Origin of the sequence: Sandaracinomonas limnophila (genome assembly GCF_004005965.1) — a bacterium.
GTDB lineage: Bacteria > Bacteroidota > Bacteroidia > Cytophagales > Spirosomataceae > Sandaracinomonas > Sandaracinomonas limnophila.
The window spans coordinates 403,699-461,369 of the sequence record NZ_SACY01000003.1; the positions used below are offsets into that span (position 1 = coordinate 403,699).

Annotated in this window: 49 protein-coding genes (2 of these 49 only partly in view); 16 read left to right on the forward strand and 33 right to left on the reverse strand. The window is 36.1% G+C overall.

What is annotated here, in order from left to right:
- Window positions 1–933: the 3' portion of a cell division protein FtsA gene (ftsA, locus tag EOJ36_RS07930; RefSeq protein WP_127804105.1), read on the forward strand. The gene continues 417 nt to the left of window position 1, outside the view; the window shows 933 of its 1,350 coding nt (coding positions 418–1,350); the start codon falls outside the window, past its left edge; its stop codon occupies window positions 931–933.
- A 14-nt stretch (window positions 934–947) separates the two neighbouring features.
- Here the strand turns inward: ftsA and lpcA are convergent, their stop codons facing one another.
- The 5 genes from lpcA to prmC all read right to left on the reverse strand — a co-directional run bounded on the left by lpcA (window position 948) and on the right by prmC (window position 4,385).
- On the reverse strand, window positions 948–1,535 hold the full coding sequence (gene lpcA / locus EOJ36_RS07935; RefSeq protein WP_394342710.1) for a D-sedoheptulose 7-phosphate isomerase: 588 nt from the start codon (window positions 1,533–1,535) through the stop codon (window positions 948–950).
- A gap of 24 nt (window positions 1,536–1,559) precedes the next feature.
- A complete protein-coding gene (locus tag EOJ36_RS07940; protein ID WP_238944440.1) occupies window positions 1,560–2,327 on the reverse strand; it encodes a TPM domain-containing protein in 768 nt (255 codons plus the stop codon).
- The gene (locus EOJ36_RS07945; RefSeq protein ID WP_127804110.1) at window positions 2,305–2,733 is read right to left on the reverse strand and encodes a TPM domain-containing protein; all 429 of its coding nucleotides are present in this window, start codon (window positions 2,731–2,733) and stop codon (window positions 2,305–2,307) included. The genes EOJ36_RS07940 and EOJ36_RS07945 overlap by 23 nt, the downstream gene beginning before the upstream one ends.
- Entirely contained in the window at window positions 2,733–3,323 is a 591-nt protein-coding gene (locus EOJ36_RS07950; RefSeq protein ID WP_127804113.1) for a LemA family protein, read from the reverse strand. Before EOJ36_RS07950 ends, EOJ36_RS07945 begins: the two co-directional genes overlap by 1 nt.
- A 186-nt stretch (window positions 3,324–3,509) precedes the next feature.
- The gene (prmC, locus tag EOJ36_RS07955; RefSeq protein ID WP_127804115.1) at window positions 3,510–4,385 is read right to left on the reverse strand and encodes a peptide chain release factor N(5)-glutamine methyltransferase; all 876 of its coding nucleotides are present in this window, start codon (window positions 4,383–4,385) and stop codon (window positions 3,510–3,512) included.
- A 52-nt stretch (window positions 4,386–4,437) separates the two neighbouring features.
- On the opposite strand from prmC, the gene EOJ36_RS07960 reads away from it, so the two are divergent.
- Genes EOJ36_RS07960 through EOJ36_RS07970 form a run of 3 tightly spaced genes read left to right on the forward strand, consistent with a single transcriptional unit; the run spans window position 4,438 to window position 7,758 of the window.
- Window positions 4,438–5,016, forward strand: coding sequence for a gluconate 2-dehydrogenase subunit 3 family protein (locus tag EOJ36_RS07960; RefSeq protein WP_127804117.1), 579 nt, complete (start codon window positions 4,438–4,440; stop codon window positions 5,014–5,016).
- Window positions 5,017–5,027: 11 nt separating this feature from the next.
- On the forward strand, window positions 5,028–6,740 hold the full coding sequence (locus EOJ36_RS07965) for a GMC oxidoreductase (protein WP_127804119.1): 1,713 nt from the start codon (window positions 5,028–5,030) through the stop codon (window positions 6,738–6,740).
- 1 nt (window position 6,741) lies between these two features.
- The gene (locus tag EOJ36_RS07970) at window positions 6,742–7,758 is read left to right on the forward strand and encodes an SMP-30/gluconolactonase/LRE family protein (protein ID WP_127804121.1); all 1,017 of its coding nucleotides are present in this window, start codon (window positions 6,742–6,744) and stop codon (window positions 7,756–7,758) included.
- A gap of 35 nt (window positions 7,759–7,793) precedes the next feature.
- Here the strand turns inward: EOJ36_RS07970 and EOJ36_RS07975 are convergent, their stop codons facing one another.
- Window positions 7,794–8,495 carry a 3-keto-disaccharide hydrolase gene (locus EOJ36_RS07975; RefSeq protein ID WP_127804123.1) on the reverse strand — a complete coding sequence of 234 codons (702 nt, stop codon included), beginning with the start codon at window positions 8,493–8,495 and terminating at the stop codon, window positions 7,794–7,796.
- Window positions 8,496–8,605: 110 nt separating this feature from the next.
- Between EOJ36_RS07975 and rimO the strand changes: the two genes are divergently transcribed.
- Entirely contained in the window at window positions 8,606–9,928 is a 1,323-nt protein-coding gene (gene rimO / locus EOJ36_RS07980; RefSeq protein ID WP_127804125.1) for a 30S ribosomal protein S12 methylthiotransferase RimO, read from the forward strand.
- On the opposite strand, the gene EOJ36_RS07985 is transcribed toward rimO, so the two are convergent.
- Together EOJ36_RS07985 and rpmB are read right to left on the reverse strand one after the other, a co-directional pair.
- Entirely contained in the window at window positions 9,925–11,037 is a 1,113-nt protein-coding gene (locus EOJ36_RS07985) for a HesA/MoeB/ThiF family protein (protein ID WP_127804127.1), read from the reverse strand. The genes rimO and EOJ36_RS07985 overlap by 4 nt on opposite strands.
- A gap of 57 nt (window positions 11,038–11,094) precedes the next feature.
- Window positions 11,095–11,334 (reverse strand): 50S ribosomal protein L28, encoded by a 240-nt coding sequence (gene rpmB / locus EOJ36_RS07990; RefSeq protein WP_127804129.1) that lies wholly within the window; start codon window positions 11,332–11,334, stop codon window positions 11,095–11,097.
- Between the two features lie 163 nt (window positions 11,335–11,497).
- On the opposite strand from rpmB, the gene EOJ36_RS07995 reads away from it, so the two are divergent.
- Window positions 11,498–12,619, forward strand: a complete 1,122-nt coding sequence (locus EOJ36_RS07995; protein WP_127804131.1) for an endonuclease/exonuclease/phosphatase family protein — start codon at window positions 11,498–11,500, stop codon at window positions 12,617–12,619.
- A complete protein-coding gene (locus tag EOJ36_RS08000) occupies window positions 12,612–13,850 on the forward strand; it encodes an APC family permease (protein WP_127804133.1) in 1,239 nt (412 codons plus the stop codon). Before EOJ36_RS07995 ends, EOJ36_RS08000 begins: the two co-directional genes overlap by 8 nt.
- Here EOJ36_RS08000 and EOJ36_RS08005 read toward each other — a convergent pair.
- Both EOJ36_RS08005 and EOJ36_RS08010 read right to left on the reverse strand, forming a co-directional pair.
- Window positions 13,847–15,118 carry a D-alanyl-D-alanine carboxypeptidase gene (locus EOJ36_RS08005; RefSeq protein WP_127804135.1) on the reverse strand — a complete coding sequence of 424 codons (1,272 nt, stop codon included), beginning with the start codon at window positions 15,116–15,118 and terminating at the stop codon, window positions 13,847–13,849. The genes EOJ36_RS08000 and EOJ36_RS08005 overlap by 4 nt on opposite strands.
- Window positions 15,106–15,546, reverse strand: a complete 441-nt coding sequence (locus EOJ36_RS08010) for an NUDIX domain-containing protein (protein ID WP_127804137.1) — start codon at window positions 15,544–15,546, stop codon at window positions 15,106–15,108. The genes EOJ36_RS08005 and EOJ36_RS08010 overlap by 13 nt, the downstream gene beginning before the upstream one ends.
- Window positions 15,547–15,698: 152 nt before the next feature.
- Here EOJ36_RS08010 and EOJ36_RS08015 point away from each other — a divergent pair, with 152 nt between their 5' ends.
- A complete protein-coding gene (locus EOJ36_RS08015) occupies window positions 15,699–16,793 on the forward strand; it encodes a Nif3-like dinuclear metal center hexameric protein (RefSeq protein WP_127804139.1) in 1,095 nt (364 codons plus the stop codon).
- A 37-nt stretch (window positions 16,794–16,830) separates the two neighbouring features.
- Window positions 16,831–17,646 (forward strand): zinc ribbon domain-containing protein, encoded by an 816-nt coding sequence (locus EOJ36_RS08020; RefSeq protein WP_127804141.1) that lies wholly within the window; start codon window positions 16,831–16,833, stop codon window positions 17,644–17,646.
- A gap of 59 nt (window positions 17,647–17,705) precedes the next feature.
- Here EOJ36_RS08020 and accD read toward each other — a convergent pair whose 3' ends face one another.
- The 7 genes from accD to EOJ36_RS08055 form a co-directional block, all read right to left on the reverse strand.
- A complete protein-coding gene (gene accD, locus EOJ36_RS08025) occupies window positions 17,706–18,548 on the reverse strand; it encodes an acetyl-CoA carboxylase, carboxyltransferase subunit beta (protein WP_127804143.1) in 843 nt (280 codons plus the stop codon).
- A gap of 49 nt (window positions 18,549–18,597) precedes the next feature.
- The gene (locus EOJ36_RS08030; RefSeq protein WP_127804145.1) at window positions 18,598–21,222 is read right to left on the reverse strand and encodes a T9SS type A sorting domain-containing protein; all 2,625 of its coding nucleotides are present in this window, start codon (window positions 21,220–21,222) and stop codon (window positions 18,598–18,600) included.
- Window position 21,223: 1 nt separating this feature from the next.
- A complete protein-coding gene (locus tag EOJ36_RS08035; protein WP_127804147.1) occupies window positions 21,224–21,871 on the reverse strand; it encodes an HAD family hydrolase in 648 nt (215 codons plus the stop codon).
- A 1-nt stretch (window position 21,872) separates the two neighbouring features.
- Window positions 21,873–22,634 carry an MBL fold metallo-hydrolase gene (locus EOJ36_RS08040; protein ID WP_127804441.1) on the reverse strand — a complete coding sequence of 254 codons (762 nt, stop codon included), beginning with the start codon at window positions 22,632–22,634 and terminating at the stop codon, window positions 21,873–21,875.
- A 13-nt stretch (window positions 22,635–22,647) separates the two neighbouring features.
- Complete coding sequence (locus tag EOJ36_RS08045) at window positions 22,648–23,016, reverse strand: response regulator (protein WP_127804149.1); 369 nt, start codon at window positions 23,014–23,016, stop codon at window positions 22,648–22,650.
- Between the two features lie 93 nt (window positions 23,017–23,109).
- Entirely contained in the window at window positions 23,110–23,616 is a 507-nt protein-coding gene (locus EOJ36_RS08050; protein ID WP_127804151.1) for a DUF2911 domain-containing protein, read from the reverse strand.
- A 21-nt stretch (window positions 23,617–23,637) separates the two neighbouring features.
- The gene (locus EOJ36_RS08055) at window positions 23,638–25,875 is read right to left on the reverse strand and encodes a DUF5916 domain-containing protein (protein ID WP_127804153.1); all 2,238 of its coding nucleotides are present in this window, start codon (window positions 25,873–25,875) and stop codon (window positions 23,638–23,640) included.
- A gap of 119 nt (window positions 25,876–25,994) precedes the next feature.
- Between EOJ36_RS08055 and EOJ36_RS08060 the strand changes: the two genes are divergently transcribed.
- The gene (locus EOJ36_RS08060; RefSeq protein WP_127804155.1) at window positions 25,995–26,711 is read left to right on the forward strand and encodes a YebC/PmpR family DNA-binding transcriptional regulator; all 717 of its coding nucleotides are present in this window, start codon (window positions 25,995–25,997) and stop codon (window positions 26,709–26,711) included.
- Between the two features lie 76 nt (window positions 26,712–26,787).
- Here EOJ36_RS08060 and EOJ36_RS08065 read toward each other — a convergent pair whose 3' ends face one another.
- From EOJ36_RS08065 to EOJ36_RS08095, 7 genes are read right to left on the reverse strand one after another with little or no spacing between them, the layout of a single operon-like run.
- A complete protein-coding gene (locus EOJ36_RS08065) occupies window positions 26,788–27,519 on the reverse strand; it encodes an NUDIX hydrolase (RefSeq protein WP_127804157.1) in 732 nt (243 codons plus the stop codon).
- A gap of 3 nt (window positions 27,520–27,522) precedes the next feature.
- Window positions 27,523–28,179: a GDSL-type esterase/lipase family protein gene (locus tag EOJ36_RS08070; protein ID WP_127804160.1), complete on the reverse strand. Its 657-nt coding sequence runs from the start codon at window positions 28,177–28,179 to the stop codon at window positions 27,523–27,525.
- Window positions 28,180–28,183: 4 nt separating this feature from the next.
- Window positions 28,184–29,176, reverse strand: a complete 993-nt coding sequence (locus tag EOJ36_RS08075; RefSeq protein WP_127804162.1) for a Gfo/Idh/MocA family protein — start codon at window positions 29,174–29,176, stop codon at window positions 28,184–28,186.
- A gap of 28 nt (window positions 29,177–29,204) precedes the next feature.
- A complete protein-coding gene (locus EOJ36_RS08080) occupies window positions 29,205–30,287 on the reverse strand; it encodes an aminotransferase class V-fold PLP-dependent enzyme (protein WP_127804164.1) in 1,083 nt (360 codons plus the stop codon).
- Between the two features lie 10 nt (window positions 30,288–30,297).
- Window positions 30,298–32,208, reverse strand: a complete 1,911-nt coding sequence (gene serA, locus EOJ36_RS08085; RefSeq protein ID WP_127804443.1) for a phosphoglycerate dehydrogenase — start codon at window positions 32,206–32,208, stop codon at window positions 30,298–30,300.
- Window positions 32,209–32,217: 9 nt separating this feature from the next.
- A complete protein-coding gene (locus EOJ36_RS08090; RefSeq protein WP_127804166.1) occupies window positions 32,218–33,192 on the reverse strand; it encodes a YheT family hydrolase in 975 nt (324 codons plus the stop codon).
- A 1-nt stretch (window position 33,193) separates the two neighbouring features.
- Window positions 33,194–34,018 (reverse strand): SDR family oxidoreductase, encoded by an 825-nt coding sequence (locus tag EOJ36_RS08095; RefSeq protein WP_127804168.1) that lies wholly within the window; start codon window positions 34,016–34,018, stop codon window positions 33,194–33,196.
- Between the two features lie 104 nt (window positions 34,019–34,122).
- On the opposite strand from EOJ36_RS08095, the gene hemA reads away from it, so the two are divergent.
- The 6 genes from hemA (at window position 34,123) to EOJ36_RS08125 (ending at window position 38,659) form a co-directional block, all read left to right on the forward strand.
- The gene (hemA, locus tag EOJ36_RS08100; protein ID WP_127804170.1) at window positions 34,123–35,403 is read left to right on the forward strand and encodes a glutamyl-tRNA reductase; all 1,281 of its coding nucleotides are present in this window, start codon (window positions 34,123–34,125) and stop codon (window positions 35,401–35,403) included.
- 3 nt (window positions 35,404–35,406) lie between these two features.
- Complete coding sequence (locus EOJ36_RS08105) at window positions 35,407–35,850, forward strand: regulatory protein RecX (RefSeq protein WP_127804172.1); 444 nt, start codon at window positions 35,407–35,409, stop codon at window positions 35,848–35,850.
- A gap of 5 nt (window positions 35,851–35,855) precedes the next feature.
- A complete protein-coding gene (locus tag EOJ36_RS08110) occupies window positions 35,856–36,077 on the forward strand; it encodes a hypothetical protein (RefSeq protein WP_127804174.1) in 222 nt (73 codons plus the stop codon).
- Window positions 36,062–36,445 (forward strand): type II toxin-antitoxin system VapC family toxin, encoded by a 384-nt coding sequence (locus tag EOJ36_RS08115; protein ID WP_127804176.1) that lies wholly within the window; start codon window positions 36,062–36,064, stop codon window positions 36,443–36,445. Before EOJ36_RS08110 ends, EOJ36_RS08115 begins: the two co-directional genes overlap by 16 nt.
- Window positions 36,446–36,633: 188 nt before the next feature.
- On the forward strand, window positions 36,634–37,809 hold the full coding sequence (locus tag EOJ36_RS08120) for a pyridoxal phosphate-dependent aminotransferase (protein WP_127804178.1): 1,176 nt from the start codon (window positions 36,634–36,636) through the stop codon (window positions 37,807–37,809).
- Window positions 37,799–38,659 (forward strand): prephenate dehydrogenase, encoded by an 861-nt coding sequence (locus tag EOJ36_RS08125; protein ID WP_127804180.1) that lies wholly within the window; start codon window positions 37,799–37,801, stop codon window positions 38,657–38,659. The genes EOJ36_RS08120 and EOJ36_RS08125 overlap by 11 nt, the downstream gene beginning before the upstream one ends.
- 59 nt (window positions 38,660–38,718) lie before the next feature.
- Here EOJ36_RS08125 and EOJ36_RS08130 read toward each other — a convergent pair whose 3' ends face one another.
- From EOJ36_RS08130 to EOJ36_RS08170, 9 genes are all read right to left on the reverse strand, one after another.
- Window positions 38,719–40,656 carry a M1 family metallopeptidase gene (locus tag EOJ36_RS08130; RefSeq protein WP_127804182.1) on the reverse strand — a complete coding sequence of 646 codons (1,938 nt, stop codon included), beginning with the start codon at window positions 40,654–40,656 and terminating at the stop codon, window positions 38,719–38,721.
- Window positions 40,657–40,687: 31 nt separating this feature from the next.
- Window positions 40,688–42,469: an acyl-CoA dehydrogenase gene (locus EOJ36_RS08135; RefSeq protein ID WP_127804184.1), complete on the reverse strand. Its 1,782-nt coding sequence runs from the start codon at window positions 42,467–42,469 to the stop codon at window positions 40,688–40,690.
- A 57-nt stretch (window positions 42,470–42,526) separates the two neighbouring features.
- Window positions 42,527–43,585, reverse strand: a complete 1,059-nt coding sequence (locus tag EOJ36_RS08140) for a DUF4249 domain-containing protein (protein ID WP_127804186.1) — start codon at window positions 43,583–43,585, stop codon at window positions 42,527–42,529.
- Window positions 43,585–46,089, reverse strand: coding sequence for a TonB-dependent receptor (locus EOJ36_RS08145; RefSeq protein WP_127804188.1), 2,505 nt, complete (start codon window positions 46,087–46,089; stop codon window positions 43,585–43,587). Before EOJ36_RS08145 ends, EOJ36_RS08140 begins: the two co-directional genes overlap by 1 nt.
- Window positions 46,086–47,588, reverse strand: a complete 1,503-nt coding sequence (locus EOJ36_RS08150; RefSeq protein ID WP_127804190.1) for an FG-GAP repeat domain-containing protein — start codon at window positions 47,586–47,588, stop codon at window positions 46,086–46,088. Before EOJ36_RS08150 ends, EOJ36_RS08145 begins: the two co-directional genes overlap by 4 nt.
- Window positions 47,588–50,797 carry a VCBS repeat-containing protein gene (locus EOJ36_RS08155; protein ID WP_238944441.1) on the reverse strand — a complete coding sequence of 1,070 codons (3,210 nt, stop codon included), beginning with the start codon at window positions 50,795–50,797 and terminating at the stop codon, window positions 47,588–47,590. The genes EOJ36_RS08150 and EOJ36_RS08155 overlap by 1 nt, the downstream gene beginning before the upstream one ends.
- Before the next feature lie 102 nt (window positions 50,798–50,899).
- Complete coding sequence (locus tag EOJ36_RS08160; RefSeq protein WP_127804194.1) at window positions 50,900–54,202, reverse strand: VCBS repeat-containing protein; 3,303 nt, start codon at window positions 54,200–54,202, stop codon at window positions 50,900–50,902.
- A gap of 89 nt (window positions 54,203–54,291) precedes the next feature.
- On the reverse strand, window positions 54,292–55,761 hold the full coding sequence (locus EOJ36_RS08165) for a RagB/SusD family nutrient uptake outer membrane protein (RefSeq protein ID WP_127804197.1): 1,470 nt from the start codon (window positions 55,759–55,761) through the stop codon (window positions 54,292–54,294).
- Window positions 55,762–55,806: 45 nt separating this feature from the next.
- Window positions 55,807–57,671 carry the 3' portion of a SusC/RagA family TonB-linked outer membrane protein gene (locus EOJ36_RS08170; RefSeq protein ID WP_127804199.1) on the reverse strand. 1,132 nt of this gene lie beyond the right edge of the window, so 1,865 of the gene's 2,997 nt are visible here — the last part of the coding sequence; its start codon lies beyond the right edge, outside the window; the stop codon is at window positions 55,807–55,809.

The following is a 57,671-nucleotide window of genomic DNA, read 5'->3' on the forward strand; positions in this document are numbered from 1 at the left end:
CAAGGAAAAGATACGCTTGACCCAGTAGGGAGCATTGGATCTCTAATACAAGGTGATTATCTTTTCGTAACAGCAGATAAAGATAAATACGACACCTTAAAAAGAACCAATTTTTCATCTGATTTAAAATCTATTAAAGGGGGCAATACCGTTTTTAGTTTATTAGCAACTGAAAAAGCGGTAATCACAGAAGAAGAGAAAACAGCAGGTGTAGCCTTGGTAGATTTAGGAAGTGGAACTTCGGAAATTGGGGTTTACCAAAACAATAGATTACGTAATTCAAAAGTAATTTCTTGGGGAGGCGACCAAATCACAGAAGATATTTCCATTGGTTTGAATATTTCTTTAGACCATGCAGAAGCCATTAAAACTAAATTTGGTACATCCTTAAGTAAAGAAATTGACCTAAAAGAAGTTGTACTAATTCCAGGTATTGCTGGCCGTAAACCAACTCCTGTATCTGTTAAAAACCTATCAATTATCATTGAAGAGCGTGTTCGTGAATTAGCTGCAGCTATTTTTGTTGAAATAAGCAAAGTAACTGACCCAGATGCTTTAAAAGGTGGAATAGTTTTAGTAGGAGGTGGTGCACAATTACCAGATATTGCAGAAAGTATTCAGAAAATGACTGGAATTGAATGTCGTATTGGTGAACCAACCGAACGGGCAAATTCTCTTTCATTAGAAGAAGAAATGAATAATCCTGAATATGCTTCTACCTTAGGCTTAGTAAAACTATATTTTGAACAAATAGACATCACCAATTCTATGCCGGTAATTGAGGAGAAACAAGAGCCAAGTTTCCCAGGTGCTCCAACTAGTACACCTCAACCTAAACAACCTGAAAAACAAAAGGTAGATTTAAGAAAATTCCTGAATAGGGTGGTAGAAGTTGTGATGGGAAATGACGAAGAAATTCCAGATAAATATTAAAAACAAATGGGCTTTTACAAGCCCATTTGTTTTTCGATTAATAAGATCAGAATATGAATGACCTTGATATGAATCTCTTGAATTCGGTCAGCATATCCAAAATGCTCTACTCGAATTTCTGTAACATTAGCGTATTTCGCCAAATTACCACCGTCCTTACCTGTAAGTAATACCACTTCCATCCCCTTTGCTTGAGCTGCCTCAAGGGCTTTGATAATGTTAGCAGAATTGCCACTGGTGGAAATACCCAATAATACATCTCCCTTTTGTCCTAATCCTTCAATAAATCTAGAAAAGACAAAATCATATCCAAAATCATTGCTAACACAAGAAATATGAGATGGGTCTGAAATGGCAATTGCGGCTAAGGCTTTTCTATTTTCCCGATATCGGCCAGAAAGTTCTTCTGCAAAATGCATTGCGTCGCAATGACTTCCCCCATTTCCACATGTAATAATTTTATTCCCAGCAGATAATGCCTTTACAAATACATCAGCTGCTGTTTGAATTTGAGCCAAATTTGTAGGATTAGCTATAAAATCGGTTAAAACTTTTTGCGATTCCTGAAGAGAAGAAAGAATTTCCTTTGATATGTTTTCCATCATGCTACAAATTTAGGGATAATTTTAATAATCCCCTCCTGCGCCTCCACCTCCAAAACTACCACCACCAAATCCACCGAAGCCTCCACCACCACCGGAACCCCAATCGTTACCTCCGCCATTGCCTCCAAAGAAAATTGGAGGAAAAAACATTCCCCCGCCACGATTATTATTGCCGCCCCCTCTATTATTTCTGTTAATTATTTTTCCAATGATTGAAAAAATAATGAATATAATTAAAAAGATAAACACTAATGGTACATCGCCTCCACCATCAGGCCCTTCATCGTTTACAAATGCACCAGAGGCCCGCTGCATCATTTCATCTGTTGCAGCCTCTAAACCCTCATAATAGGCACCTTGTTTAAAAGTTGGCTTTAAGATTCTATTGATAATTCTTTTACAAATGGCATCAGGTAATCTATCTTCAATTCCTCTACCGGTTAAAATTCTAATTTTTCTATCTGTGGTGGCTACAAATATCAAAACACCATTGTTCTTTTTTTCTTGTCCAATCTTCCAACTTTTAGCCACATCCATCGCATAATCATAAGGATCTTTACCATCCGTGCTTGGAACTAATAAAATGGCTATTTGGGTAGAGGTTGAATCATCATAGGCAACCAATTTATTTTCCAATTGTGCCTTTTGATCCACAGAAAGGACATTCGACAAATCTGTAACCAATTGTTTACTTGCCTCTGGAATTGCTTTTTGAGCAAAGGTTTGAATGCTTACAAACAAAAATAAAATCCAAAAACCCTTCAATCTATTCCCCATACGATATTTCATCTGAAAGCTCATTTACGTCATCCTTTTGATAAGGGAAATACAAAGACAAAGCCTCTCCTGTTCGTTTTACACCCAATTGTAAGGCATTCGCAATATTATTTTCGCTTAACAAAGGCCTCATCTCATCACGAATAGTTTCCCAAAATTCTGCAGGAACTTGGGCATCAATAGCCTTGTCGCCAACAATTGCAAATTTTCTATCTTTTACAGCTAGGTACAATAAAATACCATTTTGCAAATCCGTTTGGTGCATCCCTAAATGCTGAAAGAGCACCTTAGCTCTTTCAACAGGGTGCTCTTTACAGAAACTTTCAATATGCACACGGATTTCACCAGAAGTTTTTCGTTCAGCTTCTTTGATAGCCTTCAATACTATTTCCTCCTGATCAATGGCAAGATGCTTCATTATTTTGAATCAAAATTTACTTCCGGCGCTTTGTCTGAACCTGCCTCCGCTTGGAAGAATCCTTTTTCTGTAAAACCAGAGAAAGAAGCGATTAGACTATTGGGGAAAGTAACAATTAACTTATTATAGGCTGTTACAGCTGCATTAAAGTTGTCTCTCTCTTCCTTAATTCTATTTTCAGTTCCTTCTAATTGAGCTTGCAATTCAGAGAAACTTTCTGTCGCTTTCAATTGAGGATAATTTTCAGCTACAACCATTAATCGTGACAAAGCTCCACCCAAATTAGATTGAGCAGCCTGGTATTTTTGAATATTTTCAGGACTTAAATCTTTTGAATCTAATTTCATTTGGGTTGCACTTGCTCTTGCCTCAATAACTTGAGTCAAGGTAGACTTTTCAAAATTGGCAACTCCTTGAACCGTTTTTACCAAATTCGGAATCAAATCTGCTCTTCTTTGGTAGGCACTTTGCACATTTGCCCAAGATTGTTTTACATCCTGGTCACTTGTGGCCATACTATTGCGGGAACCAACTCCCCAGAAAATCAAAAGGGCAATTACACCCAACACAATCCATGTAGTTCTTTTCATTTTTTTAAATTTTTACAAATGTATTCTTTTAAATAGTTTATTAACGAGTTTTTACACCAAAATCATTTTTTCAGGATAAAAGTTCCAAATCAATTGTTAATTGTTAATTGTTAATTGTTAATTAAAAGAAACATAATTCATAATTCATAATTCAGAATTCAGAATTCATAATTCAGAATTCAGAATTCAGAATTTACCATAAACAAACCGGTCCTTTCCTCTGAAGTCTTTAACAATTTGAACGTTTTCAAATCCAATATTTTCCATCATTTGCTTCACTTCTTTTCCGAACAATTGATTGATTTCGAAATACAAGAATCCACCCGGATTTAATCTTTCCTTGGCCATTTCTGCAATTGCTTTGTAATACAATAATGGATTTTCATTGGGTACAAACAAGGCTAAAGGAGGTTCAAAGTCCAACACATGCGACTTCATTTCTTTTTTTTCCTCCTCCAAGACATAAGGAGGATTAGAAATTATGACATCCCAATTACCTTCCGAATTTCTCCATTCAAATACATCTTGCAGTTGAAAATCGACATTTATCTGTAGATTTTCAGCATTTTTCTTTGCCTGATCTAGTGCCAGCTCAGAAATATCCCAAGCAAAAACCTCCGCCTGAGGCAGTGATTTTTTTATGGATAGTGGAATACAGCCACTTCCTGTTCCAATATCTAAAATCTTCCCTCCTTTTACTTTCGACAAAATTAAACCGACCAATTCCTCTGTTTCTGGTCGAGGAATTAAAGTTGATTCATTTAATCCAATTTTTAAATCACAAAAGAATTCTTTTCCTAAAACATATTGAAAAGGCTTACCCGCTTGCAATTCAAGTTTTATTTGTTCCCAACTAGTAGGTAATTCAATTTCTTTATTTAATAAAAAATCTAATTTCCCAATGGCAAACTGTAAATCTAAAATCCGATAGGCGATTGCTTCTGCCTCTTGTTGGCCATATAAACTATCCAACAATTCAACTAATTCCCTGAAAATTTCCTTACAGCCTACCGTCATAATTTGACCCGAAATTAAAACAGTTGAAACAAATTGCAAGGGCATACAAAAAAAAATCAAAAAATTTATAAATTTGTTTAACCTCAAAATCTAGAAAATGAATGAATTAAACAGAAGAGACGTCCTACAACAATTAGCTATCTTGTTGGGCGGAACCATTTCAGCCCCTGTCTTAGCGGGTATTCGTGGCGAAAAGACCTATCACGGAATTTCCGTTGAGGCAACAACAAAACAAATAAATATTATCAGAGAAGTTGCTGATTTAATTATTCCAAGCACCGGTACACCTGGAGCAAAAGCAGCCAAAGTAGAAGAATTTATTGTTCGTGTGGTTAAGGATTGTTACACCCAAGAGGACCAAAATCATTTTTATGCAGGACTTGATCAATTGAATGCTGACTGTAAATCGGTTCATGGGAAAGAGTTTTTGGAAGCAAATGCTACGCAACAAAAAGAAGCCTTAACAAAATGTATGTTAGAGGCCGACCAAGAACGTAAGGCAAATCGTGGCAAAAAAGCCCCTACTCCATTCTTTTTTATGATTAAAGAATTGAGTACTACGGGTTATTTTACATCAAAGATTGGTGCAAGTGAGGCACTAGAATACCTACCAATTCCGGGTAAATTTGATGGCTGCATGCCACTTTCTCCATCTCAAAAAACTTGGGCAATCTAAACTGAAAAACAATGAATTTAGCAATTGATGCAATAAAAAAACAAACTTTTGATGCCATTGTAGTTGGCTCTGGTGTTTCCGGTGGTTTTGCTGCCAAAGAATTAACCGAAAAAGGAATGCGAACGCTTGTTCTCGACAGAGGTAAGCAATTAGATCATATTACGGGTTATGAACCCACTTATAAAGATCCTTGGGATTTCAAATACAATGGTTTATTAACTCAGGAACAAAAAACTACTCACCCTAAATTAGCAAGAGATTATCCGTACAATGAAAAATCGCAGAATTATTGGTTCAATGATTCCGACTCAATGTACAAGGAAGAAAAAAGATTCGACTGGTTCCGTCCGAATATCGTTGGCGGAAAATCCATTATGTGGGGTCGTCAATCTTATCGCCTTTCAGACATAGACTTTGAAGCAAATTTGAAAGACGGCATTGCCATTGATTGGCCAATTCGTTACAAAGATATTGCCCCTTGGTATTCCTATGTTGAAAAACATGTGGGTATTTCAGGTGAAGCATTAGGTTTACCGCAATTGCCAGATTCAGATTTCTTGAAGCCAATGGACATGTATTGCGTGGAAAAAGAGGCGCGTGTGAGAATTGAAAAGGCTTTTCCGGGAAGAAATTTAACGATCGGTCGTGTGGCCAATTTATCCGAAGCGAAAAAAGCCCAGTTAGAAATTGGTCGTTCACAATGCCAATACCGCAACAAATGTAATTTAGGTTGCCCTTATGGTGCTTATTTCAGCTCACAGTCTTGTACTTTGCCACCTGCAGCTAAAACAGGATTAATGACCTTGTTGCCCAACTCTTTGGTTTCAGAAATCATATTTGATAATCAAAAACAAAAAGCAAAAGGAGTTCGTGTGATTAATACGATAACTCATGAGGTAAAAGAATATTATGCAAAAGTTATATTCATTTGCGGTTCAACAGTAAGTACAACAGCCTTGTTATTAAATTCTACCTCAAGCAGATTCCAAAATGGTTTCGGTAATGATTCAGGTGAATTAGGACATAATTTAATGGATCACCATTTCCGCATCGGAGCATCAGGAGTTTGGGAAGGAGATGAAGACAAATATTATTTTGGACGAAGAGCTAATGGCATCTATGTACCTCGTTACAGAAATATTGGAAATGATAAGAGAGACTATGTTCGTGGTTTCGGCTACCAAGGTGGAGGATCTCGCCAAAGTTGGAATCGCGGCGTAAATGACCTAAGCTTTGGAGCAGATTATAAGGAATCAATGACTAAGCCAGGACCATGGACCATGAATTTAGGAGGATTTGGTGAAACACTTCCATACCACGAAAACAAAATGTATTTGGATAAAACTGCAAAAGATAAGTGGGGACTTCCAATTGTTGTTTTTGATGCCGAATTCAAAGAGAACGAAAGAAAAATGCGTATCGATATGTTAAACGATGCCAAAGAAATGTTAGAAGCGGCAGGATTTAAAAACATTAGAGCATACGACAATGGTTGTTATCCAGGTATGGCCATCCACGAAATGGGAACTGCGCGAATGGGTAGAGATCCTAAAACATCGGTTTTAAATGGAAACAGCCAAGTTCATGCAGCTAAAAACGTATTCGTTACTGATGGCGCAAGTATGGTTTCTACTTCTTGTGTGAATCCGTCTTTAACCTACATGGCATTAACAGCTCGTGCAGCATCCTTTGCAGTAGGTGAACTGAAAAAACACAATTTGTAATATGAAAAAAATAGTTCTTATTTTCACAGGAATCATCAGTTCAATGACAGCTTTTGGACAAACAAATTACAATGCCATCGGTAAAATTCACAAATACGATGCTGAATTAGACCATTTACTCGACACCCAATCCAAAATTGAGGTGGTAGCCGAAGGATTCGTTTGGTCGGAAGGTCCGGTTTGGGTAAAAAATGGGAATTACTTATTGTTCTCAGATGTGCCATCGAATATTATTCATAAATGGACCGAAAAAGAGGGTTTAAGCAAGTTTTTACAACCATCTGGCTATACCGGTCAAGGCTATTATTCGGAAGAAACTGGGGCAAATGGTAATATCATTAACCTGAAAGGCAATTTGGTAAGTTGTGAACACGGCGACCGTAGAATTTCTGAAATGCCTTTGAATGATCCGAAAGGAAAGAAGACTTTAGCACATATCGTAGATGGAAAAAAATTAAATAGTCCCAATGATGTGGTACAGCGCAGAAATGGTGATTATTTCTTTACAGATCCACCTTACGGACTTCCAGGCCGGGGAAAACCTGAACCTGAAAAAGAAATTGAATACCAAGGAGTTTACAGAATTGATACAAAAGGAAATGTAAGTTTACAGGCAAAAGATATGTCGAGACCCAATGGTCTTGCCTTTAATTTAGATGAATCTGTTTTAATTGTAGCACAATCTGACCCAAGAGCTATTATATGGAATGCCTATCCTATTGATAAGAATGGAAATTTAGGCACGCCTAAAATTTTCTTTGATGGAAGCGAATTGCAAAAACAAGGATTGCGAGGTGCTGGAGATGGGATGAAAGTTGACTCAGAAGGCAACATTTGGGCCACCGGTCCAGGTGGCATTTTGATCATCAATTCGAAAGGTAAATTATTAGGTCGAATTGAAACAGGCACTGCCACGTCTAATGTAGCCTTTGGCGGAAATGATGGCAAAACTTTGTTTATTACAGCAGACAGCTATTTAGTCCGAGTTGCCACCAAAATAAAAGGCAAAGGCTTATAAAAAAAGCTCGGTAGAAATACCGAGCTTTTTTAGTTTTAAAGCTTCTTGATTTTAATATTTCTAAACCAAACCTGATTTCCATGGTCTTGCAAAGCAATTTTACCTTTCATGTTTACCCCAAAAGCCTTCATGTCTTTGAATTTAGAACCAGCAATTAAATTCTTCCAATTTTCATCGTCTGTTCTGGTTTCAACTACCTTATATCCATTCAAATATAATTGAAGTAATCCTTTATTATTAACAATTCTTGCCGTGTTCCACTCGCCAACTGGTTTAACAGTTTCCTTTGTAGACTTAATTAAATCGTACAAATCCCCCGAACGGTGCTTGATTATTTTACCATCAGCATGGCCTTCATTGTCCAAAACCTGCATTTCAGGTCCTGTCACATAGGTTGCATAATATTTGGCTTTATCTTCTGTAACATTGAAAATAATTCCAGAATTGCCATTTTTTGAAATTTTCCAATCCACTGAAAAATCATAGTTTTCAAAATCCTCATTTGTGATTAAATCACCCCCATCTTTTTTAGAATTATCGAAACCAATAACACCTTCTTCAATAGTCCATGAGCTTCCAACTGTACCAGGTTTCCCATAGGTATGCCAACCATTAAACGTTTTACCATCGAATAAAAGTTGATAACCTTCTTTTTGTTCTTTTTTGCTTAAGGTATTTTGTGCTTTAGCTCCTACTCCAAGAGAAAGCAAACAAGTAAGTAATAGATATTTTTTCATAGTTTATTTTTTTACAATACTAACAAAAAATAGTCTTATTTATATACGTTTGAATTAAGATTACGAAACAATCTTTGCTTTTTTGTAACTTGCAGGCTCAAATTTTTCGTATGAAGACAAAAGTAGCCCCAAAATCATCCATTAATATTGTTACTCTAGGTTGTTCTAAAAACCTGGTTGACTCTGAAGTATTGTTCACACAATTGAAAGGAAATGGCATGGAGGTTACGCATGAAGCGAAAAAAGACAAAGCAAATATCATTGTGGTCAACACCTGTGGCTTCATCGACAATGCAAAGCAAGAGTCAATTGACACCATTTTACGATATGCAGAAGCAAAAGAAGCGGGTAAAATTGATAAATTATACGTTACAGGCTGCCTTTCTCATCGTTACAAAGACGATTTAGAAAAAGAAATTCCAGCTGTAGATTCCTTTTTTGGAACCAATGAATTACCACGATTATTAAAAGCTCTTAAAGCAGATTATAAGCAAGAATTGGTTGGGGAAAGATTATTAACAACCCCAGCACATTATGCCTATTTAAAAATTGCAGAAGGTTGCGACCGTCCTTGCAGCTTTTGTGCTATCCCCTTAATGCGTGGAGGTCATATCTCTAGACCTATGGAGGAATTAATTACCGAGGCAAAATCCTTGGTAAAAAAGGGAACAAAAGAATTGATTCTGATAGCACAAGATTTAACATTTTATGGTTTAGACCTAAAATCAGAAAACCAACCAAGCGGCAGAAAATTAAAAGAATTATTGCAACGCCTATCAGATGTAGAGGGATTAGATTGGATTCGCTTACAATATGCATATCCCGCTGGATTCCCCATGGATATTCTGGATATAATGGCAGAGCGAGACAATATTTGTAAATACCTTGATATGCCGCTCCAAAGTGGATCTGATGCGGTTTTAAAAAGCATGAGAAGAGGTATTACTCGTGAAAAAACAGAAGATTTAATTCAAAATATTCGTTCAAAAGTACCCAATATTGCATTGAGAACAACTTTGATTTCAGGATACCCAGGAGAAACTGAAGAAGATTTTGAAGAAACTTATTCATTTGTGGAACGTATGCGATTTGAACGCTTAGGTATCTTTAATTACAGCCACGAAGAAAACACCCATGCCTATAATTTGGTAGACGACGTACCCGAAGAAATCAAACAAATGCGTTCAGATGAGATCATGGCCCTACAGCAAGGAATTTCGGAGGAGATTAATCAGGAAAAAGTTGGGCAAATTTTTAAAGTAATGATTGACCGCAAAGAAAGTGGATTCTTTATTGGCAGAACAGAATATGATTCACCTGAAGTAGATAATGAGGTGTTAATTTCTGCTGAGCAATATTGCAGATTAGGAGATTTTGTGCAAGCAAAAATTAATCGTGCAGAAGAATTTGATTTGTACGGGGATTTAGTTTAATAATATCGAGGAACATTTTCGTCAACATGGATAGACCAGGCATCTATACCACCTTTTAAATTGAACAAATTAGGAGTTTGAAAATGCTTTTGTAATTGTTTAATCACATATGCAGATCGCATTCCGTGGTGACACAAAACCAAACCTTTTTTACCTGTTGGCAATAGGGAAACCTTATTTAAAACCTCTCCCATGGATAGCTGAATCGCTCCTGGAATAGAGGCCAATTCAAACTCTTCGGGTTCTCGGACATCCAAGATATAATCCAATTTTCCATCTTTCAACCATTCAGATGCCACATCTGGATCTACATCATGCACCATTTCCCAATTTACTTCGTCAGGACGCTCTCCAAATTTTTCGGCATTTGCCGAACGATTCATTTTAAAAAAACGCATTGAAAATTCATTGGCATCAAATCGGCCTAAAGCCCCGTTGGCTGGTGAGGCCCAGGCAACCAAATAATAAATAGCTTCTTTGGCTTGCATAATACCCATCATTCCTGGCAAAAAACCTAAAACTCCTGCATCGTCGCAATTTGGAATTTCATCTAAACCAGGTTCTTCTGGGAAAAAACAACGATAGGTTGGACCTTTTCTATCCTCTCCAAAAACGTCTCCATTGCACAAACTAATTAAGCCTTCCCAAGAATGAATGGCAGCATATACAAAGGGTTTGTCGTATCGTAAACAGGTATCGTTAATCAAATATCGGGTTGCAAAATTATCAGTGCAGTCAACCACCAAGTCAACAGCTGCAATTAATTCATCAGCATTTTCTCGTGTAAGATTTTTTTCAATGCCTTCTAAATCACAATGCGGATTTAGCTTGGACATTTTTTCGAGGGCAATTTTTACTTTTTTTTGTCCAACTTCATGCGTACTGTACAATACTTGCCTGGCCAAGTTTGAAAGATCGATTGAATCTCCATCAATTAAAATAATTTTACCAATACCGGCTGAAACTAAATACGGCAAAGCACCACAAGCTAATCCACCAGCCCCCACAACTAAAATAGTTGAGGAAGCTAATTTCGACTGTTCCTGAATATTCCATTCAGGTAATTTCAATTGTTTGGAATAACGATGTAATTCTTCTGGACTAAACATAATGCAAAAAAAAAGCCTCTCCGAATGGAGAGGCTAATTTATATATTTTTGATTAAACTATACAGTCAAAGTACCTTTTTGAGCAGCTTTGATCAAAGTTTTTTCGAAACCATTCTTGTTGATTGTACGAATTGCCTTTGCAGAAACCTTCATACGAACCCAAACACCTTCAGATTCTAAGAAAAATTTCTTAGTCTGTAAGTTTGGATAAAACTTACGCTTAGTCTTGTTATTAGCGTGAGAAACATTGTTTCCAACTTGTGTCTTTTTTCCAGTCAATTGACAAACCTTTGCCATAATCTTTCTATTTTAATGGGCTTTTGCCCAAGTTAATTAAATCTTTTCCGAATTGGGAAGGCGAAATTAAGAAAATTTTCTAAAAATTCAAACGTTAGAAGTAAAATAAATTTTAGAATTTATCAGAAGTAAGGAATTAAATCAAGAACATGTATCTTTGAGGATGGCAAAGAAGAAAATTAAGGAAGAAACCTTAGCTGGGAAAATCATTTCATCGCTGATTTGGTTGGGTACTCTCCCACTTTGCATTTACACATTAATTACCTACACACTTTCTTATACCCTCCTATTCGACCATTGGATTGCTGGATTTCTCATGATGACTGTGCCTGTGGCACAAATTTTATGCTTGATTTCTTTAATTTATTGGTTGACTCGCAGGGCAAAAAGAGCTCTATTACCCCTTACCGTTTTACTTTTAGGTTATGGATTCATCAAAAGAACATTTACAGTTCATGAACCCATTGCAAGTCTTGAAAATTCCATCAAAATCCTGAATTATAATGTGTATGGGATGTATTCGAACGAATATGAGTCGAACAAAGAAAAACTTAACAAACTGAAGGATTTCATCAAAAACGAAGAGGCAGATATCAAGGTTTTTCAGGAGTTTTATTCTAATGCCGATCGAAAACAATATCGAACCATAGATTTCTTGAAGGGGGAATACCCAAATTATGCCTTCATACCGCTAAAACAAGAGGCATTTGATAAAAACGAAAAAATGGGACTTGCTATTTTTTCTAAATACCCCATCATACATTTTGAAGGTGAGCAATATAAAAATTCTGCAAATGGATATTTATTAGCAGATATTGCTTACAAAAAAGATACTATTCGTATCATCAATTTGCAGTTGTGGTCAATGGGAATACGCGTAGGAAAAGTGGCAGGAAAAATTCGTGACCAGGATTACAGCAACGCCAAAAAAGAAGGCCGAGGAATATTAGCCTCTCTAAAAAAAGGTTTCATCAATCATAAACGTGAAATGGACCAAATCAATCGATTCATTCAAAACAGCCCATACCCTATTTTGGTGATGGGCGATTTAAACGAAACGCCTTACGGGTGGGCTTACGGCACAATAAGAGAGCGGCTCAAAAATGGATTTGAGGAGGCTGGAAATGGTTTCGGATTTACCTTGAACAGAAGTCCATACGTGGTTCGTATAGACAATCAATTTTTCTCAGATGATTTCAAAATATTGAATTTTGAGACCTTGTCTAAAATCAAATACTCTGACCACTTACCTGTCCTAGGGACTTATCAATTGAAACATGAGTAAGTCGAACCCAAACCAACTTTGGAAAGTTCTTGGTACGGGTTTTGGTATCGCTGTAACCATTGGAGGAACAATTGGCACAGGTATACTGCGAAAACCAGGACCCATCGCCGAACAAATGGAAAATCCCTGGGCAATCATTGGTTTATGGGTGTTGGTTTCTATTTATGCACTTTTAGGAGTCAATTGCGTATTAGAATTAAGCCTTTCTGTACCTAAGGCAGGAGCATGGTATGTTTATGCCGAAAGGGCCTTTGGTAAATTGGTGGGATTTTTGGTAGGTTTAACTTCCTGGCTGGGTACGGTCACAGCTTTAGGGTTCGGCGCCTACACCTTTAGCGAATACTTAGGATTATTATTTCCATATTTAAACAACTATCTAATTATAATTTCGATTGCCATTTTGGTAATGCTTTGGGGATTTCATCAATTGGGTGTTGTAGCGGCGGGTAAAAGTCAGGAATGGCTAAGTGGTTTAAAGGCATTTGCCTTGTTTTTATTTATAATAATTTGTTTTTGCTCAAGTCCAGGCACAAGTAATTTTACGAGCCAAAAATGGCCACCTATTTCAAACAACGGAATAATTACCGCCCTTCTTTCAATTTTTTATGCATTTGATGGCTGGCATACTGCTGCCTATTTTACGGAGGAGAATGCAGACCCTCGCAAATCTATGCCCAAAGCCATGTATTTAGGAGTTTTCATGGTGGCATTAATTTATATCCTAATTAATGTGGCTATTTTGTATGTTATTCCAATCGAAACATTGAAAGGAAGTAAATTAGCAGCAGCAGATGCCATCCAACTGCTGCTAGGCCCACAAATAGGAAAATATGTAACCATATTTTTAATGCTTACTATTTTTGGAATTTTAAATACTCAGGTTATGTTTGCACCTCGTGTAATCTATTCTATGAGTAGGGATGGCTTGTTTTTCAAAAAAGTTAGCCAAATCAACAAAAACGGCACACCTACTTTTGCAACACATATTACAGTAGGAATGTCTTGTTTGTTTTTAGTTATAGGACAAAACTACAGCACACTTTTATCAGACATAGCAACCTTCTTTTTTGTGACGGCCTATTTGGCAGGATTTGCCTCCTTAATTGGACTTCGAAAAAAAGAACCGAATTTAGAAAGGCCTTACAAAGTAATGCTTTATCCCTATTTGCCTTGGTTCATGGTAATTGTGTCAGGATTATTTCTCCTGGGAGTAATGATGCAAATGTTTTAGAATTGACCTAAATTATTCAAAAAAGCAATAACAGCTTCCTTACTTTTTGAAACAGACCGATTTTCAAGATTAGTCATAATGGAAAAAGCAATCCATTTCCCTTTGGGAGTTTTAGCGAAACCCGACAAATTATAGGTATTGGAAAAGGAACCCGATTTCGCCCAAATTTCTAAATTGGGATTTTGTAATTTGACATTTTTCAAAGTACCGGCACCTCCAGCCTTTGGCATCAGGGCCATCCATCTTTCTTTCGGAATATCCTGATATATTTTCTCCAGCACGTTTACCAAATCCATTGGCTTCATCAGATTATAACGGGAAAGTCCAGAACCGTCTACCCACTTCATATTTTTCAAAGGCGCATCAGTTAAGGTATCTTGAATGGCCATAAGCATCGATTCTACATCTTTTCCTTTACCTAATTTTCGTCCCATCTCTACTACCAATTGCTCAGCAATCATGTTATCAGAATGATACAACATGGGCTTTAAAAGAGAATCCAAGGTTGTCACTGCCACTAATTTAGCCTTTGAACTAATGGGTTTTTGAACCAAACCAACCTTTTTCTGACTCAAATCCGACAAAAATTTTGCTGTCAACTCATGACTTTGGATAAAAGGACTATCAAATGCTTTTATCTGTTTTTCATGTATAAAAAATAGATTTGACAATCGATCCCGTACTGGCATTTCAGATTTTACAAAATAGGTGTTTTGAAGAAATTGGCTTGGATTTGCTTTCCAAACCTCGTTTTGTTTTGAAAAATGAACCACATTACCAAAAATAGGCAGTTCAGAAACCTCTGCAGAATAATAATCTGGATAATCGTCCCAGGCCCAGCCCGTACCGAGAGGTTTTATCTTTAAATCCTTAGCGAGAACAACAGGTTTGGTTTTAGCCGCAATAAAATTTACCAGTTCTGAATTTTTAAAATCTGGGTGTAAAAAAGATGGATCGCCCATTCCCCAAACAATTACAGAATCTGACGTTTCCTCATAAGCAAAGGCTGGAATTTGCTTTTCCAATAACTTGTTGGCTGCATAAAAAGTCACCAACTTGGTATTAGATGCCGGCATAAAATACTTTTGCCCATTGTAATCTAAATATACCTTCCCAGACTCCAGATCTTTCAAATAAAACCCATTAGCGCCGTTTGAAAAATCAGAATTTTGAAAGATTTTTCTTGATAAACTTGTTCGACAAGCCCCAATGAAAAAAGCTAAAAATACTATAATTAAGTACTCTGATTTAAATTTTATCCGATCCATCTTTGTTCAATCAAGCCGAGATATTTCCCGCTTTTACCAGTTATTAAATAATCCTGCAGGGCATCGCCAGCATTGGGATACAAATTTACGAAAGAAAGTTCAGCAAGAGGCAACCAAACTACCTCTGCAGCAGTAGTTTCATTAGCTTGCAAAATTGGCACCCCTCCTATTATTGACCCTTCAAAAAACACATGTAATGCTGCCTTTCGGAACTCATTCCCTGCCATTTGCCCCATAAACAGCATTTTGCCAACTTCCACATCAATACCCAATTCCTCTTTACATTCACGCTCCAATGCAATCGGTAATAATTCTTCATCCTCTAAATTACCTCCAGGAAAATTATAAATTTGCTCTTCACCATATTGATACTTCATTAAGAGAATGTGATTGTTTTCAATGATGATGATGGCTGGTCGGAGACGCATTTTTAGTTATGGGTTATGGGATATGAGTTATGAGGTTCAAATTATGATTTGTAATAATTTGGACTTAAATTACAAAATTAAATCCATAACCCATAACCCATAACCCATAACCCATAACCCATAACCCATAACCCATAACCCATAACCCTAAAATGATAAAAGTAAAAGACATAGCTTCCGCAATGGAACAATGGGCACCCTTGGCATGGCAAGAATCCTATGACAATGCGGGACTTTTGGTAGGCGATAAAAATCAGGAGGTGAGTGGCATTTTAGTTTCTTTGGATTGCACGGAGGAGGTTATTGAGGAAGCTAAGGCCAAAAATTGCAATATGATTATTGCACATCATCCGATTATTTTCAAAGGGTTAAAAAGTTTGACAGGCAAAAATTATGTGGAAAAAACAGTTATATCTGCCATAAAAAACGACATCATATTGTATGCCTCGCATACCAATTTAGACCATGCACCCAAAGGAGTTAGCTACCATTTAGCCCAAAAATTTGGGATAAAGGGTCAAGTACTTTCTCCTGTGAAAGAAAATCTTAAAAAGTTAAGTTTTTTTGTACCCCGGGAAAATGCAGAGTCAGTAAGAATGGCCTTGAATTCGGCAGGTGCTGGACAAATCGGAAACTATGATAATTGCAGCTTCACATCTGAAGGCATTGGTCGATTCACACCCAATCAGGAAGCCAATCCACATATTGGAAAGGCATTGAAAGCAGAGGAGGTTGAAGAAATGAAGGTGGAAGTGATTTTACCAAGTCACAAAGAGGCAGAAATCCTCCAAACATTATTTACTGCTCACCCCTACGAGGAGGTTTCTTATTTTATTCAAAAATTAGATAATACATGGAATGAGGTGGGAGCAGGATATATTGGGGAATTAGAAAAAGAAATTTCAGAAGCCGATTTCTTACAAATGATCAAACAGAAATTAGGTATTCAAAATTTTCGACACAGTCCAAAAACTGGCAAGAAAATAAAGAAAATTGCCTTTTGCGGTGGAGCAGGAAGCTTTTTGATTCAGAAGGCGAAAGCTGCTGGCGCAGATGCTTACATTACGGGTGATATCAAATACCATGAGTTTTTTGATGCAGAAAATCAAATCATTTTGGTGGATGTAGGACATTATGAATCAGAAGTAATGATAAAGGATGCGATATGTGAGTATTTGTCAAATATTTTTTGTAATTTTGCCGTTCTCAAAAGTGAAACTAATACAAATCCAATTAATTTCGCTTGAATAGAGCGTTGTTGAACATATTCAAATTAACAAATTAATGGCAACTGCTACAGAAACAACCATTGCACAAAAATTAGAAGCTTTAATGAAGCTTCAAAACATTGATTCTGCCTTAGATAATATCAAGAAAGTTCGCGGGGATTTACCTGAAGAAGTGAGAGATTTAGAGGATGAAATTGCAGGTTTAGAAACTCGTTTGGCGAAATTTCAATCAGAAGTTGAAAATTTCAATACACAAATCAACAACTACCGCAATTCAAAAAAGGATTCGGAGAAATTGATTGCCAAATACAAGGAGCAACAAATGAATGTTCGCAACAACCGTGAGTTCGATGCAGTTTCTAAGGAAATTGAATTACAAGGACTTGAAATGGAAATTGCTGACAAGCGTATCAAAGAAATCGACATTAAAGTTTTGAACAAAAACGATGAAATCGGTGGAGTTGAGTCCAATTTATTTGAGCGTAACAAAGACCTTGAATTAAAGAAAAAAGAATTAGAAGTAATTATTGCAGAATCTGAAGAGGATGAGCAAAAATTATTGAAAGATAGAGAGAAAGCATTGAAAGCAACAGAAGAAAGATTATTGAAATCTTACACCAAGTTGAGAGATAATGCTCGTAACGGCCTAGCTGTTGTTATGGTTTCTCGTGGCGCTTGTGGTGGCTGTTTTAGCTCAGTCCCTCCTCAACGTCAGACCGACATTAAAGACAAGAAGAAAATCATCGTTTGTGAGCACTGCGGTAGAATCTTAGCAGGTGTAACAGATCCACAACCAGGTGAAGTAAAAGAAAAGAAAACTAGAGCAACTAAAGTTTCTGCAGCAGCGGCTGCAGCGGCAACAGCTGAGTAATATTTTCAATTGCACATAAAAAAAGAGCATTTTTTCAAATGCTCTTTTTTTTTATATCCTTACTGCAACATTTGAAGTAAAGAGGTTAATTTATCTTTTAAATCTTTTCGATCTACTATGAAATCTAGAAATCCGTGCTCTAAAACAAATTCAGCACTTTGAAACCCTTTCGGAAGATCCTTTCCGATTGTTTCTTTGATAACACGTGGTCCCGCAAAACCAATTAAGGCACCAGGTTCTGAAATATTAAAATCACCCAACATAGCATAAGAGGCTGTAACACCACCGGTTGTTGGGTCTGTTAATAAAGAAATATAAGGAATACCAGCTTCTGCCAATAATGCCAATTTAGCAGAAGTTTTTGCCATTTGCATCAAGGAAAATCCTGCTTCCATCATACGCGCTCCACCCGAGCGAGAAATCATTAAAAAAGGTTGTTTGTGTTTCAAGGAATAGTCAATTCCCCTGGCAATCTTTTCTCCTACTACAGAACCCATTGAACCACCGATAAAACTAAAATCCATAGCTGAAATAGTCAATGGCAATCCATTCATATTTCCTACAGCCGTTCGAACTGCATCTTTTAAGCCAGTTTTGTATTCGGTTGATTTGATACGATCCACATATTTTTTAGTATCTGTAAACTCCAAAGGATCACCAGAACCCATCATTGGATCTAATTCGGTGTATTTGGTTTCGTCGAAAAGTAACTCAAAATACTCTTGAGACCCTATCTTCTCATGGTAATTACAATTTGAACAAGTAAATGCAAATACACGGTGCTCTCTAGTATGAATTGCTTTTTTGCAAGAAGGACACTGATACCATAATCCATCAGGTGCTTCTCGTTTTGCTTCAGTTGGGGTTTGAATCCCTTTATCTTTTCTGGTAAACCAAGACATATTTTTTTGTTTTTAAACGGCTGACAAAATTACGGAAAAAATACTTTTATCACTTAATAATGATCAATTTTCTACCTATTTGCTGCGAACCATTTTTAAAATTTACCCAATAAGCTCCACTAGACCACGAATTGACCTCAATTTCTCTTTCAAATAACACTCCATTTACCTGAATATCTTCTTGAATCATTGCTTGGCCTTGTAAATTTACAATTTGAAAATTCAATTGCTTCAATTCCTGAGGCGTTTCCAATTTTATTTTAATACGACTATTGGCAGGATTTGGAAAAACACTTAATACAGAACCTTCAAGTACTTTATCAATGCCTAAAACCAAATCTTTTTTACCTTTGGGGCCTTGAATATTCAAATTATCTATGGCCCATCCCCATCCATGAGCACCCACATCTGCATGTAACCTAAATCGCAATATTATTTGATCACCTGATTTTATTTTTCCATTGGATTTCAAATCAATTTCCATCGGTTTATACAAATCAAAGCTTCCAACAGAAAGAGAGTTACCATTTTTGTCTAAACTTAAATTATAGGTTTTTAACCAAGTTGATTCTTTATTGGAATCATAACCAGGTCCTAAATCAATCCATGTTTGTCCTAAATCTTTAGATGCCTGTACAATCACATAATCATAAAAATAACGATTAACCGTCCCATCTGCATTGTAAAAACTTTCACCCGTTTCACCCGGCTCTACCAAAACAATCTGATCAAAATAAATTTTTGCTGTATCGGCACGAACTACAATTGGTTTCAACAATAAGGCATCATTATTGGTAAACTTATCCGTCCCACCCGTTCCAGGTTCAACATCCTCACTCCCATCAGCATACGGATGTTCAGAATTCAAGGCTATTGTATTTAAATAGGTATCTTTATTGATTGAAAAGCCTTTTAAATAAAAATCTGCGGTAGGATATCTATCAAAAGATGTTATATATTCTGTAACAGGTGCCAAGAAATCAACTACTCGAAACTCATAATAAGAAGTGCTTGGAAAGTAAACAACATTCTTAGCCTTTGACTTATCCCGAACCGTAATTTTATATTTTACCACATCTCCAGATTTCAATCCGGCCGATGTAAAATCAAAAGTAAATGAATAGGCATTCGCCTCAGTGGTTAATTTCGACATATTTTTCACTACTGCCGTTCCTCCATTGATAGAGTATTCAACCAAAACAGTATCAATACCAATATTGTCTGTGGCATACAAAGTAGGCAATGGAACTTTCTTTTGAGAGGCAAAAATGTATTTCAACGAATTGGCATAAACTACTTTGGGCTTGACCGTATCTGCTCCGATGGTAAACTGGTAATAATTCCCATAATTTTTCCCAGATATGGTTACATAAGGTGCCTCAGCAGGAGTTACAAATGACTTACCAGCGGCAGTTTGTGCTGTCCAATAATATTTCAAAACTCGGTCTGAACTTGATTTAGGCAAAGTATAACGATAGGTATTAGAGGTACCAGAAACCAATGTTGGGGTATAAGCTACAGCCGAAGTAATTGAGGTATTTGAAGCCAACATCAATCGCAATGAATTTGCCTTCAACAGTGTATCTGAATACAATTTTGCCTCAAACACAAAATCTTGATCGGTTGCTTCCGTATCTTTTGCTTGCTCCGCAAATATACTTGAACCATACCAACCCATATCCTTAAAAATACCTTCCGCAATTGGACCCACAGAGCGAGTAACCTCTCCAGGAGCTATTTGCGGAGTCATTAAAGCATTGGGATCACCAACAGGATATAAATACTGATCTACATGGTAAACACTTGAACCATCTACATAAGGATTCGGGGCATATAAAGTTGCCTTTGTTTTATTCAAATTCTGCAATTGAGGTCCATTCAAAAATAAACTAGTTTTGGAAGTAACTGCACCCAACAAAGCGACTGAATTATTTTTATAGGAGGTTGTGGTATCAACTAATTTCGTCCCCGTTTTATTTTCCATGAATTGGTCAAAAATTCCTGGATAAGTATATCCAACCGTAGATTTATCAGTTGATTGCTCAAATTGACCAATAAAACCCAATCCATGTCCTAATTCATGCAAAACAACAGAAAGAAAATCATATTGCTTGGTACTTGGCAAACCATCAATTCCTTTGTACCATTGGGTAAAATCGGAGTTGAATCGGGCAACAATATCTGGATCCGTCCCATTAAAATTGGCATGAGCAATTTTTTCAGCCAATGCTAAAGGATAATAGGTATTAATTTTGGATGAGCCTGGAAAATTAGCATAATAATTGGTTGCACCTGCACTTCCCAAAACATTTGAAGCCAAGGGTGTCCAATAAACAATTACATTAATTTTTTGGTCAGTAGTAAAAACCTTTTCCCAAATAGAGGCCGCTTTTTCAAAAACTGCCTTTACCTCGGTGGGAGTGTTTAAATCATAAGTAAAATTAAAAGTTGTTTGCAGACTTGCCTGTGTCCCCAAAGTTCTTAATTCCAACTTTTCCGCATCCAACATTTTTTGCATTTCAGCTTGATAATTAGAAGGCAATGGTCGTAATTCCGGATGATCAGAAACGTATTCTACGATTTCTTTTCCCTTTTTTATCAGAACTTGAGGTTTCTGAGAAAACAGCTGAATTGTAAAAAATATACAGACTAGGGTAGGTAAAAATGATTTCATCTTAATTGTGGTTTTGTATTTTTTCAAACAGTCCAACAAAGTTTGGAGCTTGTATTTGTGTATGTGCTAATTCCTCTTTCGTATGAGAAGTAGTAATCCCAACCACTTTGCAGCCAGCTGATTGTCCCGATTTAATACCTTGCAAAGAGTCTTCAATTACCCAACAATTAGCAGGATTTACCCCTAATTTTTGTGCTGCTAATAAATATATTTCCGGATCAGGTTTCCCTTTAGTAACCTCTGCCCCACCTACAATCACATCAAATTGATCGCGCAATCCGATTCCGTCAATGGTAAAATCGATATTCCCTTGACCGGCGGAAGTTGCTAAGGCCACTTTTATCCCACTACTTCTTATTTCTTTTAAAAATTCCACTAAACCCTCTAATGGCTTTCTGAAGGGGGCATAAAATTCTCTATAAATCTCCTCTTTTTCCTCCTCCAAGGGATGAACCTCTTCTCTTGTCATTTGCCTTTTAAAAAACCACTCAAAGGTATCTTTTGAATTCATCCCGTTTAATTCTTTGTAAAAAGTTTCACGAGTTAAAGGAATTCCTTTTTTCTCACAAAACAACAACCATGCGTCTACGTGATAGGGTAAATTATCCACTACTACACCATCCATATCAAATAAAATTCCTTCAATCATACTAAATTGTAATTTTCAAACCATCATAAGCCAAAAAAACATTGGCGGGCAGTTCTTTTTGTACTTCTTCGTGTTTTCCGAGCTGGTGACTAATATGTGTTATATAGGACTTTTCAGGATTAACTTTTTCAATAATTTCCAATGCCTCTTCTAGGGTGAAATGGGAAACGTGAGGAGTTTTTCGGAGTGCATTTAAAACCAAAACCTTAGTTCCTTTTATTTTCTCCAAATCCTTGTCGGCAATAAAATTTGCGTCCGTAATGTAGGTAAAATCCCCAATTCGATACCCAAAAATATCTAATAAAAAATGTTTTACAGGAATGGGTAAGATATTAACCCCTTCGATTTCAAAGGGATTTTCGTCTATCAAATGAACGTGAAGTTCTGGAACACCAGGATATTTATTTTCATCAAAAGCATAAGCAAATTCTCTTTTCAATTGATCTATTACACGCTCCTGGGCATAAATTGGCATGGCTTTTTTCTGCGCATAATTGAATCCCCGCACATCGTCCATCCCAGCTGTATGGTCTTTGTGTTCGTGCGTAAACAAAATAGCATCTAATTGGGTGATAGATTCCTGAAGCATTTGTTGCCTGAAATCTGGACCCGTATCTATGACAAAGGATTTTCCATCAGTTTCTAAATGCAACGACACCCGCAATCTTTTATCACGGGTGTCGTTAGATTGGCACACTTCACAAGAACAAGCAATCATAGGAATGCCTTGCGAAGTACCTGTTCCGAGAAAGGTAACCTTAATCGGAGCCATAAAATTATTCTGTTAAGGCCTTAACCTGCGTAACTAACGCGTCAAAATTCAAAGGCTTAGCCAGGAAATCGTTGAACCCAACTGCCTTAAAGTCTTCCATTGTATAATTTCTAGCATTCCCAGTGATAGCAATCATAGGTATGCTCGCTTTTTTCGAATCCGACAAATTACGAACTGCTTTTGCACAATCCATTCCATCCATTACTGGCATATTGATATCTAAAAGAATGATGTCAAAATCAGCTTTAGCTAATTCATCTAAAACTTGCTGACCATTTTTAACAGCGTGAATTTCGAAATTTTGAAACTCTAAAATCTTTTTAGCTAGATTTTGAATAACAGAACTATCTTCGGCGATCAAAACTTTTTTCATAAAATTGCAATTGGATATGGATAGAAAACAAAAATAAACAAAGGCTTCCTTATTTAAAAGAAAACCTTTGTGAATTATACTCCAAATTTGGAATTATTTTACGTAAACAGAAACAGAGGTTTTATCCCAAATAAAACTCAATTGACCTGTGTTCGACAAGGTAATTGTAAATTGTTCTGTTGGCTTCGACTCAGAAACTTTTCCCGTTACGCGTAAAACATCTTGATCTGCTTTATAAGAGTACGCTCCCCATTGTTTAGCAACTTTGTTGAAGATTACTGTCCACTCTGTTGGACCTGGAATAGTAAATACGGAATAGGTTCCTTTTGCTAAAGTTTGTCCTTGAATTTGAGCATCTTTCGATAATTCAATCGTTGTAGCTTCATTGGCACCAGTTCTCCAAACTTCCCCGTAAGGAACTAAGGCTTTTTGCTCTTTTGTTCCAAACACCAAACGTCCTTTTACAGAAGGTTGATAATATTTAACAATTACATTCAAATTGCCAATTTTCTGAATGGCAGTTGCTGGTGGCGAGGCTTGGTTTTGAGCAAAAACAGATAATGAGATAAAGCTCAATAAAGCAAAAATTAACTTTTTCATAGAATTTGTTTAAATTTTAGATTACAAATTAAGCCAATAATTTAGTTTTAACACAATGGCACGATTACGAATTTGTAAATTTTCAGGAAAATAATTATCCGTATAAACCAAGAATATGTCTGAAGCTGGTTTATATCTCCATTGGATTCTTGAATTAATATTTACGTTTTTAATTTGCTCATTATATTGCAAAAATGTTGTAAAAAACAACTTATTGGTAAAGGTAACATCCAATTTAGGACGAATAATCCAAAACTCTGAGTTCAACTTTTTGGTAACAGTTTGTGCTTCATTTACCCAATCTACATCATCAATCTTGTTATAATCTAATGCCATAGAAAACATTACATAAGGCTGAAAACGATAAGCCAATTCCGAAGTTATACCCACGCGAGTCCCATTTGCATAATAACCTCCGAATCGAGTATTTAAGGAATAAGTAAACTTTTTAATTGCCGAGGACATATAATTAAACCCAACAGAATTCCAAGTATGTTCAGTTCCTGCTTTTAATTTTTCTTTACCAACTCGAGTTGCATCAAAATCTAACAATAAGCGAATATAATCTGAGGCGGCCCAAAAACTATATCCCGCACGATCTTTCATTATTAAATCCGTTGCAAATACATTTGTATTATCCGTTCTTAAACCAGCCTCATTCCAGAAACCAATTTTCATTATTTTCGCCTGGCCATAAAAAATCTTAGAATTTTTATCTTTGGGATAGAAAATCTTACCAATTTCAGGATTTACATTAAAATATCCTACGCGAGGCACATAACCAACCTCCGGATTAAAACCAGTTCCAACCCATTGATGCCGCCAAATACCAAACCAATTATTATTTTTAAAAGATAAATTCAAGGCATGAGCAAAATTCTTAGGGGCTGAAATCGGACTAAATGTTTGATAAAAAAAGGTTTTCCCAGTCCAAAAATTATTTGAAGATGCTAAATTGTATTCAACACCAATGGTTCTATTGTAATCTTGAATTCCGTTTTTCCTTTGAGATTCCAATTCAATGGAGGATTGTTTATCGATAAAAAACAAACCCACATTTGACCTAGCAAATAACTTTCTTTGCAAGGTTACCATCGAAAAATTCTGAATGGGGGTTATCGTGTCATTCCTTTCAGTTTGAACTTTTAAGATGCCGATTCTCCAATCTTTAGTTAATTTTCCACTCAAGCGGGCACCATAACGAATAGCAGTTTGGTCGTAACCTTTGGTTGTTGAATTATAGGCCAAACCGATTCTTCGAGAAAAAAATGGGCGAAGGTTGTCTACCCCAAAACCATCGAACAGATCTGAATTTTCGATAAAAAATTGTCTTTTTTCTGGAAAAAATAATTCATATCGATCTAAATTAGTTTGTTGACGATCTACATCAACTTGAGAAAAATCAGGATTAACAGTCAAATCTAAATTCATACTTGAACTTAAAGCCACTTTCATATCTGCACCTATCTGATTTTTGCCTACCTGCTTAGATTTATCAAAATCAATTAGGTTCCCCCCTAACATATAAGGAATAATAGATACATTTTTCTTAGGTGCCGGAGGGGGTGTATCCCAAACCAAGGCTCCAGCATAGGCCAATGATGCAGTTGGAAACTGACGGGGAACTGGCGCCCATGCAGATTTTTCTTTTTCTCTAGTGTCTAATCGACTAAAGTTAATTCCCCAAATTGTTGAATTATCCTTGTATCTAATCGATTTAAAGGGTATAGCAGCTTCCCAAATCCATGAATTTGAACTGTAAGTAGTAGCAGATTCCCACTTATTGTCCCAATTCAAATTCATCTTAGCACCCTCCGACATCTGTCCGTCCCATTGTGCTCCAGCTGCATTTGCACCGAAAGAAAAACCAGTTGTCTTATCATCAAACGTGTCAATAAAAACTAAAAAATTATCGTTATTGCTGAAATTAAAATCTCGTTTTAATGATTCAACAACATAGGGTTGCCCTGGTTTCAAAAAGCATTCAGCAGAAATGTAAAGATATTTATCATCATAGCTCATTCGAACGTCTGTTCTAACATTAGCACAAAGTGTATCAAAAGGATTACACATATAAAAGTCTGATGCAGATGCAGCTTCTTTCCATGCCTCATCATTCAATAAACCGTCTATTTTAATACCACCTGAAGATTTCTTGATATGAATTTGAAAATTTGCATTCTTTCTGACATTTTGAGCTGGCAGATTGAATGAAAAAAATAAAATGGAAATTATAATTAATAATAGATTTTTTCTCATCGTAAATAGGCGAAATATCTTGCAATTTATAAGAAATTCAAAAACTTCTTGTAAGGTTTTATTCGGTATTATGAAATTCATTTCACATCTCTTAAATTTGCAACAAATTAATATTACCTATGGGAAGAGCCTTTGAATTTAGAAAAGCAAGAAAGTTTAAACGTTGGGGCCAGATGGCCAAAACTTTTACCAAAATTGGAAAAGATATTGTAATTGCAGTAAAAGCTGGTGGACCCGACCCAACTTCAAATTCTAGATTAAGAGCTATTATCCAAAATGCCAAGGCTGTAAACATGCCGAAGGATAACGTTGAACGTGCCATCAAACGCGCTTCTTCAAAAGACCAAGAAGATTACAAGGAGATTGTATACGAAGGATATGGTCAGCATGGAATTGCCATTTTAGTTGAAACAACTACTGATAACATCAATCGTACCGTTGCCAACATCCGTTCATCCTTCACCAAATGTGGGGGCTCTTTAGGAACACAAGGCATGTTGGATTTTATTTTCACTCGTAAATCAGTATTCAAAATTGCCAATTCTCCAGAAATCGATTTGGAAGAACTAGAATTTGAATTAATTGATTTAGGCGTTGATGAAGTATTTTTAGACGAGGAAACGAATCAAATCAATATTTACGGAGAATTCACCTCTTTTGGAGCTATCCAAAAATTCTTAGAAGGTAAAGGTTATGAATTATTAGGTGCCGATTTTGAACGCATCCCAAACGAAACCAAAGACTTAACAGACGAGCAAGCTGCGGACATCGAGAAATTAATTGACCGATTGGAAGAGGATGATGATGTGCAGAACGTGTATCACAATATGAGTTAATAGTGAGCAGAGTGAGCCAGTGAGCAGAGTGAGCCAGTGAGCCAATTACTTTTACTAGCTCACTTGCTCACTCTGCTCACTGGCTCACTGGCTCACTTTTCAACTTATACACATACGGTGCTTTATGTGCCCCGCCTGTATATTTCTTCTCTATTCTGTCCAAAATATCCATACTCAGAATTTTGCGCTGGAAATTTGTCCGAACTAATTCTTTTCCCAGAATAACTTCATAAACCCGCTGCAATTCTGCCATTGTGAAGGTTTCAGGCAACAAATTAAAGGCCAATAAACGCGTATCAAGCGATTCCCTCAGTCTTTCTAATGCCTTTTCAACTATTTCATTGTGATCTAAGAAAAGATTTGGAATTTTTTCAACATCTACCCAGTTGGCTTCTGAAGATATTTCATCTGGACTCACGTTTACCTTTTCAATATCCACTAAGGCAAAATACCCAATCGTAATATATCGATCAGATAGCCATTCATAATGCTCTTTGGAACGGCCCATATCTGCGTTTACCTGTTGATGCTCAGCTTGTGCAGTTTGATTCCTCTTCAAATTTCCAAAAGTGTAAAATTGCTCCAAATAAATATCCTTCAGCCCAGTACGATTAAATAAAATCCGTTTTGCAGCTGTATCCACATCTTCTTCAGGTTTCACAAAGCCACCCGACAAACATTGGACCTTAGAATTCTTAAAGGTCAATAAAAGTACATTCAAGCGATTATCCTTGAATCCGAAAATGACACAATCGACTGAAAGGTAGGGTAACCAAGGCCTATTTAATGCATCAATAATTACACTCATACCCTATTTTACTTTATTTGTTTTGATGAAGTTTTTAATTTGATCTGCAAAAATTTGGTATCCTTTTTCATTTAAATGCAACTTATCTGCAACAAATATATCTTGCATTAAGCTTCCATCCGCATTAAAAAACGGATTATGCATATCTAAATAGTAAAGACCTTTTTGTTCTTTTACTACTGATTGAATCAGTGAATTCAACTCTCTTTGTTTTTGTAAATTGGACGTTCTTGCCAAACTTGGACGAGCAGCCACAAAAACTAATTTTGTCTTAGGCAACACTTTTTTTAGGCGAGTCGAAAAATCTATAAATTCATCACGGATAAACTCTGGACTTTCCCCTTTCGCTATGTCATTATCTCCTTCGTACATAAAAATCCATGAGGGTTGATACTTAACCACCATACGATCAAAATAATACAAGGCATCCTTTAATGTTGAGCCGCCAAAACCTCTATTGAAGGCAGGAATTCCTTTCATATCAGCATCAAAATTTTTCCATAAACGAAAACTTGAGCTTCCTAAAAATAAGATTTGCCCTTTTTTAGGCATTGAAATAGAATCTTGCTTTTCATAGGCAACAATTTCTCTTTCAAAAGGATTTTGAGCAAAAACACTTGCACTAAAAAGCAATAAAAATGCTAAAAGTATATTTTTCATTTTCTTATTCGTTTGGATATTTTAAACCAATTTGTTTTCTGATTTCATCTAAAAGTCCCATTATTTCAATTGAATGCTGGTGAGAAATCCAGTCATTTTCTAATTTTCCCGCACGCAAATCTGCCTGAACAGCCTCCGCCTCATAACTGTAACCCCATCCTAAGCGCTCAGTTTCAAAAAACTCTGGTCTTTGTCCTTCCACCTCCAGAGTAATTCCTTTGGTTTCATGGAATCTGGAATGAATCAAAATCTTACCTTTTGTGCCATAAATGGTACAAGTGGTGTCTGTATTAGCCGCAAAAGTGGAGAATAACGTTGCAGTTGCTCCCGATTCATAGGTTGCAATCATCGAACAATTCATATCTACACCAGTAGGTGCAAATGTTGCAGAGGCTTTAATTTCTTTTGGATTTCCCAATACCAATCTTGAAATAAAAAGTGGATAAATTCCGATATCTAATAAAGATCCGCCAGTTAGAACTGGATTAAACCAACGCGCTTCTGGGATATATTCAGCTCTGAATCCGAAATCAGCCATTAGATGAACTACATCGCCAATAACTCCAGAATTCAATATCTCTAACAATTTAGCCATAGATGGATGGAAACGAGTCCAAAGAGCCTCCATCAAATAAATCTTTTTATCCTTGGCTGTTTGAATCATTTCAGAAACCTGCTTTGAATTGATGGCAAATGCTTTTTCACAAAGTACAGGAATACCTGCATTTAAACACATCAAGGTATGTTCATGGTGCAATCCATGGGGAGAAGCAATGTACACTACATCAATTTCGCCACTTGATAACATGGCTTCATAGGAACCATAGGCTTTAACCTCAGGACCATAATTTGCTGCAAATTGTTGTGCTTTTTCTAAACTACGGGAAGAAACTGCGGCCAAAAAACCATCTTTGACATAGGCCAAATCATCGGCAAATTTTTCAGCAATTCCACCACATGCCAAAATACCCCAACGAATGGGTTCACCATTTTTCATAATTATTTAGGTTTAAGCGAAACTTAAATTAGGATAAATTCTTCAGATTTTCAATCAATTCTTGAACTTGATCAAAATTAACATTCGGGAAATTGGCAATTCTAACTTGAGTTTCCTTCAATTTTCCATAACCTGAACCTAAAACCATACCTGTTTTAGCCTCCAAATCTTGAATCACCTTACTAGAATTTTCTTTGCAATTTAATACCACAACAGTCTGTGAACGATGTGATTCATTCTCCACAAATATGTCAAACTGATTGGATTTTTTGGCAAAATCATATAAAGATTTGGCCTTTCGCTCAGTTTCTTTTCGAATATTCTCTACTCCAATGCGGTTAAAATCTTCTGCCACCTTGCCTAGCACATAAATACTCAAAACATTTGGCGTTTCAGGAGTTTCAAATTTCTTATAATTTTCCCAAAGACTTGGTAAGGAATGATATGTACCTACAATGCCTTCGTGTTGCTGGATGCGTTTCGACTTCTCCACCATCTCCTCACTTGCGAACCAAACACCCAATCCTGCAGGCATACCAAATGCTTTTTGTACCGAAAAGAAAGCAGAATCAACTAAAGTAAAATCTAAATTGGTGTAAGGTGCAGACGAAACCATGTCCACTACCAACAATTTATCTTTATTTGATTTTTTTAATTTATGTATTTCTTGTACGCGCATTTGAACCCCAGAAGAGGTTTCATTGGTGGTAGTACAAATCAATTCTGCGTATTCGGGAACGGTAATTTCATTCGCATCAAATCCTTCGCCGAAAGGTTTTTCAAATTTGTGCGCAAATTTGTGTAATTGTTGAGAAAATTCATGAAATTTTTTCGAAAAAGAACCATTCACCAAATGGAAACTTTCATGCTCAACGGTATTCATCAATACTCTTTCCCAAACCTCGGTGGCTGAACCCGTGAATAAAACACCCGTTTCTTTTGGCAAATTGAACAATATCCTTAATTGTTCATCTGCATGTTGATAAATTTTTCGAAAAGTAGATGAACGATGTGAAATAGAACCAATATTTTCTCTAAAGGCTTGTTCGTAATGTCCTTGAACAGTTGGAAATAGTCCGGCAGGTCCTGGAGTAAAAAATAATTTGTTCATTGCACTCATCTTAATACAACATTCTAAATTTAATGGTGTTGTCTATTTCTTTTAATTCTTTTGCGATTTCCTCAGCGTATTCTTTGGAAATATCTGTGATTACATAACCCGTTTTTTCGGTTGTTTTCAAATATTGTCCAATGATATTAACTGAATATTTCGCAAATACATTATTTATTTTCGCCAAAATTCCTGGTACATTTTGATGAATATGTAACAATCGATGTGCATTTTCCAAAGGTGGCAATTGCAATTCAGGGAAATTCACTGAACCGTATGTACTTCCATTGTTCATAAATTGTAATAATTTGGAAGGCACAAATTCACCAATATTCGCTTGGGCTTCCTCAGTGGATCCGCCAATATGTGGTGTCAAAATTACATTTGGTAAACCACGTAAATCATTTACAAATTCTTCATCATTTGTTTTTGGCTCATAAGGGAATACGTCAACCGCTGCTCCCCAAACTTTGCCAGATTTAATGGCATTCACTAAGGCAGAAATTTCAACGACATGTCCACGCGACAAGTTTAAGAAAATTACATTTTCCTTCATCCATGAGAATTGCTCCTCTCCAATGATATTAGTATTAGACTTTCTACCATCAACGTGTAAACTCACAAAGTCAACTTGCGACAAAAGCTCTTTCAAGGTATTGCATTTTTTAGCATTGCCTAAAGCCAATTTATCTACAATGTCATAGAAATAAACTTCCATACCCAAGGCTTCTGCTAAAACAGAAATCTGAGTACCAATATTTCCATAACCTACCAAACCAATTTTCTTTCCTCTGATTTCATACGAATTTGTTGCAGATTTATCCCAAACTCCAGCATGCATTCGATTCGATTTTTCAACGATATTTCTCGTCAACATAATCATTAAACCGATCGACAATTCTACCACCGAACGTGTATTTGAATACGGGGCATTAAACACTGCAATACCTCGCTTTTCACATTCAGCTAAATCAATTTGGTTGGTTCCAATACAAAATGCTCCCACACACATCAAACGAGATGCATTCGGGTGCTCTAAAACTTTTTTTGTTAAATTCGTTTTGGAACGTAATCCTAAGATAGATACATCTTTAATTTTCTCAATCAACTCCTCCTCATCCAATGCTCCTTTCAACAACTCAACTTGAAATCCTTCTTTTTTGAATGCCTGAACTGCCTTTGGATGCACGTTTTCCAATAACAAAACCTTGATTCTTGATTTTGGATAAGACTGCGCTCGACTCAAACCATTGATGTATAAAAATTCATCTAAGGAAGGAACCACGAAATCTGCTTTCTCTGTTACGTTTTGGCGAGATACATTTTCTGTAAATGCATAAAATTTATTGGCAAGACCCGATTCACGCATTTCGTAATCAGTATAGCCATCACCTATGGCATAAACCTCTCCTTCTAATTCCAAAGATTTCAATAACAATACTTTACCTCCGTCTTTCGACAATAAATTTTCTTGGTCATATCCAGAAATATTACCCTCTGCATCGTAAGTAAATGTGTTTGCATAAACGTTCTCCTCCGCAATTCCCAACTCCTCTACCACAGGAACGATAAAATCTTTAAATCCTGAAGAAACAATTAAAATTGAATCCGCATTCTCTTGAATAAATGCTTTATTTCTTTTGAAAGAGTCAGAAATCTTACCTTTCAAAAACTTAATTAATTGTTCAATATGAATTTTATTGGCCGACAATAATGCCACACGATCACGTAATGAATCTGCGAAACCAATCTCCCCAGCCATTCCTTTATCGGTAATTTCGCGAATTTTTGATACAATTTCTGCTTGTTTGGGATTTCCCAACAAGGCGATATCAGCTAATTCATCTAAAGCCTCCACCTTGGTGAAAGTACTGTCAAAATCGATAACAATTGTCAATTGTTCTTTTTGTTTATTAGGCATCATATTATACTATACATCTCTCAACCATTGGATTGCACGTGTTTCAGACCAAAGAAAACCCTTGTAATCATTTGGATAAAACCCGCAATGACCTCCCTCGTTTGGAATTTCTAAAAACACATTTTCTAAAGAATTTACTAAATCTATTGGAAAACATTGTTCCGACAAAAAAGGATCATTTGCTGCATTTACAATCAAAACAGGCACTTTTATAGAAGGTAGAAAGTAAATAGAGCTATTTTTCTCGTAATAATCTTCCGCGCCAGCAAAGCCGTGCAGAGGCCCTGTTACGTATTCATCAAAATCCCAAAGTGTTTCAATTTTGGACAATTTTAATTGATGAGCTAATTCAGGGAACAACTCTACTTTTTTTTGAACCTTTTCAACAAGGCTACTTAAAAATCGTTTGGTGTAAATCCAGTTTTCAAGTCGAGCCAACGTTTGGGAACTACTTGAAAGGTGCAAAGGTACGGAAAAAACCACAGCTTTTCGTAATCCTTTCGGAGGTTTTTCAGCTTTTTCACCCAACCATTTCAAGGTTAAATTTCCACCCAAACTAAAGCCGGCCATATCTAATTCCCTAGCTCCTTTCTGAATCGCATAATCAACTACTTCATTTAAATCATCGGTGGCACCACTATGATAAAATCGTTTGTTCAAATTCATTTCTCCAGAACAAGACCTGTAATTCCAAGCCAAAACATCCATTCCTGCTCGAATAGCTTTTTTAGCTAAACCGGTCACATAATGCCGACTACTGCTACCCTCCAAGCCGTGAGAAATAATCAACATAGACCGATCTCCTATTTTTCCCTTAACATACCAATCTAAATCCACAAAATCACCATCTGAAAGCACAAAACGCTCCCTAGTGGGCGATTTCAAATCCACTTTTCGAAATAATGCTGGAAAAATACTCTGTGTATGTTTTTCTGGCAACCAAAAGGGGGACTCAAAAGCTTGGGGATTTTCTAAAAACGGCATATTATATGAAGAAATCAGGAATTAATTGAGCATCTGAAACATTTGGGTCATTTTTATACATCGAAAAATCACTAACTCCCGCTTCACGTAAAACATCTTCATCTATCAAAAATTTACCAGAATAAGTTTTTGCATCTTTTTGAATAATTTCAAAGGCTGCATCCGCCATAATACTTGGTTTTCTTGCCAATGTGAGCATTTCTGCATTTCCAACTGCAAACTCAATGGCTGCTGTAGCAATAATTGTTTTAGGCCATAAGGAGTTTACAGCCACTTTGCCTTCAAACTCACCAGCTAAACCTAGGGTAACCATCGACATCCCAAACTTAGCCATTGAATAAGCCAAATGATGTTTAAACCATTTGGTTTCCATATTTAAAGGTGGAGAAAGAGTTATAATATGTGGATTCCCTGCTTTCAACAAATAAGGCAAACAAGCCTTTGCACACAAATAAGAACCGCGCGCATTGACCTGATGCATCAGATCAAACTTTTTCATGTCTGTGTTTAAGGTATTCGTCAATTGAATAGCCGAGGCATTATTAATTAACACATCGATTCCTCCAAAAGTTTGCACTGCTTTTTCAACCGCTTCCACCACCTGTGCCTCCTCTCTTATATCTACCACCAAGGGCAAAGCCTTGCCTCCTACTTTTTCTATCTGCTCAGCTGCCGTGTATATTGTCCCGGGCAATTTTGGGTGGGGCTTATCAGTCTTAGCAGCAATCACAATATTTGCCCCTTTCGCAGCAAATCGTAAAGCAATTTCCAGGCCAATTCCTCTGGAAGCACCTGAAATAAACAGCGTTTTATTGACGAATATCATTTTTTAGATTAAAATTGACCTAATTTACAAATTTCTTCCAAAGAGTATATAAAAATAGACAATTGCTCCTTATTTTTGCAACTTGTAAATTTTGATTTAATCCAATGCAAGTTCCGTTTAAGTCGGTAAGTATTTCTCACAAGAGTGCACCCCTAGCTATTAGGGAGCAAGTTGCCTTAAACGAGGAAGAAAGCAAGGCTTTTGCTTTACAGTGTAAAGAAAAATACGACTTAAATGATTTACTAATCGTTTCAACTTGCAATCGAACAGAAATTTACTATACTTCCTCTCAAGCTTATTCAAATTCCATTGTAAAAGATTTGTTGAAAGGTAAAAACCTGGAAGCAAGTCCAGAAAACTGTAAATGGTTTGTACAAAACGAGGAAACAAACCCTTCATTACAGCATTTATTTGAGGTAGCAACAGGTTTACAATCAAAAGTTGTAGGCGATTTACAAATCCCAAATCAAATCAAAAAAGCCTATCAATTAGCGGCAGATTTGAACTTGGCTGGACCCTATTTACACCGCTTAATGCATACCATTTTCTATGCAAACAAACGTGTAGCCCAAGAAACTTCCTTCCGCGATGGCGCAGCTTCTGTTTCTTATGCAACCGTTGCCCTGGCAGAAGAATTGTCACAAGCCATTCCACAACCAAAGGTTTTGGTCATTGGATTAGGTGAAATCGGTATGGATGTTTGCAAAAACATGGAGGATAAAGATTTTGCGGAAATAACCATCATGAATAGAACCTTGGAAAAAGCTGAGAAATTAGCTCAAGGAAACGCTTTCAGAGTAGCTTCTTATGAAAATCTTTGGGATGAAATTGCAAAAGCAGATATTATTATTTCCTCTGTCAGGAGCAATGATCCGATTATTACGCAACAAGAATTAAAGAAAATACAAGTACTTTCTTTCAAATATTTTATTGATTTATCTGTACCTAGAAGCATTGAAGAAGGAATTGAAAAAATTTCAGGAATGCTTTTATACAATATTGATACCCTAAAAGAACGTGCCGACCAAGCTCTTCAACAACGTTTGGCAGCTATTCCGCATGTGAAAGACATCATTATTGAGAGTATTGATAGCTTTTTAGATTGGTCGAAAGAAATGGAAGTATCGCCTGTCATTCATAAATTAAAAAACTCTTTAGAACAAATCAGAAAAGAGGAAATCAATCGACACATCAAAGGATTAAGTTCTGAAGAAATTGAAAAATTAGAAAAAATCACTTCTAATTTAGTTCAGAAAATCATCAAACAACCTATCATTCATTTAAAGGCCGCTTGTAAGCGTGGCGAATCTGAAACAATGGTAGATGTTTTGAACGACTTGTTCAATCTGGAACAAGTAGACGACTCGGCACTTCACAATAAATAAATCATGGATAGCGCAAAGCTCAATTCCTTAGCCCGTTTCTGTGCTTATCAGGAAAGGTGTATACAGGAATTAAAGCTTAAAATGCAAAAATTGGAAATTCAACCCGAAGATTTCCAAGGGTATATTGTATGGTTGGAAGATAACAATTATTTAAACGAAACCAGATTTGCTCAAATTTTTGCCCGTTCAAAGTTTAATCAAAAACAATGGGGTCGCAATAAAATCCGATTTGAGCTCAAAATACGCCAAATCAGTGCTGAAAAAATAAAAAAAGGTTTAGAAGAAATTCAAGACGAGGATTATTTACAAACCCTTGAAAAATTGGTTCAACAAACTCTCATAAAAAATAGCAAATTAGACCCTTGGCAAAAAAATCAGAAAACTGTTAATTATCTGATGGGCAGAGGTTTTGAGATGGATTTAATCGTATCTTTGATGAAAGGATAATCAAAATGGACCTACAATATATTTCAGATGAGAATGGAAAGCATACCGCAGTGGTAATTCCCATTGAGGATTGGAATAAAATTTTAAATATTCACGAAGATTTAAAAAAGTTTGAGTCTCAAAAAAATAAATTATCTGATAAATATTCTGGAAAAATTTCAAATAAAGTAGCAGATAATATTAACCACTATATCTCAAAAAGTCGCAAAGAATGGAACGATATTTAATTGACTCAAATGCAATTATAGACTATTTAGGAAACAAAATACCCGGTAGGTCTAAGAATTTTATGGACAAAATTATCGACTCAACTCCAAACATTTCAATTCTAAGTCAAATTGAAGTATTAAGTTTCAATACGTCTGATGAAAATCAAATTATTTTAAAAAATTTCATTTTTGATTCAAATATTTATGAATTAACAAATGAAGTAGCTAACATTTGTATAGAAATAAGAAAAGTACATAAAACTAAATTACCCGATGCAATAATAGCCTCAACAGCAATTGCAAATAACATGGTACTTATCACTAGAAATAAAAAGGATTTTGAAAAAATAAATGAGTTGAAAATAATCAATCCTCATTCAATTTAAAATTAACGATTTTCATAAAATTGAGTTTTAAAAAAGATTTTCCTATATTTGAAATATGAATTACACAGGAAACACTTATTACGGCGCTTATTACTATGCAGGTTATTACACTTGCAGATGAGTCGGTATATTAGTTTTTCCATTAAAAATATAGCTGCCGACACCCAAATGTCGGTTTTTTTTATTTTATGAGCATACACATACAAGCTGCCTCACGACTCAATTCAGTGGAAGAATACTACTTCTCTACCAAATTGAAACAAATTGCCCAAATGAGACAAAATGGGATTCCCGTTATCAATTTAGGTATCGGTTCTCCCGATTTAGCTCCGTCTGAAAATACCATTGCTGCATTAACACAAAGCGCAGCAAAACCAGAAAACCATGCCTATCAAGGATATCAAGGTATTCCAGCACTTCGTGAAGCTTTTGCTCACTTTTACCAAAAACATTACCAAGTAAACTTAAATCCAGCATCAGAAATATTGCCTTTAATCGGTTCCAAGGAAGGTATTATGCATTTAGCAATGGCTTATTTGGAAGCCGGTGATGAAACCTTAATTCCTAATCCGGGTTACCCAACCTATGCTGCAGCCTGTAAATTAGCTGGTGCTACTGTCAGAGAATATTCTCTTTCAGAATCAACAGGGTGGTTGCCCGATTTAGATGCACTTGAAAAACAAGATTTATCGAAAGTGAAAATCATGTGGGTCAATTATCCACACATGCCCACGGGAGCCAAAGCAGATAAAGCATTTTTTGAAAAATTAAAAACCTTTGCCGAAAGAAATAATATTCTCCTAGTAAACGATAACCCTTACAGCTTTATCCTAAATGAAAACCCTATTTCCATTCTTTCCATAGAAGGGATGAAAGAGGTAGCCATTGAATTGAACTCACTTTCCAAATCGCATAACATGGCCGGTTGGAGAATTGGAGCTATTTTAGGGAAAGAGGAATTTATTCAGCCCGCTTTGAAATTCAAATCCAATATGGATTCTGGGATGTTTTTACCTTTGCAAGAAGCAGCTGTAGAAGCATTGAAATCAGATGCCAAATGGTTTGACAAACAAAATGAAATTTATCGTTCTCGACAAAAAAAGGTCTTTGAACTCATGGAACTATTACATTGTACCTATAACCACCAACAAACTGGTATGTTTGTTTGGGCAAAAATTCCAAAAGAATACACTTCAGGCTATGAATTATCGGATAAAATATTAGCAGCAAATGCAGTTTTCATTACTCCAGGAGGTATTTTTGGAAGCCAAGGTGATGGATATATTCGCATATCACTTTGCGCCAAAGAAGAGGTATTTCAAACAGCAATTGATCGCATAAAAAACAAAACAAATGGACTCTAAAGAAGTAGTTGGTATTTTAGGAATCGGTTTAATTGGAGGTTCAATGGCACTGGATTTGAAAAAATCTGGGTGGGCAAAAAAGTGTATTGGAATTGACACAGGTAGAAAAAATCAAAAACGAGCCTTAGAATTAGGCTTGATTGATGAATTAAAACCATTGGAAGTTGCACTAAAGGAACTAACGGTTTTAATTATTGCTGTTCCTGTGGATAATCTGGTGGCTGCATTGCCTGAAATCCTGAATAAATTAAATCCTAATCAGGTTGTAATAGAAGTTGGTTCTACCAAAACTCCTATTTACGAGGCGATCAAAAATCACCCAAAAAGAAAACAATTTGTCAGCACACACCCGATGGCCGGAACGGAATTTTCAGGACCAGAAGCTGCTTTTGAGGGACTTTTCAAAAACAAACGCGCTGTTATTTGCGACGAGGAATTGAGTGATGTTGATTTGGTAAAACGAATTGAAGACCTCTACCAAACTGGCTTAGGAATGAATTTGATTTACATGGATTCCATCTCGCATGATGTCCATACGGCCTATATATCGCATATTTCACACATCTGTTCTTTTGCCTTGGCCAATACCGTTTTGGAAAAAGAAAAAGATGAGAAACGTATTTTCGAATTAGCCTCCACAGGTTTCGAATCAACCGTTCGTTTGGCCAAATCATCTCCAGAAACGTGGATTCAGATTTTTCACCAAAATCAAGAAAATTTATTGGATGTTTTGGATGAGTATATCAATACCCTGCTAAAATACAAAGGACTCCTTTTAGCTGGCAGTTATGAAAAGTTAAAAGAAGAGTTAGAGAAGGCAAATGATATTAAAAGAGTGCTAAAAGGCTAACCGCCCCCGGTCTCTTACCTCGGCCACCCCCTCCTTTCGAAGGAGGGGGCAGGGGGAGGTTAATTCTTCGGCTTCCAAGTATTATTCTTTGAATTAATATCTGGAAACACGTGATCTGGATCAATGGTAACTGATTTGATAGGTAACTTTGTGTTAACTTTAAATTCCCAAGTGCCTCCACGTTGCCAAATTTCTACTGGAAACTTCACACGTAATTTTTCACCACCAGCTACTTCTACATCTACCTCCGCAGGCATTGCCATTTTCTCCATATTTTCAATCGTAATAATTGCACCCTTGGTTGGATCTTGCTCTATGTATGAAACACCTTTAACAGACTGATCCAATTTCCATAACTCATAGAACCATGGTCTCCAGAACCAACCTAAATCTTCACCAGCACCATCTTCGATTGACTTAAAGAAATCTAAAGGCGTTGGGTGTTTGAATGCCCAATTTTTAATATAATTTTTTAGAGCATAATCAAATCGATCTGGCCCTAAAATATTTTCACGCAAGATGCGTAAACCAAATCCAGGTTTGTTATAGGCCTCCCAACCTAAATTATTGGCTTGAATCACATCAGGAATACTTAAAATTGGGTCAGCATTTTCTCTGAATAAACGCGGTGCAATTTGGTGCATATCAAACTTTCTGTTCTTGAATTCACCCTTATTGAAGGCATCCATTGAATAGAAATTGATAAAGGTATTGAAACCTTCATCCATCCAAGCGAACTTACGCTCGTTTGAACCCACAATCATTGGAAACCAGTTGTGTCCAAATTCATGATCAATCACACCAAACAATCCTGCTGCTTTTGCATCCTGTCCACAGAATACAATACCTGGATATTCCATTCCAGATACCGTTCCACCAACGTTTGTAGCAGCTGGATACGTAAACTCATACAACCAATTAGAATAATATTCGATGGATGCCTTCACAAACTCCGTTGAACGCTCATATCCATTGCTTCCAATCGACTCCTTTGGATAAGCAGAAATAGCTAAAATTTTCTTTCCTGAAGGCAAATTGATTTTTGCAGCATCAATGATAAAGGCTTTTGACGTTGCAAAAGCGACGTCGCGCGCATTTTGACACTTAAACCTCCAGGTTAAAGAACCTTTAGATGGTCGAGATGCAGCATCATTTAATTCTGATTCAGAACGAATAGCAACTGTTTTATCTGAATTTGCTGCCTGTGCCCAACGTTTTGTTTGCTCTGAAGTATACACTTCAGAGGTGTTCATCAACTCTCCTGACCCAACTACAATATGTGATGCAGGCACCGTAATGTTGTACTCAAAATTTCCGTATTCCAAATAAAATTCACCTGCACCTAAATAGGGAAGCACATTCCAACCTTCAATGTCATCATACACACACATTCTTGGGAACCACTGGGCAATGGTATAAATCGGACCATTTTTTGTTTCTTGAATACCCATTCTATCCGATCCATCTTTTGGAATAGTGAAAGAATAAGCTACTTTAACTTTTACCACGCCCACTTTTTCAGCCATTGGTTGCGCCAAACGAATTTGCATACGTGTATCTTCCACCAAATAATTAGCAGGTTTTCCGTCGATTGACACATTGCTAATGGTATAACCTCCATTGAAATCTAAGTTACCAAAACGTCCACCTGTTACAGGAGTTGTTTTACCGCCTCTCGATTGCGTATTGAATGAATTTTGATCCAATTGCAACCACAAATAATTTAACTTGTCTGGAGAAGCATTTTTATAGGTAATTTCAACCTCACCTGTTACCGAATTATTTTCATCGTTCAAGGTAGCCGAAATTTTATAATCTGCTGAGTTTTGCCAATAAGCTGGACCTGGGGCACCAGAACCCGAACGTTGTGGCGAATTATATTGATAATTCCATAAGGGATGGAATAAGTCGTATTGACTATAATTAGAATTTTTTTGAGCAAAAAGGGAAATGGTAGATACCAATGCCGCAATTACCAAGATGCTTTTTTTCAACATAGTTTAAATTGTTAATGAATTTTAAAGTTAATTAAAAAATGGTTAATATTTCATCATCCATTAACCGCTCATAAAGCCCCAAAGCCTTTGGTACTTCATAGTGGTAAAAGAATTTCATCGTATGAATTTTATCCAAGTAAAATGATTTGTCCTCGGAATGAACTTCAGAATTTTTTAATTTTTGATGGGCAACTATTCCCTGTTTTAACCATTGCCAAGCCACCATATTTAGCCCAAAAAGTTCCATATATAACGAAGAATCAGCCAAGAACTCTTCGATTTTTCCAGCGGCAGCCATGGATAATTTGTGCATGGTCACTTGTCCTAATTTAGAAATAGATGCTTCTAACTTTTCCGCATATTTAACCAATTCAGGAACATTTTTTGCCTCTGCAATTTCGGCCTGAATAAGTTTGGTTAATTCTTTTAGTGCCTTTCCATTATGTGAGGGCACTTCTCTTCCCAATAAAGTCAAGCCATGAATTCCGGTAGTTCCTTCATAAATGGAGAAAATTCGCATATCCCGAGCCATTTGTTCCAGCGGAAAATCTTCTGTATAACCATATCCACCCAAAACCTGCAAACCTAAATTCACAGATTCTATACCTTTTTCGGCAGGATAGGTCTTAGCCACTGGCGTCATTAAATTGAGCAACAATTCATAGGTTTCCTTTTCTTCTCCTTCGCTGCATTTCGACAAATCGTCCCATAAAAAACACTGGAACAACAATCCCATAGCGCCTTCAAAAATTGCCTTTTGCGCATATAACATGCGTTGAACATCAGGATGTTTTTGAATTAAAACAGGTGCTGCTTCTGGATTTTTATTACTCACTGGTCTCCCCTGCGCCCTTTCTGATGCATATTGTTTGGCAAAATGATAGGCAGCAGAAGAAATGTAAGCACCACCCAAACCAACACCCAAACGAGCTTCGTTCATCATTTGGAACATATACATCAATCCTTTATTGGCTTCACCCACTAAAAATCCAATACTCTCTCCATCATCACCAAACGATAAATGCAAGGCAGGCGTTGCTTTTTGTCCCATTTTATGAAACACACCAATAGACTTCACAAAATTGGTTTTCAATTGTCCGGAAGCATCTTCCAAACGCTTAGGAACCACAAAAAGTGAAATCCCTTTGGTTCCCTTTGGAGCGCCATCGATACGGGCCAATACCAAATGAATAATATTTTCAGAGAACTGATTGTCTCCTCCAGAAATAAATATCTTTTGTCCCTTGATGGAATAGGAACCATTATCCAAAGGTTTTGCAGAAGTAACAACATCATTCAAAGATGAACCCGCTTGCGGTTCGGTTAGGCACATGGTACCTGTCCACTTGCCCGAAAGCATCTTTTGCACATATTTTTCCTGTAATTCCTGTGAACCAAACGAGGCAATCAAATGGGCAGCGCCATTGCTTAATCCGGAAAACATAATCACGGAATTATTGGCCGCCCCGCGAATAAACTCGCTGGCTCCACCCACCATGGCAGGCAATTGTTGTCCCCCTTTTTCTAAGGAGAAGGTAGCGCCAATCAATCCTGCCTCACCCATTTCTTTCAGATAGGCTTCGATTTCTGGTAATACTTGCACGGTATCACCCACTAATTCGGCTTGTTTCCGATCGCCTGGGACAAACATCGGTCGTAGATGTCGCTCAGCAATAGCCTCAGCAGTATCTAATACCATATCAAACATATCGGGAGCATAATCTGCGTAGTATGGATAATTGCACAGATTTCCGTATTCAAAAACTTCTTTTAAGATAAAATCAAGGTTCCGACGATCATATTCCTTTGCCATAGCATTTGTGATTTAATAAAAACAAATGTAGGAAAAAAATGTATGCAAGCATACTAATTATTCAGGTATTGTAAAACCTAAATTATAAGGAACCCAAGAGGCTTTTCGACAATCATTCAATACATAATTTTTGTATCGAACATTGTTAAATTCAACGTATTGGACAAGTTTTTGATAATACTCGTCTGGAATGCCATTGAATCGGTCAATATATAAACGAGATTTAGTCCGAGGGCTAACCACAAAGTATCCTAAAACTTGCTGATCAGGATTACTTGTACATTTTAAATTGCCTATTACTTGAGCGGGAATTTTATCAAATAATCCTCCTCCTACTTGTCTTTGTTCTTCTAAACGTTTCCAGTAAGTATACAAATTGGCATCAATGTGATACAAATCAAACTGAATTACCCAATCGGTAAAATCATGGTAATTTACCGATGCCGTTTCTAAAGAAATCTCTTGTCCATCCAACAAAAAGTCGTTTTGCAAAATAGGTTGAGAATTAGGCGGAGCCGACCAACACTTACAAAAACAAGGTGGAACAGGTTGGGGCGGTGGCGGGGGTTCGGGGCAAGTAGTTAAAAACTGGTTGAAATCTTGTCGCTTTATAAAATAATAATCTTGAGTATTTTTGGGATCTTTTATCTTTAACTTAACATCAAAAAACATATTTTCAACCTTTTCAGCTGGTACAAATTTTGACTCCAATTGACTAAATAAAATGGGCTGCATCATTTTTTCAACAGATGATTCGATCTGTAAGCCATCAATTGTTTGAATTTTCAATTGATAGGTATTGCCTACTTTACCCTTGAAATTTGCAGGGGTCTTATAAACTCCTAAACTTGTTTCAAGTAGGTTAATTACATTTGTACCATTTTCCAATAAAATTACTTTTGCCTTAGAAACTGCCTGCCCCGTAAATTGTGAAACATCATAAGCAGTATAACCGGAAGTATAATTAATTCGAAAAATATAAGGTCCTGAAATATCCGTAACCTCACCATACGCCACAATTGCAGTACTTAAGTTTTGTGTTTTAAAATCGAATATCTCTGTTTCACAACTCCAAAGAAAACTCACCAAGAAAAGTAAAAGCAATTTTATTTTCATTAGAATTTCAATTGGTAGGTTAATGAAGGTATGGCTGCAGCTAAAACTGAAAGTTCATAAGCTTTGGCTTGATTAATTTTGCCGGTTGAGGACCGGAAAAATACAGAATATACATTGGCCCGAGATAGCAAATTGTAAATTGAGAAATTCCAACTTTGCTCATAATTCGCATTTCTCTTAGCATCAATAGTAATTCCTACATCTAAGCGCATTAAATAAGGTATTCTTTCTTGATTTCGAAGCGTAAAACTCGGACTTGAATAACCATCTAAAAGTGGAGCAATGGTATTTGGCTCTAAAAAAGTAAAAGTTTGTCCATTATATACATAAGAACGAGTTCCTAAACCACTGCGAGGAAATAGGCCTTGATTGTATCCATAATCATATATTTCTGAAAAGGCATATAATTTATATCGACCATTGGGATAGGTAATTGGTCGGCCTGATGAATAATTAAAATTGGCTTGAAAAGAAAACCTGTTACTCAACCGATGATTCAACACAATTTTTAAACTATGTGGCATATCAAAATTGGCAGGAAACTCTTGTCCAAAATTGGCTCCAATTTGATCTGAGGTTGGTAGGGCTTGTCGGAAACTTCTTGAATAGGTATAGGAAACCCACCCTGTAGTTCGTAAACCTCTAGATTTTTTTAACATCAATTCTGCTCCGTAAGACCGGCCGGTTGCATTCAATAAATCTGTTTCAACTGTTGGATTCAAATACAAATTAGCGGCATCAACATAATCCACCACTTGATTGTATTTTTTATAATAAAACTCCAAAGAAGTTTCAAAAGAGCCTTTTTCTTCCAACTCATAATTGGAGAACCATCCTGCTGAAACTTGATCCACAACCTGAGGTTTTACATATTGGTCACTAAATTTCCAAATATCTACTGGAGAAATGGCCATGGTATTGGATAATAAATGAACAAATTGTTGCATTCGATGGTAACCCATTTTAAAGGATTGTAATTTACCTAATTGGTAAACAAAGGAAAGTCGCGGCTCCAAACCTGAATAAGATTTTATCAAATCTCCTGCTTCAAATTTTAGGGTATCTAATACAGAAGAGGCACTGCGAGGGAACCCCTCCTTATATTTCAATTTAACCGCTTCGCCATATAAACCATACATGGCATAACGGATTCCAGCTTGCATAGAAATTTTAGAATTTACCTGAAAAGTTCCATTTAAAAATAAAGACAACTCTTTAGCATTTTCAACTGGCATATAAAACGCTTGAATGATTGAATTGCCCGAATTAGGCAAAAAATCACCTTGTTTGTTTTTATACAAATTCAATTCAAAACCACCTACAAATGACTTTTTTTCATCTGGCTCAAAACTTATTTCATCTTTAATTGAATTTTGTATCAAATTCGGATTCCAAATAAATTCCAATCCAGATTTTTTACCTTCAATCCCATAAGAATAATTATTATGAAAGGTCAATAAATTATTTGACCACTTGGAATTTAGTAGGGAATTAAATTGCAAACTCACGGCTCTTGTGTTCCAAAAATAGGAAGTATCCGTTCCAAATTTAAAAGCATCTCCGGTTTGATAATAGGAAACAGAAAGTTTATTTTTTGTATTGAAATGGTGTGAAATCTTCAAATTTAAATCGAAAAAATTGGCTCTACTTTTGGCAATAACTGGATTTGGGAAATAACTCAAATAAAAATCTGATAAGGATGCTCTTGCACCGAGAAGAATACTAGTTTTGTTTTTAATTAAGGGGCCATCCAAAACTATATTTGAAGAAAGTGGCCCAATACCTGTTTGAAAATTCCATTTATCTAAACTTCCTTCTTTCAATCGCACATCTAATACTGAAGAAGATCTTCCACCGTAATTGGAAGAAATTCCTCCTTTATAAAGGCTTAAATCAGAAACCACTTGGGAATTAAATGCCGTAAAAAAACCAAATAAATGGGAGGTATTATACAAGGGTACACCATCCAATAAAACTAAATTTTGATCTACATTACCTCCTCGTACATTGAATCCTGAGGCACCTTCTCCAATGGTTGAAACACCCGGCAAAGCCAAAATACTACGAACAACATCCACCTCACCCAATAAAGTAGGCATTTTTTTCAAGGTTTTGCTCGACATCCTTTCAACCCCAGACAGTGGTCTTCTGATTTGGGTTTCACTTTTTTCTGAAGAAATTACAACTTCTTCTAATAGTTTTTCTGTGGGTTCTAATGCAAAATCTACATTTACTGGACCATTTAAAATAATTTTTGCTGTTTTAAATTTATACCCTAATCGCCTCACAGTAATTTGATAGGTCCGTGCTGGTATCTGAATTGAAAAATCACCTAAAGAATCAGCAAAGGCCACAAAATTATATCCTGAAAAAAGAATGGTGGTACCCTCTAAAGCTGCGCCGGTTTGAACATCTTTAACCTTACCTGAAAACGTAAAATTGTTTTTTTGGGCATGGTTTGCAAAAAAAATAAATACAAAAAAAAGAATTAAAGAAGTCCTCATTTTGTTTTATTTCTTAAAATCAACAAACCTTTAGCATTTTTCCATGCTGGATCAAATGCCCCTTGAGGAAATTTTGCAACGGCATGACTGCCTAAAACAATATCTAAATCACCATCCCCATCAACATCTCCAGTATCCATTACCGACCATCGGCCTAAGTGTTGAATAGGTAAACTAAATTCCTGAAATGATTTTTTTACATTTTCAAAATAAATGAATCCTTCCTCTCCTCTTTTTTCAACATCTGGAAATAAAGCAATGGAAACCATATCTAAATCCTTATCTCCATCAAAATCGCCTAACATTACTTTTGTCGCACCATTTTGTTGGTAAAAATTCTTTTGTTTGAAAACAAAATTTCCGCTGTTTTCATACACATACACCCCATGATAAGGTTTAAAAATTGTTGAAAAATCAGCATTATCTCCAGCTGTACAAACAATATCTAAATCACCATCTTGGTCAATATCTCCCATATCAAAAGAGCTTGTTCCTTGAATAGATGGGAATCGAAGCAGAATTTGCTCATCAAATTGGAGATTTCCTTTATTAATATATTTGATGATTCGCTCATCACCTTGGGCAAATAAGGCAATTAAATCTAAGCGATTATCTCCATTCAAATCTTTGGCAATCACATGTGTAGCACCTGTTTGAGCAGTAATAATATTTCTTTTCCAATTGGTACCAATTTTCTTCCACACAGATAATCCACCTTCCTTAAATCCAAATTCACAACTAATCAGTTCTTCTTCAGGATTTGAATCTAGATTTTTAGCAATTACTTCAATCGGACGATTAAGTGATTTTATTACATCTTTTGAAATTTTTCCGACATTAAATGCATCGACCGAACCTACTACATCTGGATTTGCCTGAGTGGTGGTCCCAATAAATGTGTACAAATAATTTCCATTGAAACCATCAACATGCGTTAATGCATTTTGATCTTCTAAAGAATTCAACACTTTTCCCTCAGAATTAAGAGTCCAAATGACACGATTCGATTGGTCTCCGGCAATAATTTTTTTAGCTTTTTCATCAATTCGAACAGCTGTAAAATTAGGAATAGTGCCATTAGATTTCCCAATTGGCAAATCTTCTACTGCAAACATGTTCTTTTTTTCTGGGAGGTTCTCGTATGCTGGGTGACTTAATTCCATAGGGGCCTTTTCTAAATAATAGGCCTTAATTTTCTCCCAATCCGCATCACTTAACATTTGGCTTCCCGGTTGCATTATTGCATAATCCGACAAGGGTTTTTCCAAAGCATCTATTTCCTTTGAAACTCCCAGCATTATTCCCATGTAAGGTAATGTAGAATACTGCCAGACATTTTTGGGCAAAATGTCTGGCTGAGGCAATAAATGGCAAGACCCACAATATTGCTTTGCCAATTGCTCTCCTTCTTCAACATTTTTATTACAAGAAAGCAAACTAATTTCTAGAATTAGTAAATAAACAAATAGGCCAATTATAAATTGAAATTTATATCTCATTAATTCAGTTTCTTGAAGAACTGTATGGAATCATTGTTTCGAGAAACTAAATATACTTTTTGATTCCCCAAAGTCATTTGTTTGATATCACGTACATCTCCTTCCATTAATAATCCTGAACTTGTTGGAACCAATGGTCTAAAATCGCCTTTCCCGTTTCCTAATAAAATTAATCCGTAGAACCCATCATATCTAGCTTGATACATAGAGGCTCCATTGAAATTTCCACCGATGATCACGTCAAGTTTTCCATCTTTGTTTACATCTTCAGTTCGCAACACCATTATTTTAGAAACTTGTGCTAGGCTCGGGAGTGTCTTTTTTTCAAATTGAAATCCACCCTTATTTTCTAAATAAATGGATTCGAAGGTATTAACGAGTTTCTCTTGTGCTCCATCCAATTCATCTTCGTCAAAAATTTCATCAATTGATTTTCCTGCAAAAGATTTATAATTGGTATATTTTTTATTGATGATACTCGGAATTTGTTTACCCATTTCATCTTTACTGTTGATTGGATAATAGTTTTTTCCTCTACTATATCCAATAATTTGTTCCGTATTTTGATTATTGTCTATATCCTTCAACCACATTTTTAGGGTTCCATTTTGTTCTTTCAACAATTTAGTATTAGTGCCTAAATTACCAACAACTAAATCTATATCTCCATCCTTATCAAAATCTCCAGCGGTAATTCCTGACCAAAACCCTATAAAGTCTTCTAATCCATTTTTAACTTTTTTCAATTTCCCTCGATCATTCTCAAATGTGGTAATAGGCATCCAATCCCCAATTATAGTCAAATCTTGATCTCCGTCTTTGTCTAAATCTTGCCAAATGGCTTCTGAAACCATACCAACTCGTCTCAAATCTGGTGCAAGTGCATCTGTTTTATCAGAAAATACACCTTTACCATTGTTAATTAAAACATAGGATTGCGGTTCTGCCCCATAATGGTAGGCCACAACCCTTCCTGCTACAAATAAGTCGAGGTCTCCATCTTTGTCAATATCAATAGGTCGTACGACTGATTTATTTTCCAACATTGAAGGCAATGCTTTCAGATTTCGAACAAAATTCCCTTTCCCATCATTTACATAAAGGCGATCATTTTGTTGCACCATATCACCAAAAAATTCATTTCCTCCCGATACAACATATAGATCTAAATCTTTATCCATATCAGCATCAAAAAATAAAGCATCTACATCTTCATATAAAGAATCCACCTCAAAGGCTATTTGCCTATTTGGCACTAGCTTTCCAGCTTTTTGAATAAATAATTGTCCGGGCTGGTATTTAGCTCCAGCTACAAACAAATCTTCCAATCCGTCGCCATTTACATCACCAATAGCCATCTTTGGACCTTCAACAGACACTTTGAACGGCACCAAAGACTCTCGATTAAAATCAAAATAGGTATTTTCTTTATGTACATAATTCAATGCCACTTGAGGTGTAATTTCTTCAAAAATTGGCTTCGTTTGCGGAAATAACTGGATAGAATTTGCATCCAAATTGGCATTTTTTTGATCCAAAATTAAGGTGTTGTTAATTTTAGGATTCTTAATTATTTGAGCTTTTTGATTTTCCCAAATTACAATTAAGGAATCAATTTGACTTTGTTGCCCTAAACCAAACACCAAAGAAGGCTCCACAGAACTTAAAAATCCACGAGTAGGCATCATTTGCAACAATTGCTGTCCTTCCTTAGATTTTATGATCACCTTCGCTCCAATTCCAAAGGTATTTTGATCATTTCCCTTGAATTTAATTTTAAGGAAATTGTTATTTAACTCTTCGCGACTTTTATTTTTATAAATTCCTGCTGCTTCATTGATGTTATTCGTAATTAAATCTAAGTCGCCGTCATTATCTAAATCCGCATAGGAACTTCCATTCGAAAGATTTTTTTCATCAAATCCCCATAATATCGATTTATCTTCAAATTTTAATTCTTTGTTTCCCTTGAATAGGTAATTATGCACCTTCCCTTCAGGCATTAAATCAATGGCCTCTTTGTCTAATTTTTTAGAAGTAGGCAAGCCATAATGTAAAGAGTCTGAAATAACAAATTTCAGATAATCGAGATCATTGGGTCTTCTCAAAATACCATTTGAAACAAAAATGTCTTTAATTCCATCTCCGTCATAATCTGCAAAAAGAGTACTCCACGACCAATCTGTTGCAGCAACTCCAGCAGAAGATCCAATATCAGTAAACTTTTCACCTCCCATATTTAGTTGAAGGCAGTTTCTACTGTATTGATTGAAATAACCAAATTGTAACTTATATAAATAAATATCTAATGGATCTTCTCCGACAGAAGATTTCTCCACAGTTTCATCCTCTGGATACATATCCAAAGTCATGATATCCTGATACCCATCGTTATTAATATCAGCCACATCATTTCCCATTGAGAAACGACTCAAATGTTTGAAGTGTTCTTTAATCCCTTCATGAAATGTTCCATCTTTTTGATTGATATAATAATAATCGTCTTCATGGAAATCATTACTTACATAAATATCCTCCCAGCCATCGCCATTAATATCTGCAACCGAAATACCTAAGCCATATCCCATAGCAGCTTGGTAAATACCCGATTCTTTGGAAACATCCTTAAACTTTCCTTTATCATTCCTGAACAAATAATCACCCGCCTCATTATCTTTCAACATTCTGGTGTTTACACGATCGTATGAACGAGTATTATGTGTTGCATGATTCAATAAATAACAATCTAAGTCACCATCTTTGTCATAATCAAAAAAGGCAGCTTGCGTAGAAAATCCTGTAAAATCAAGTCCATAATCTGCTGCTTTTTCGGTAAAAGTCAGGTCCCCATTGTTAATATACAATTCATTTGAACCTTCTAATCCTTTAAAGTTACCTACCGCAGAAACATAAATATCTAACAAACCATCTGCATTTATATCAGCCATGGTAACGCCAGTTTTCCAATCTGAAAAACCTTCTATCCCCGCCTTTACAGAAATATCTTCAAACTGAAAATTTCCCTTATTAAGATACAATTTGTTTTTACCTTGGTTGGAAACAAAGAAAATATCCACAAGGCCATCGTTATTGATATCACCTGTACTTACACCTCCTCCATTATAAAAATAGAGATAATCCAAAATATTAAAATTGGGGGTTTCTGTTAATTGATTTGCAAAATCAATATGGGTCTGACTTGCAGCCATTTTTTCAAATAGCTGTATATTTTTTTGCTTAGAACAAGCACTTACTAATATGATTAAAGATAAAAAAATTACGCTTTTAAACACTTTCATTTCCTTCGAAACTTATTTTTTCAATTTAATTACTTGGGCATTCTCATTATTTTTGGCAACAATTATTTCTTTGCCTTTTGCAGTTTTGAAAATTTTCATGGCCCTTGCTTGACCATTGATTCTTAAACCAATAGTGGAATTTGAAATCGACTTGAATTGATTTTTACCCAGTCCTTTTAAAAACAATCCATAGGTTCCATCAAAGCGTCCCCATTCTGGTAGTGAATCAAAGAAATTACCTGCTAATAAAATATCTTGAACCTTATCTCCATCAAAATCCTGCACAACAATGGCATTCATTGGGGCAAATTGCGCCTCAGTTGGCAGGACTTGAGATGTAAATTTCATTTTCCCTTGGTTTACATATAAAACCGTTTGCAAGGTTTTCACCTCTCTAATTTCAGCCCCTTCCCTTTGGTCTTCAGTAAATAATTCTTCAACAGTTTTCTTTGCATAATCTTTATACTTGATAAACTTTTTCTTAATGCTTGGCACAGCACGTTGAAGTTCACCTTTCAAAACCATTGGATAAGTATTACCATCTTCCGTATAACAAGAAATAATTTGCTCTACAATTCCATTTTGGTCCAAATCTTTGGCTAATAATTGAGCAGGATGTTCATTTGAAACTTGTAATTTACAATTTTCGCCTTGATTGCCCGCAACAAAATCTAAATCTCCATCTTGGTCTATATCGGCAACTTCAATGGTTTTCCAAAGTCCTTCAGAACCTTCTAAAGGCTGCACATCAAAAGTTCTTCCGCGTTTATTTTCAAGTACTAAAATCGGACCCCAATCTTGAGCAATCAATAAATCCAAATAACCATCTCCATTTACATCTGCAAATTGCGTATCGGTAACCATGCCAATTTTTGCCAAATCTGGAATATAGCGTTTGGGTAAATTTTTGAAACCCCCATGACCATCATTAACTAATAAATTATGGGAAGGAGTCATTCCATATTTTCCAGAAATCATGCGAGAGGCCACAAATAAATCCACATCTCCATCTTTGTCAAAATCGCCCGCAGATACACTTGCACCATTTTCATATAATTGCGGCAAATTTAAAGATCTGGAGAATTTTCCTTTGCCATCATTGATATACAATAAATCATGTAATTCAGAAGCATTTTCAATAAATTCATTACTTCCAGTTACTACATATAGGTCTAAATCCTTATCACCATCTGCATCAAAAAATACGGCATCAGTATTTTCAGTTGTTTTATCCAAAGAAAAATCTGCTTGTTTAGATTCCATAAACATACCAGCCTTAGATTGTACAAATAACTTTTTATCTTGTCCAGCGGCACCCCCTAAATATACATCGTCCAATCCATCCCCATTTACATCACCAGTGGCCAATGCAGGGCCTTGTGTTGATAATTTTTGTTTAATTAAAATATCTCGGTCAAAATCTGTAAATGGACTTTCTACATGCTTATAATCTAAAACTTTCGAATCATCAACAAATAATAAATCTGTTTTGGGTAAAGTTTTTTTCCAAACTAAGGTAGCATTTTTGATGTCTAATGTAAGATTGGAATTTATTTTTGGCTTTTGAATAATCTGCATTTTATCATTCGGCCAAATCACTTGTAAAGAATCTATTTTAGGTAAATTACCTAAACCAAACACCATTTTCAAATCACAACTAGATTGAAATCCACGATTTGGCATTTGCTGTAAATATTTCAATTGTCCATTGGAATATAAAGTCACTTTTGCTCCAATTCCGTTTAAATTTTTCCCTTCTCCCTTTAAACTAACAGTCAAATAATGATTATTCAATTTTTCGGTAGTTTTGTTTTTAAAAACCGACAATGGAGAATTAACATTATTTACAATTAAATCCAAGTCACCATCATTGTCCAAATCTCCATAAGCAGAACCATTAGAAAACCCAGGACCCTTCAAACCCCAATCCTCCACAACATTTTTAAATTTCAAATTACCTTGATTTTTAAAAGCATAATTTGGAATTGGAACAGATGATATTTTATCAACAAATTCTTTGTAATCAAATTTCTTACCATTTAACATTTGTTGCATGTTGCTTCGATCTGCTAAGAAATCCACAAAATCCTGATCAGTCAAATCTTTAGCAATTCCATTAGCAACAAAAATATCTTTTGAACCATCATTGTCCATATCAAATATCAATGCACCCCAACTCCAGTCTGTTGCATGCACACCCGAAAACTGGCCAATTTCACTAAAAGTATCATCTCCATTGTTCAAATGAAGATTATTACGCATATATTGATGCCAAAAACCACGTTCTTCTTTTAATTTGACAAGGTTATGTCCTTCAAAAATAGAAGTAGTTTTAAGGCGGTAATCATCACCAGGTAACATATCTGTAACGAAAATGTCTAGTTTTCCATCATCGTTTATATCAGCGATATCAGCTCCCATAGAACTTAAAGATATATGTGGCATTTGATTCACCAAATCTTCTTTAAAGGTTCCATTTTTTTGGTTGATATATAAATAATCTCTTTCATAAAAATCATTGGAAATGTAAATATCCGGCCAATTGTCATTGTTTACATCACCAATGGTTATTCCCAATCCGAATCCGATTAGGCTACCATAAATCCCTGCACTTTCCGAAACATCAGTAAATTTCAAATGTGTTGCATCGGGGCTATCATTTCTAAATAATTTATCCCCACCAAGCGCATCACGCGTTTCACGGAGATTCATATATCCCAATTTATCAATAGGCGTAAAGCTATTGTTTAATAAATACATGTCTAAATCACCATCTCGATCATAATCAAAAAAGGCCGCATGTGTAGAAAATCCACCATCTGCCAGACCTGATTCTTTAGCTACTTCCTTAAATTGAGGAATACCATTTTTAAGACCAGTATTTATGTATAATTGATTTCCTCTTTCATCTCGTGAACCTGAATTACACACATAAATATCCATGTTTCCATCCCCATTCACATCTGCAAAAGTCACTCCGGTAGACCAAAATTTCTTCCCAACAATACCTGCCTCTTTTGTAATATCTTGAAATTTAAAATCCCCCTTATTTAGGTATAATTTATTGTCTTCAAAATTTGAAGTCACAAAAACATCTGCTAAACCATCTTGATTAATATCACCAATTGCAACCCCGCCGCCATTATAGAAATTGCGGTAATTAAAAATATTAAATTCTTTTTTTTCTAAACTTCGGTTAACGAAATCAATTCCTGTTTGATCGGCAGAAATTTCTTCAAAAAGTGTGTCCTTTTTTGAATCGCAAGAGAAGGTAAAAACCAATAAGACAGCAAAAACAGAAAACTGTAACTTCATTACTCTTTTTTTTACAAATTTAAACGCTTGACGTAGATAAAAAAAGGGCAGAACCAAATGATTCTGCCCTAAATTTTATTGAATTCAGATTAATAACCTGGGTTTTGCTTCAATAATGGGTTAGCATCGATACGAGGCTGTGGAATTGGGAACAATTCACGTGTTTTGTCTAACTTCTTCATGAACTTACGCTCTAAAGAGAAAGTACCAAAACGAATCATATCGTTACGTCTCCATCCTTCCCAAGCAAACTCACGACCTCTTTCTGCTAAAATATCAGCAGCAGTTAAAGAAGTCAATGCGTCAACACCTGAACGAAGACGGATTTTGTTCACATCAGCTAAAGCTTCAGCAGTTTTTCCTAAACGGAACGCTGCTTCAGCACGCATCATGATTGCGTCAGCTAAACGGAATACTACGTAGTCATTAGACTGGTCACCGTTCGGGTTGTTGCGTTGTACTTCGTATTTCTGAGAACGGATACCAGCAACTTGATATTCTGGATCTGCATCAGTCATTTGATCTTTTTGGAAATCAGCTACGAACGCTAATGGAGCACCTTTTGCATCTTTCAATGCAGCACCAGAAGCAGCATATTGCTGACCTTTGATCCACATTGCTTGACGTAAGTCTTTTGCTTCAAAAGAGTTATAGAAGTCTGCTAAAGTACAGAATCCATTCCAAGGAGAGTTACTCAAACCATAAGTTGTAGCATTTGCATAGTGCAAAGTTCTCATTTGGAAGTTCATACCACCTGCTTTGAAGCTATCGAAAGGAATAGTCCAAATGTTCTCAGATGATCCTTGGTTTTGAACAATAAAGTTCGCAACTGTAGAAGAAGCTAAAGAATAAGCATTAGGAGAGTTGATAACTGCATTAGCAGCATCATAAGCACCTTGCCAATCAGCAGAACCTGAATAAACAGCAGCATTCAACTTCAATTTAGCTAACAACATTAAAGCGGCGTCTTTAGTCATACGGCTATAAGCCTTACCAGTAACTAAGTTTGGAATTGCAGACTCTAATTCAGTTTTGATGAAGGTATAAACCTCAGAACGAGATTTAGTTCCACCAACTGAAGCATTATCAGTAACGATAGGTACGTTACCAAAAGCGTCGATTGCCATGAAATAATAGAACGCTCTTACAGCACGTAACTCATCAACAGCTTTTTGATTAGACTTAACTACAGGAATCAATTGGTTGATTTGAGAAATGTTACCGAAGATAAAACCCCACATACCATTGATTGGACCGTGTTGCGGAGTCCAAGTGTGGCGAGAATATGCCAACCAGTCACCACCATCATACCAGTCACCACCACGAGTAGGAACGATCAATTCATCTGAAGTAGCTTCACTTGGATTGAACCAATCCCAAGTAATACCTCTTAAACCAGAGTAAGCAGGTCCAAGGGCAGCAGCAATTTGAGCATCTGTTTTCAAGAATTGATCCGCAGGAATCGCATCGTAAACTGGCTCAGTTAAATCTGTACACGATTGTAATGCTAACGAAGCGATAACACCCACCGAAAGTACTTTATATATGTATTTTTTCATTTTAACTAATTTTTGATTTTCGATTATAAAATAATTGAGTGATTGTTAGAACGAAAGATTTATACCAGCAGTAAATGCACGAGTCTTGTAGTAAGTTTCACGAACATCAACACCTGGTGCAGCAGAACCAATTGCCAATCTTTGGCTAACTTCTGGATCAACACCTGTATAGTTTGTGAACAATGCTAAATTGTTACCAGCTACATAAATTCTTGCTCTCTTGAATACTCCTTTAACTGGGATAGTATATCCTAAAGAAGCATTACCGATACGTAAGAAGTCTCCTGACTCAACATAATAATCCATTGGGATTGTACGCTCATCATTGATTACTGAAGTCAATGCAGATTTCAATGCACCAGATTCAGCAATACGACCATCTTGACGACCTAACAATAATCTGTTAGTATTTACAATCTTAGCACCCATGTTGCTGTTTAACATTACTTGGAAATCAAAGTTCTTGTAACGTACGTTAGTAGTTAAACTACCTACGAATACAGGATTTGGATTACCGATATAAGTTCTATCAGCAGCGTTTGGATCGATTGTTCCATCACCATTCAAATCTTTGAATACATACTTACCGTTTTCAATTTTATCAACGATTGCTCCGTAGAACTCACCAATTGGGTGTCCTGCTTGCAATACAGAGAAGTTAACGTTAGATGTACCACGGATAAAGCTACCCAAAGAAGTGGATAAGAATACCTGATCTGGAGCAGCGAATTGATCATTTTTCAAACTAACAACTTCGTTCTTGTTGAAAGAACCAGCGAAAGTAGAAGAAACGCTCCAATCAGCAGACTCTAACCACTGGTAAGTTAATGCTAACTCAACCCCTTGGTTTTTAACTTGACCGATGTTAACCAACATAGTAGGATAAACATATCCTTTTTCTTGTGGTACGTTTACTGTATATAACAAGTCCTTAGTAGAACGAGTATAGTAATCTAATGATCCTGAGATCTTACCTTTCAATAAAGAGAAGTCGATACCAGCACCGTAGTTTTCGTTAATCTCCCACTTCAAGTTTGGATTTGGGTTAGATTGAATAGCGTAAGCAGGTAAGAAATCATCTGCAGAACCATCATAGTAAGAACCGTTAGCACCGTAGAAAGATTTAGATAACAATGGACGAATACCCTCCGAGTTACCAGTTCTACCCCAGCTCACACGTAACTTCAAGTTATCAATGTTTTGATTTCCTTTCAAGAAAGGCTCCTCGCTCAATGTCCAACCTAATGATACTGATGGGAAAGTACCCCACTTGTTGTTATCACCAAATTTAGTAGAACCGTCACGACGAACGTTAACTGTAGCAAAATACTTGTTTTTCAAGCTATACTGAGCACGAGCTAAGAAAGAAACTAACTTATACTCATTCTTGTAAGAAGAAATTAAGTTTGGATTTGTACGAATACCTAAACCAGAACCTAAGTTATTTGCTTCAAAAGCATCAGTTAAGAAGTTGTTGTTACCAGCAGCAAAACCGTCAGCAACTACATCTTGGTAAGTATAACCACCTAAGATAGCTAAGTTAGACTCATCATTCAATTTCTTATTCCAATTCAAAGTAGTTTCGAATTGCTTATCAGTAACTGAATTCAAATATCTTGAAGCAGCATTTCCACCTACAGTTGACAACAAGTTCAATGGAGTAGACTTAATGAATGAAGAACCATCGTTAGTTTGTGTACGTAAAGTTCCAGCAACGTTCAATGTCAATTCATTAGTCAAAGCATAAGATGCTTGCGTATTAAATAAGAAATCGTGTAATCTTTCTGATTGAGATTTGTTATCTAAAACCGCCTTAGGGTTAAAGTTAGCAAACGTACCAGGGATTTGGAAATATGTTCCATCTGCATTGTAAATTGGGTCAGTCGGACGCATATTCATTGCAAAACCAA

Bases quoted from the DNA above. Each gene is read 5' to 3' on its own strand.
- EOJ36_RS08130 (WP_127804182.1), bottom strand. From the start codon at position 40,656: ATGTTGAAAAAAAGCATCTTGGTAATTGCGGCATTGGTATCTACCATT.
- EOJ36_RS07965 (WP_127804119.1), top strand. From the start codon at position 5,028: ATGAATTTAGCAATTGATGCAATAAAAAAACAAACTTTTGATGCCATT.
- rpmB (WP_127804129.1), bottom strand. From the start codon at position 11,334: ATGGCAAAGGTTTGTCAATTGACTGGAAAAAAGACACAAGTTGGAAAC.
- EOJ36_RS08110 (WP_127804174.1), top strand. From the start codon at position 35,856: ATGGACCTACAATATATTTCAGATGAGAATGGAAAGCATACCGCAGTG.
- hemA (WP_127804170.1), top strand. From the start codon at position 34,123: ATGCAAGTTCCGTTTAAGTCGGTAAGTATTTCTCACAAGAGTGCACCC.
- EOJ36_RS08090 (WP_127804166.1), bottom strand. From the start codon at position 33,192: ATGCCGTTTTTAGAAAATCCCCAAGCTTTTGAGTCCCCCTTTTGGTTG.
- EOJ36_RS07970 (WP_127804121.1), top strand. From the start codon at position 6,742: ATGAAAAAAATAGTTCTTATTTTCACAGGAATCATCAGTTCAATGACA.
- EOJ36_RS07960 (WP_127804117.1), top strand. From the start codon at position 4,438: ATGAATGAATTAAACAGAAGAGACGTCCTACAACAATTAGCTATCTTG.
- EOJ36_RS07950 (WP_127804113.1), bottom strand. From the start codon at position 3,323: ATGAAAAGAACTACATGGATTGTGTTGGGTGTAATTGCCCTTTTGATT.
- EOJ36_RS08010 (WP_127804137.1), bottom strand. From the start codon at position 15,546: ATGCGTCTCCGACCAGCCATCATCATCATTGAAAACAATCACATTCTC.
- EOJ36_RS08015 (WP_127804139.1), top strand. From the start codon at position 15,699: ATGATAAAAGTAAAAGACATAGCTTCCGCAATGGAACAATGGGCACCC.
- EOJ36_RS08055 (WP_127804153.1), bottom strand. From the start codon at position 25,875: ATGAGAAAAAATCTATTATTAATTATAATTTCCATTTTATTTTTTTCA.
- EOJ36_RS08035 (WP_127804147.1), bottom strand. From the start codon at position 21,871: ATGATTGAAGGAATTTTATTTGATATGGATGGTGTAGTAGTGGATAAT.
- EOJ36_RS08080 (WP_127804164.1), bottom strand. From the start codon at position 30,287: ATGAACAAATTATTTTTTACTCCAGGACCTGCCGGACTATTTCCAACT.
- lpcA (WP_394342710.1), bottom strand. From the start codon at position 1,535: ATGGAAAACATATCAAAGGAAATTCTTTCTTCTCTTCAGGAATCGCAA.
- EOJ36_RS08000 (WP_127804133.1), top strand. From the start codon at position 12,612: ATGAGTAAGTCGAACCCAAACCAACTTTGGAAAGTTCTTGGTACGGGT.
- EOJ36_RS08105 (WP_127804172.1), top strand. From the start codon at position 35,407: ATGGATAGCGCAAAGCTCAATTCCTTAGCCCGTTTCTGTGCTTATCAG.
- EOJ36_RS08145 (WP_127804188.1), bottom strand. From the start codon at position 46,089: ATGAGGACTTCTTTAATTCTTTTTTTTGTATTTATTTTTTTTGCAAAC.
- EOJ36_RS07985 (WP_127804127.1), bottom strand. From the start codon at position 11,037: ATGTTTAGTCCAGAAGAATTACATCGTTATTCCAAACAATTGAAATTA.
- EOJ36_RS08095 (WP_127804168.1), bottom strand. From the start codon at position 34,018: ATGATATTCGTCAATAAAACGCTGTTTATTTCAGGTGCTTCCAGAGGA.
- EOJ36_RS08075 (WP_127804162.1), bottom strand. From the start codon at position 29,176: ATGAAAAATGGTGAACCCATTCGTTGGGGTATTTTGGCATGTGGTGGA.
- EOJ36_RS08135 (WP_127804184.1), bottom strand. From the start codon at position 42,469: ATGGCAAAGGAATATGATCGTCGGAACCTTGATTTTATCTTAAAAGAA.
- rimO (WP_127804125.1), top strand. From the start codon at position 8,606: ATGAAGACAAAAGTAGCCCCAAAATCATCCATTAATATTGTTACTCTA.
- EOJ36_RS07995 (WP_127804131.1), top strand. From the start codon at position 11,498: ATGGCAAAGAAGAAAATTAAGGAAGAAACCTTAGCTGGGAAAATCATT.
- EOJ36_RS08020 (WP_127804141.1), top strand. From the start codon at position 16,831: ATGGCAACTGCTACAGAAACAACCATTGCACAAAAATTAGAAGCTTTA.
- EOJ36_RS08150 (WP_127804190.1), bottom strand. From the start codon at position 47,588: ATGAGATATAAATTTCAATTTATAATTGGCCTATTTGTTTATTTACTA.
- serA (WP_127804443.1), bottom strand. From the start codon at position 32,208: ATGCCTAATAAACAAAAAGAACAATTGACAATTGTTATCGATTTTGAC.
- EOJ36_RS08060 (WP_127804155.1), top strand. From the start codon at position 25,995: ATGGGAAGAGCCTTTGAATTTAGAAAAGCAAGAAAGTTTAAACGTTGG.
- accD (WP_127804143.1), bottom strand. From the start codon at position 18,548: ATGTCTTGGTTTACCAGAAAAGATAAAGGGATTCAAACCCCAACTGAA.
- EOJ36_RS08045 (WP_127804149.1), bottom strand. From the start codon at position 23,016: ATGAAAAAAGTTTTGATCGCCGAAGATAGTTCTGTTATTCAAAATCTA.
- EOJ36_RS08115 (WP_127804176.1), top strand. From the start codon at position 36,062: ATGGAACGATATTTAATTGACTCAAATGCAATTATAGACTATTTAGGA.
- EOJ36_RS08140 (WP_127804186.1), bottom strand. From the start codon at position 43,585: ATGAAAATAAAATTGCTTTTACTTTTCTTGGTGAGTTTTCTTTGGAGT.
- EOJ36_RS08125 (WP_127804180.1), top strand. From the start codon at position 37,799: ATGGACTCTAAAGAAGTAGTTGGTATTTTAGGAATCGGTTTAATTGGA.
- EOJ36_RS07945 (WP_127804110.1), bottom strand. From the start codon at position 2,733: ATGAAGCATCTTGCCATTGATCAGGAGGAAATAGTATTGAAGGCTATC.
- EOJ36_RS08065 (WP_127804157.1), bottom strand. From the start codon at position 27,519: ATGAGTGTAATTATTGATGCATTAAATAGGCCTTGGTTACCCTACCTT.
- EOJ36_RS08160 (WP_127804194.1), bottom strand. From the start codon at position 54,202: ATGAAGTTACAGTTTTCTGTTTTTGCTGTCTTATTGGTTTTTACCTTC.
- EOJ36_RS08155 (WP_238944441.1), bottom strand. From the start codon at position 50,797: ATGGCTGCAAGTCAGACCCATATTGATTTTGCAAATCAATTAACAGAA.
- EOJ36_RS08005 (WP_127804135.1), bottom strand. From the start codon at position 15,118: ATGGATCGGATAAAATTTAAATCAGAGTACTTAATTATAGTATTTTTA.
- EOJ36_RS07975 (WP_127804123.1), bottom strand. From the start codon at position 8,495: ATGAAAAAATATCTATTACTTACTTGTTTGCTTTCTCTTGGAGTAGGA.
- prmC (WP_127804115.1), bottom strand. From the start codon at position 4,385: ATGCCCTTGCAATTTGTTTCAACTGTTTTAATTTCGGGTCAAATTATG.
- EOJ36_RS08030 (WP_127804145.1), bottom strand. From the start codon at position 21,222: ATGAAATCATTTTTACCTACCCTAGTCTGTATATTTTTTACAATTCAG.
- EOJ36_RS08120 (WP_127804178.1), top strand. From the start codon at position 36,634: ATGAGCATACACATACAAGCTGCCTCACGACTCAATTCAGTGGAAGAA.
- EOJ36_RS08050 (WP_127804151.1), bottom strand. From the start codon at position 23,616: ATGAAAAAGTTAATTTTTGCTTTATTGAGCTTTATCTCATTATCTGTT.
- EOJ36_RS07940 (WP_238944440.1), bottom strand. From the start codon at position 2,327: ATGAAATATCGTATGGGGAATAGATTGAAGGGTTTTTGGATTTTATTT.
- EOJ36_RS08165 (WP_127804197.1), bottom strand. From the start codon at position 55,761: ATGAAAAAATACATATATAAAGTACTTTCGGTGGGTGTTATCGCTTCG.
- EOJ36_RS08070 (WP_127804160.1), bottom strand. From the start codon at position 28,179: ATGAAAAATATACTTTTAGCATTTTTATTGCTTTTTAGTGCAAGTGTT.